The sequence below is a fragment of the Nostoc linckia z4 genome (assembly GCF_002608075.1).
In the GTDB taxonomy this organism is placed as follows: Bacteria; Cyanobacteriota; Cyanobacteriia; order Cyanobacteriales; family Nostocaceae; genus Nostoc; species Nostoc linckia.
Genome location: NZ_LAHA01000011.1, coordinates 1 through 57671, shown reverse-complemented (window position 1 = coordinate 57671; position 57671 = coordinate 1). Strand labels below are relative to the sequence as shown.

Here is a 57671-nt window from a genome sequence, read left to right as displayed (position 1 = left end):
ATTCTGGTTATCACTGGGATGGAAGTAGTCGCCGCTTTTTTGAAGGCTGGTATTACCGCGTTACTTTACCGGAAATTGGACAAACATTCGCCTTTATGTACTCCATTGAAGACCCCATAGGAAATAAACCTTACAGTGGTGGTGCAGCCCAAATCCTCGGCCCGGATGATGAGTATTTATGCCGTACTTTTCCCGACGTAAAGAAATTCTGGGGTAGTCGTGATGTTTTGGGTTTAGGACATTGGGGTAAGACTGATTTACAAATTTCTCCTCTGTATCTTCTACCAACAGAGTTTGAGTATTATGTTCGAGAAGGCTATCAAGCCACGGCAACATTAAATCAGGGAATTATTCGCGATCGCGCTACTAACAATTATTGCCGTTGGCAGTACGAAATTCAACCGATATACGGTTGGGGTAACCAAAATAACATTCAGCAGTCAACCGCAGGCTGGGTATCATTTTTGCAAATTTTTGAGCCAGGATGGCAAATTTTGATGGCTCACGGCTTAGCTAGCGGCAAAATCGACTGGAATGGCAAAATTTATGAATTCAGCAACGCCCCAGCTTACGGTGAAAAAAATTGGGGTGGTGCTTTTCCCCAAAAATGGTTTTGGCTAAACTGCAACTGCTTTGAGGACGAACCAGACTTAGCCTTAACTGCTGGCGGCGGACGGCGTGGTGTTTTGTGGTGGATGGAATCTGTAGCTATGATTGGTTTGCACTACCAAGGCAAGTTTTATGAATTTGTTCCCTGGAATTCGCAAGTTGATTGGGAAATTCAGCCTTGGGGTAGATGGCAAATGAAAGCTACTAACTGCAACTATGAAATTGAATTGACAGGAACCACAGATTTATCTGGTACACCCTTACGTGCGCCCACAGCCGGAGGTTTAAGATATTGTTGCCGAGACACAATGCAAGGAAAGCTAAATTTAGAATTACGAAAAATAAATGGCACAAAATCTCAAATCATCTTAAAAGCACAAAGTTTTCTCTGTGGTTTAGAAGTGGGGGGTCAGCCTTGGGATCAATGTTGGCAGTCTCAGTAAAAATGCTATAATCTGCAACATGGCATTTTTTTGGGGCTGTAGCTCAGTTGGATAGAGCGAGCGCCTCCTGAATAATCGGGCACCATAAGGGAAACCTTATGAGTGAATGTGGTTGAATTCGGTGAAGCCTAAAGAGTGAAAATTTCCTTCTTTCAAAATGCTTGTGCGATCGTAAAAAGTTTCATAGCTATTGATAGAAAGTAGGAGTGGTTGTGTGTTTACCACAGTGTTGACACTCCACGGGAATACCGAGCCAAGCTTGATTAAATTCAAGAAGGTGTAGAGACTAGGTAGCCACCACCTAAAGGCTAAAACCTATGGTGAAAGTATAGTCCAGAGAGTGGGGAAACTCACACAAATCTGAAGCGCTAGGTCGTGCGTTCAAGTCGCACCAGTCCCGTCTCTAATGATTCGTAATTCATAATTCCCAATGTAGTGGACTGACACAGCTAAAATAGTGCATTAGTAAACTCTTGTGGGGTGGGCATCCTGCACGCCCGGACGGCTGAGGACACCCATCCCACAATAAAATCACACAAATCTGAAGCGCTAGGTCGTGCGTTCAAGTCGCACCAGTCCCGTCTCTAATGATTCGTAATTCATAATTACTAATGTAGTGGACTGACACAGCTAAAATAGTGCATTAGTAAACTCTTGTGGGGTGGGCATCCTGCCCGCCCGGACGGGTGAGGACACCCATCCCACAATATAAAAGACGGAAAATTGGGGTAAGTAGATGGGTAAAGGTCGTAGAGATAAAGTGCTTTTAAATACAGAGCAAAGGCAAAAACTAGAACAGATAAGTCGTAACGGTTATGCCCCAGCGAAAAAAATCTTGCACGCACAAGTGCTACTGATGTGTGATGAAGGTGAGGGTGCAACGAAAAAATGGACAGATGAACAAATCAGTTCCGCTCTCAACCTGCATCGCAATACAGTAGGAAGAATTAGGAAAAGATTTTTGGAGCAAGGTGAACAACCAGCCCTAAATCGTAGTCAACGAAAAACTCCGCCAGTACCGGCAAAAATTGATGGTCATACTGAAGCTCAAATTATCGCATTGTGTTGTTCTGACCCCCCCGCAGGACGAGTGCATTGGAGTTTGAGACTATTAACTCAAGAAATTAAAAACAGAAATATCATCACAGAAATTTCTCTAGAAACAGTCAGAAGCATATTAAAAAAAACGAGCTATGTCCGTGGAAAATACAAAGGTTTTGTATCCCAGAACGAGACTTAGCACGTTTTATTTCCCAAATGGAAGTAGTCTTGGATCTTTATAGTCAACTGCATAGTGAATTGTCACCACTCATCTGTATGGATGAAGCTTCTTATCAGTTAATTGGACATGTTTTTGAGCCAATTCCTATCGAACCAAGTCATGATGCAAAGGAAGATTACCACTATTGGCGTGTCTAGACTAAAGTTGTGCATTAGCTTTATTGTTTGGGAGGTGCTAAGGCGCAACTAAAAACATTGTTTATTGCAACATTTTAGCCTTGACACGCTAGTAGGCTAACGCACCTTCAATTTTTGATGGTGTGTTGCACTGTCCGATAACGCAATCAGATAAAATTACTTGCTTTGAATCTGTAATTGTGGTGTATTTTTTGTACGCGTTCATAATTTTTCATAGACTTAAAATCTAAAGTGTAGATAAAAAGATATTCCGCTGTTCGTGTCAGTCTTAACTACAACTATTGACCGAACATGATACAGCGAATTTAAAGTTAATGAAGTACATACACTAGCTCTTGAAGCCAAGCAAGCATTAAGATTGTTTGACTTTTTTAGCTTTGAACTCTGCTGTATTATACCTCTTTCAACCGAATCTTAGTTTTTATTTGGTCAAAGATAGCACCTTCATTAAAGAATTGTTTTTGAATTTTCTCCCATCCTCCTAAATCTTCAACTTTGAAAAGAGTTTTGATTTTTGGATATTTGCTTTCTACTTCTTTGGCAATTGTGACATTAACAGGACGAAATCCTAATTTGACAAACTCTCTTTGTGCATCTGGAGTGTAAAGAAATTTTACAAATGCTTCTGCAACTAGACGAGTTCCATGTTTATCGACATTTGTATCTACAATAGCTACAGGATTGTCAATAGAAATATTGACATCAGGAACTACATAGGAAAATTTTTCACCATTTTGTGCTGATAAAATCATCTCGTTTTCATAATTGATTAAAGCATCACCCTGACCTTTTTTAAAGAACAGTTCAGTGGCATTGCGAGCAGTTTTTGGTAGCACAGGTACGTGTTGATAAACATCGGAAATAAAGTTTAATGCTTGAGCCTCGTTTTTACCAGTTTTGATGGCTGAACCCCAAAGTCCAATAAAGTTCCAGCGAGCGCCACCAGATGTTTTGGGGTTTGGTGTAATTAACTGCACCTGATTTTGTGTGAGATCTGTCCAAGTTTTGATATTTTTGGGATTATTCTCACGAGTTGCGATCGCTCCTACAGATTGAGTTACTATTGCATCATTGGGGGCTTCTTTTTCCCAACCCTGTTGAATCAAACCTGCCTCAACTAGTTTCTGGACATCAAGAGCAAGCGATAAATGCACTACATCAGCTTCTAACCCATCAATTACAGCTAATGCTTGGGAACCAGAACCTTCATAACTCTCCTCAAAAGTGACATCTTGCTGATGTTCTTTCTTCCACTGTTCTATAAATTTAGGAATAATTTGCTTATACGCTTCACTGGTAACTGAGTAAGAAACAAGCGTCAGCTTTACATTATCCTTGGCAGTAGAATTAACATTACCTGCGTTATCTGTATTTTGTGACGAGCAGGCTGTCATTGCTACGCTCAAGCTAACTCCGATTAAAAATAGACTAATCAAGCTCCAGGAATAACGCCTATGCAGACAACTTCTGATTAAACGAAGGTGCAAATTTTTGGTAGCTTGCACAGTTCTGATAGTATAAATTTGAACTAACTTGATTAAGCGTCTGACTGAATGAGAAGTTCTTAGCCACTGTTTCATCAATTTTTTTCCTTAAACTGCGATAAATTGGGCGGAATATCGTAGTTAAAGGGAATTATAGAACAGTAGTTAAGGTGACATAACCTTTTGTTAACCGAATTTTAGATTGTCAAAATTGCCCAATTTTGAGCTTTAACTTTTAGTTGCTTACCTGTGGAAAACTTGTGGAAAAACACGCTAGGTTTTCCACAAGGTAATTATACTTAATTAAGATTAATTAAAAAAAAATCAAGTTTTCCACAGATTTTTCCCCAAAAAGTAAGATTTTTTCCACAAGCTAAGTAAAATTTAATCAATTTTTATACGTTACTTAATATTTTTGACCAATTGTCTAACTTTTAAGGTTTGACAATTAAAGTGCTAGTTGTGGAAAACTTCAAAGTCAGAACTTAGGAGTCAGGATTGGTGAATTCAGTATGGTAGGGAAATCAAGGATAGTGAGGTGGTGGATTTTCTTCAAGTTATGAAGTTTGAGTTTCCAAATCTTAATAGATTCTGACTCCTGGATTCTGACTCCTGGATTCTGACTCCTGACTCCTGAATTCTGACTCCTGACTCCTGAATTCTGACTTACGATGATTTTTGAGGGCGACTAGTCATATTAATGCGATCGCTCAATTGGCGTAGGGTTTGTGCTAAAGTGCGATCGCTCTCTTGGAGTTGGGCAATTTTGTCACAACTATAGATCACCGTTGTATGGTCTTTACCGCCAAACTCCTCCCCAATTCTCGGCAAACTCAAAGACGTGTGTTGACGCATGAGATACATACCAATTTGACGCGCCCAGCTAATTTCTCGGCGTCGTGAGTTACCTTTGAGGTCATCAATGGAAAGATCAAAATTCTCAGCGACAACTTTCAAAATTGTTTCTGGGGTAGCCACCACTTTTTCATTGGGCGGCCCTAAAACTGGTGCAATATTTTCCACCGTCATCGGTAAACCCCAAATAGAAATATAAGCCAGTGCGCGAATTAAAGCTCCTTCTAATTCTCGAATATTAGAAGTATAGTTAGAAGCAATATATTCAACCACATCACGAGGCAAGCGAATATTTTCATACTCAGCTTTTTTTTGTAAAATCGCCATTCTCGTTTCTAAATCCGGCGATTGCACATCTGCGATTAACCCCATAGAAAAGCGAGAACAAAGACGTTCTTGTAAACTCGGAATTTGGTTCGGGGGACGGTCAGAAGCAATGACAACTTGTTTACCTGCTTCGTGTAAAGTATTAAAAGTATGAAAAAATTCTTCTTGGGTGTATTCCTTACCTTCTAGAAACTGAATATCATCAACTAATAAAACATCAGCGGCTCGATAATGCTCGCGAAAACTTTGCATACTATCCTTACGAATCGCTGTAATTAAATCATTAGTAAATTGTTCAGTAGAAACATAAAATATCTTACAACCGGGGGAAATTTCCCAGCGATAATGACCGATGGCTTGCATGAGATGGGTTTTACCTAAACCCACGCCGCCACATAAAAATAAAGGATTAAATTCCCTCCCAGGAGATTCTGCAACTGCTAAAGAAGCAGCATGAGCCATACGATTATTTGCACCGACTACAAAGCGTGAAAAAACATATTTAGAGTTTAATTCAGTAGTTTTTTGGATGTTATGAGAAACAGGTTCAGAAATACTGCTAGGATTTGGTGATTCCCAAGAAACCCCTCGTTCGCTAACATGAGAAACTTCATCACCTTGAGCAACGGTAATGTAAATTTCCACAGAATGACCCAAAATATCTTGTACTACATGAGCAATGGTGTTGACATAATACTTCTGTAACCAATTACGAGCAAATGGGTTAGGAGTACGTATCACCAAACAATTATTTTCTAATCGCTCCGCATTAGCAGTTTTGATCCAAGTTTCAAAGGTAGGTCGGGATAGCTCAAGCTTTAAACGCTCTAGTACCTGAGTCCACAAATTTTCTATCGAAATTTCCACGATCCACCACCTTTGCTGCTAATCGTCACAATAGAAGAGAAAGCACCAATTTAGCATCCAGGCTACCGCACTGCGGAAGTCAAAAGTAGAGACGCGATTAATCGCGTCTGTACAAAAGTCAAAAAAATTGTATTTAGGACTTCTGCGGAATATTGATGCTGTACTAGACCCAGAATAGGCTCTTAAGTTGTAACCATTTTTGGGACATACCCGGTAGGCAAGATCCTAACACCCACTGACTGACAAGGGAGAAGCAACGACAAATGAAGACAACAAACCATGACTTAACATTCAAAAATATTAATATTAGGGTTTTGCCCAACAGATTGTGGATGCTCTCAATAGTGGTGTTGCTGGGGAGCTGCTCTCTTCTAAGTGCCAAAACTTTTGAGAATCAACAAAGCACTCCTGAAACTCAAAAAACAATCGAGGCTAATCCAGTAATCGCTCCTCCACGAATTCTTGCATCGTCTGGAGACCCTAATTTTGTGGTGAAAGTCGTGCAAAGTGCGGGGTCTGCGGTGGTTAGAATTGATTCTTCTAGAACAATTACTTCTCGCCTACCAGAAGAATTTAACGACCCTTTACTTCGGCGGTTTTTTGGAGACACAATACCCCAGCAGAGACAACGAGTAGAACGGGGTAGTGGTTCTGGATTTATCATTAATTCCTCTGGTCAAATTTTGACCAATTCCCATGTAGTAGATGGTGCTGATAGGGTGACTGTTACACTTAAAGATGGTCGGACTTTTGACGGCAAAGTTTTAGGTGAAGACGCGGTAACAGATGTAGCTGTAATCAAAATTGACGCCAATAACCTACCAACCGTGCCTGTAGGCAACTCAGATATTTTACAACCAGGAGAGGCAGTAATCGCCATTGGCAACCCCTTAGGCTTGAATAATACTGTAACTTCTGGGATTATTAGTGCTACAGGTCGTTCTGGTAGCGATATCGGCGCTAGTGATAAGCGAGTTGATTACATCCAAACGGATGCTGCCATTAACCCTGGTAATTCTGGCGGCCCGCTACTCAATACCCGCGGTCAAGTAGTTGCTATGAATACAGCCATTATCCGAGGCGCTCAAGGCTTGGGATTTGCCATCCCCATGAACACCGTGCAAAGAATAGCCCAAGAACTAATCGCCAAAGGCAGAGTAGATCATCCTTATTTGGGCGTGCAAATGGTGACACTGACACCAGAAAACAAAGAAAGACTCAAAAATATTGCAGGCGATCGCTTAAATCTTACAGCCGATGAAGGCGTTTTACTCGTGGAAATTGTGCCGCGATCGCCCGCCGCCGCCGCCGGACTAAGACCAGGTGATGTAATTAAAAGCATTAGCAACCAGCCTGTGACTAAAATTGAACAAGTACAGAAGCTAGTAGAAAATAGCAAAATTGGTAGCAACCTACCAATACAAGTAGAACGCAATGGACAAATCCTCCAACTAGCAGTCCGACCTGCTCCTTTACCCGTAAGACGTGAAGGATAAATATTATTGGGCATGGGGCATAGGGGATGGGGCATGGGAAGAGGACAAGGTAGACAAGGTAGACAAGGTAGACAAGGTAGACCAGGTAGACCAGGTAGACAAGGTAGACAAGGTAGACAAGGTAGACAAGGTAGACAAAGTAAACAACGTAGCAATCTTTCTTTCTTGTCTCCCCCCTCTCCCATCTCTCCATGCCCAATGCCCAATGCCCAATGCCCAATGCCCCATTCCCCATGCCCCATTTACCAAAGGAGTTTTTCATGTCTCAATCAATCATTCAATTAGGCAATCCCACACTCCGCCAAAAGGCCGCTTGGGTTGATAATATTCAAGATCCAAGTATCCAAAAATTAATTGATGACTTAATGTCCACAGTTGCCACGGCCAACGGTGTGGGAATTGCTGCACCCCAAGTTGCACAATCCTATCGTTTATTTATTGTGGCTTCCCGCCCTAATGCTAGGTATCCTAATGCCCCAGAAATGGAACCTACTGCTATGATTAATCCTAGAATTATTGGTCACTCAAAGGAAGTTGTCAAAGATTGGGAAGGCTGTTTAAGTGTTCCTGGCATTAGGGGGTTGGTTCCTCGGTATAAAAATATCGAAGTGGAATATAGCGATCGCCAAGGCAATGTCCAAAAGCAAGAATTAAGGGATTTCGTCGCTCGTATATTTCAACACGAATATGACCACCTCGATGGCATCGTATTTGTAGACCGCCTAGAAAACACTCTCGATATGATTACTGAGCAAGAATACCAACAACGAGTAGTTAATAAGACTTAATCTGAAATAATTCTTTAGAATGTATAGTTCACAGAAAGTTTAAGGTATACTTAACCTAACGTTAACCTTTGGTTGGGTGTAGTTATCGGGTAAATGACCAATATTATTAGTAGTCAGGAGGGGTTAAGTCCGCAGAATAGTATGTCTCCTGACTTAATTCCTCACCAGCATCAAAGTGATGAAGTAAAACTAAATATTAGTATTACAGATACAGCTGCACAGTCAAAAGTGCAACTGCCTTTAGAGAAATTGGAAATTGTTCATACGATTGCTGGGCGGGTAAGAATCCGCGCTAGTGAGGGTGTTTCCAAATCAACAATCAGAAATATATCCCAAGGCTTACGGCAGCAGTATGGGGTGAAGGAAGTTGCTACCAATGAGCAAACAAATAGTATAGTTGTCAGTTTTGATGAAAAAAAACTGTCACTACCAGAAGTTTTGGGACTATTGCAACAATTTAATATTCACCAAGCTCAAGTTTTGCCAAACTCAAATAACCAGACAGATCCTTTTGCAGCATGGAAATCTGTTGATTTTTGGAAGGAACAAACTATTTCGTTGATTCCTTTAATGACGGGGTTAGCAGTGACGGGTGGACTGGGGATCAGCGGCTTGGTATCGATTCCAGTTTATATGATTACCGCAGAAGCAACTCGTAAGGTCATAGATTCTTTGGAAGTAGAAACTTCGGGATCGCAAAAGTTACAACAATCAAAGGGCAAGAAAGACGCAGACTCCAAAAATAAGGCAAATGCTTTTGGTCAGAACCAACAGGTGCGAGATTTGAAAGGTAAAAATTCAATAACACAGCCAGCCAAAATAGCTTACAGTGTAGTCCATGCAATTCCAGGACGCATCAGATTTCATCTCCCCCGACTAGCGGAAGATCGTGCCTATGGACGGCGGCTAGAAAAATTGCTTAATAACGATCCCCAAACGATGAGCGTGCGTGTGAATATTGATGCAGCATCCATCGCCATCGCTTACAAGCCGAGTCAGATTAGCGTCAGCCATTGGGTAAATCTCATGGAGTTGGCTTTGCAAACTAATCCGCCCAGCGATACCATCAAAGTTGCACAGCCACAAACATCTCAAGAACAAGCTAGTCAGACAACACAAATAGATACTACAACTGTGTGGGAGAACACAACCTCAAATGTGGCTCATACGGCACAATCAGACAACATCAACGTGTTAGAAGACACAACCCAAAAAGAGAGTCGGACGACAGAAGTAGAGAATACAACTCTGAACTTATCAAATTTATGGGCTGATTTGAAGCCTGCAACTTTGTCTTATTCCTTAGCCATGATGGCGAACTTTCCGTTATAGACGGTTCCATACCTTAGGAACACAGGAGGATAACAATGGAGGGTTCTAGCTCACAACTAGATTCAAATAATCGCACTTACAGACAATCTGTAGGCATAGCTCATAGGATTACCCATACACATAACAGACGAGTCACATTATGTGTGCCTGGGAACGCTGAAAATTTAGACTATCAGCAACATCTCATCGAGTTGCTACAAATAAAGCGGCTTTGAAGCGGCAATATCGCATAGCCGATGCGTTCGACCTGCCAAAATAACGTAGGTATGGCAAATGCGATGGTCTTTAACAGAATTTCAGACATTAAAATCTAGTACTCAGTTAAAGGTGGGAGTGGGAAAGAGTTTTTACTCTCCTTGAATTTTCTCCTGTTTCATTAACTTGAGAGGCTACTGGTTCATTGCATTAGCGACGGGGCTGATAGATCCCCGACTTTTTAAACAAGTCGGGGATCTGAAACCCACAAACAAGCAAAATTAATGCTACAGACCACTACTGGTGTGTCCCATTAATTTTGTAGGGAAAAAATGTTCGTAGTCAGGACTTTAGTCCTTTGATTTTTAAGCACTAAAGTGCTTACTACTAACCTCTCAAAAGTTTTGGGACATACCACTACTTGTTCATCGCATTAGTTATGAGGGTTTAAAGAAACGTAGACGCGTAGCGGCTTGCCGCAGGCTACCGCAAAGAACGCAAAGTACGCAAAGAAAAAGGAAGAACATCTTCTTCCCCACTTTCCTCAAAAAACAAGTTTGTAAACCTTATATGAGACATAACGAATGGCACAAGTCACAGTCCAACCACCATCCCTACGAGTTCAAAAATCTCACCAGATTGTAGAGAAGCAGACTCAGATCATTCCTTTAGTACAAAAGAATGGCAAAATTTCTCTGGGTCAGAAAAATGGACATTCCCGCATACATACTGCTCAAGTTTCCTACAGTGTTGTCCATCAAATTCAGGGAAGGATCAGGTTGCGCGTGCCTCGATTGCGTTATGATGCCGACTATGCTCAACGTCTTTTAGCTTTAGTGGAAGGCGATCCCCTCTTTAGTAATGTCCGAATCAAACCGGCGGCGGCGGCGTTAGTTGTGAATTATCCAGTCAGTTCAGTTGCAGATGCGGAGGTGCGATCGCGTTTGAGTTATTTGATTGGGGCCGCCACTGAAGTCGCAATAGTTGTACCAAAAGCTAACAATTCATTAGCTACTCAACCAACAGAGGATGCAGAGAATTCCTGGCCTGGGATGCAACTTTCAGCTATGGCCACCGGTTTAGCCGTACTCGGAGGGCCGTTAGGACTACCAATTCCCCCTTTAATAGTGGCGGGAACCATTGCCCTTGCAACCTTACCAGTGTTCCAAAGGGCAGTGGAAGGCATCGTCAAGGAACGCAAACTCAACATTGACTTTTTAGATTTTCTGGCCATCGCCATTACCACTGTCCAAGGTCAATTTCTCACACCCTCGTTGATGTTGAGCTTAATTGAAATTGGTGAAAACATCCGCGATCGCACCGCCCGTTCTTCTAAATTGCAAACCCTAGATTTACTCAGTTCTTTAGGGCAATTCGCCTGGGTGGAACGCAACGGCGTCAAGGAACAAATCCCAATTCAGGATGTACAACGTGGCGATACAGTCATTGTCTATCCTGGGGAACAGGTTCCAGTTGATGGTACTATTCTCCGGGGTAAAGCCTTGTTAGACGAGCAAAAACTCACCGGCGAATCCATGCCTGTGTTAAAGAAAAAAGGACAGCCAGTTTTTGCCTCTACCTTGATGCGTGAGGGACGAATTTATATCTTGGCGGAATGGGTAGGTAATGACACCCGTGCCGGACAAAGCATTAAGTTGATGCAAGAAGCACCAGTCCATGACACCCGCATGGAAAACTATGCCATCAAAATTGCCGAAAAAGCTGTTGTGCCAACTTTATTACTTGGTGCGGGAGTATTTGCCGCAACGCGCAACCCAGCACGGGTAGCTAGCGTCCTAACTTTAGATTTATGCACTGGAATTAGGGTATCAATTCCGACAACAGTTCTGGCAGCACTGACTTATGCAGCCAAGCACGGCATCTTGATTCGTAGCGGTCGGGCATTAGAACAACTAGCAGCAGTTGATACAGTTGTGTTTGATAAGACGGGGACTCTCACAAAAGGTGAAGTATCAGTTGTCAAAGTTGAGAGTCTCAATGCTGCAACATCAGACTTGCGAGTGTTGGAACTAGCTGCTGCGGCGGAACAACGACTGACACATCCCGTAGCGGAAGCAGTGATTCGCTATGCCGAAGCCCAGCAAATAGCGATCCCCAGCCGGAGTAAATGGGATTACCAATTGGGTTTAGGGGTACAAGCCGAGATAGACGGTGAGACTGTTTACGTCGGTAGCGAGCGCTTTTTGCGTCAGCAAGGCATAGACATGGAACCTCTCAATGGGCATAAGCCAGGAGACTCAGTGATTTACGTCGCGAGTAACAATCAACTTCAGGGTAGAATAGTCTATAGTGATATTCTGCGTCCTGAAAGTCAGGAAGTAATTACCCAGTTATTGACAGTTGATGGCGTAGAAGTTCACATGCTCACCGGAGATAACAAGCGAACAGCTAATGCGGTGGCTGCTCAACTGGGGATCGCACCAAAGCATACCCATGCCGAAGCTTTTCCGGAACAAAAAGCGACAGTTGTCCGCCAACTACACGAACAAGGCAAAACAGTTGCATTTGTAGGCGATGGCATCAACGATTCGCCAGCTTTAGCCTATGCTGATGTTTCAGTATCCTTCGCTAACGGTTCGGAAATTGCGCGGGAAACAGCAGACGTGGTGTTAATGCAAAATGATCTGCATGGTTTATTAGAAGCGATCGCGATCGCTCGTAAAGCCAAGCAAATAATTCATCAAAACACCAGTATTGTTGCCCTTCCTAATATCGCAGCGATGATTGTTGCCGTCTTCTTTGGTCTTAACCCCTTAGCGGCGACAGTAGTCAACAACGGCTCAACAGTAGTTGCAGGCGTCAATGGTTTGCGTCCGATCCTCAAACCTTCACCAAAAAAAGCTCTACCATCAGCAAGATGAGATAACTCTTTTAAGTAGAGTATGCTAGAAAGCTTTACGACAATTTTTCAACTTAACAGGAGGAATTTTAATTATGGCACCAAAAATTACCGATTTCATTGAAGATGCTGGCCCTGTAGGAATTGTAGCTGGAATTGGCGCAGTTATCCTAGCCCCCGTCCTAATTCCCATCGTTGCAGGAATTGGTAAACCCATAGCCAAGTCCGTAATCAAAGGCGGACTTCTAGCCTATGAAAAAAGCAGAGGAGCCTTTGCAGAACTTGGTGAAAGCTGGGAAGATATTGTAGCTGAAGCCAGAGCAGAACTAGCTGAAGACAAGCAAACTCCAGTATTTGAAGCCGCAAATAGCTCCGTTGACAACACCTCAGATAATGGTGTGTAAAATTTTCAAAAAGGGGAATAGGGCATAGGGCATGGGGCATGGGGCATTGGTCATTATCTGTGTCTGGTGTCCCCCCATCTCTTCATCTCCCCATCTCCCCACCTCCCCACCTCCCCATCTCCCCACTCCCTTCTTTAAAATCCAATTCAAAATCAGGACGGCAGTTGTGTGTTGACAAATAGTCATGGTAGTCTGACCGAAATACCTAAAATTATTCAGCAAGCGGCTTTAAGCAATTCATCCAAACGAATATCCACAAAAATTGTCAGCAACACCCCAGGACGGCTACGCTTGAGAGTTGCTCCACCGCATCGTGAAAATGGGGAAATTCAACGCATTGCTAATGCACTAGCGGCGCAACCTTATATTAACCAGGTGCAGACTAATATTCATCACGGTAGTATTGCCATCAAGCACGATGCTAAAGATGACACTTTGAAAAATATAGTTGCCACACTCACAGATTTAGGAGTTATTTTCGCTGATATTACTGAGGGTAACTCTGAAGCTGCGGTGGGCATTACAAATGCAATTGTTAACTTAAATAAAAAAGTCGAACTTGCAACCAAAGGAGAAATTGACTTGCGGGTGATTTTTCCCTTAGGATTGAGTATCCTTGCTGTTAGACAGTTACTAGCTAAGGGTTTGCAATTTGAAATTATTCCCTGGTATGTATTGGCATGGTACGCTTTTGATAGTTTTATTAAATTGCATGGCGTCAGCAAACCACAATCAACAAATAATGGCTGAACATGCTTGACACTCCCCGCCCTAAATGTATGGGGATTCTTGATTCAACGATGTTTTTATAAATTTACGAGAAGTTGAAGCAAAGGCTTATAGCAGTAAACAAGCAATAAGCAAAAGGCTTTAACTTCTTTTGATGTCTGGCTATCAAGTCCAGCTTATGTCTTATATCAAGTTCGGATAACACTTGTAATTCAAAATTCTCCCTTGTCTTTGCCTCAGTCTTAATTATAACTATTCAATCGAATCTGATAATAAATAAAGAGTTTTTAAAGATTGAAAATTTTACAATTCATTGTTACTGTAAGCATGTTATAGCTATTGTAATCGTAAATACTCTTAACAAGAGATGCCAAGATTGAAATATGAGCTATTAAGTTAGTGGCATGGTAACGTGTAATATAACAAGTTACAACACTGTTAATTGCTCTCAGCTTTGAAGTAATTGCGTTTATATCGTTTCATTGCAATTTGTGAGTTTTGGTTGATGAAAAGCATTAGGCTCGATTTACAAAAAACTATGTCTAAATCTCCACAACACAATTCCAAATTTCTATTAAATTGGCCTTTTTATATAGGAATTTTAATTTTATTAGTTATTTTTTATATTTATAGCTATTCAATATTCTCAGATAAATTATTTTTAGGAGAAGGTGATAAAGGAGGTCGTTTTTCCATAGCGATGCAGTTTGCTCATGAACCAAGCAAAGCTTTAGATCTAAAATATTGGGTATCAGCATGGCCGCCAGTTCCCTTTATCATTCAGTCTTTAATTCTACGCTTGGTTCTTTCTCCAATGGCGTCGGATATTAATGTAGGTATCAAAGCTGTTGAATTAACTAGCGTTACTTTTGTGTTGCTAGGTTTCTTTTTTATTGGTCGTTCTGTGGCTGTGCAAACTAATGAATTCACAGGGCTTTTAGCTTTGTTGTTGTGTTTTTGCACGCCTTTAATGATGAACTTAGCCCATACTCCAATGGCTGAAGCATACGCTTTTTTCTTTATTGCATTTGGTATTTATAATGTATTTAGTTATGTAAAAAATCAAAAACACTTTGTTTATATTATAATTTCCACTTTATCGTTTATTTTAGCATATTTTTGTCGTTCGGAGAGTCTATTTTTTTCCTTGGTTGCTGGAGTCTTGCTGATAGGACATAAAAAATGGAAATCAGCAATATTGCTTGTATGTATGACAATATTAGTAGCAGTTGCTCAAATATTAGGAACTCCTTTTTTAATAGAAGGAACTCATCTTTATGACAGAGAGTTATGGGGAGGAAAAGGATTAGACAGACTAAAATATGCTAAAACTCTACTGTTTTATTTTTTCAATGCTAGCAAAAAAGTTATTGTCTTTTCTTTAATTTGGATTATTCCTTTAGCTTATTTAAAGTTAAAAGAGCATGGACATGTAAAGTCTAATAAGGTTGCAAAAACGCAAGAAAATTTCAAAGCTCTGATTATTAAATTTTACAATAATTTTAATTTATGGATAGTGAATTATCCCATTACTATTTGGGCGATTTTCTTTTTGGTTGCATTAACACTGCCAATTCTTTTAGCTTTAAAAGGTGCGATCGATCCATTATCACGATATTTGTACTTAGCTAATATTTTTATAACCACTGCGATCGCTATCATCATTGCTCAAACTGTCGATGCTTTCTCTGTAATTAATAAAAGATTAGGAAAGCAGTTAGTTATTGCAAGCCTTACACTAGTCATATTATTTTCTAGTACGTTTAGTTTTCCTTATGCAAGTGGTAGTGTCAGCGCTCAAAAGATACCACCATCAATCAAGGAAGTTATTAATTTTATTTCTCTCAATAAACCCCCAAAGACTCGAATAGCATTTGATTTTTTAGAGTGGCAAGAATATGGAATGGCGGCGTACTTGTCAGATCCGCAATTAACCACAACTGCTACACAGTTTTCCCTTGTATGGACTGCTTTTCCACGAGAAATTGATTCAGAGATTACATCTTTATTACCCAAAGAATTCCAGGTTCCTGCACCTCAATCAACAGTGGAGGGAAGAACCGCTATTTTCCATGCATATATTTATGCTAAAAATCCTCAGTATTTTGTAATCGCTAGTGATTCTTTGTATACAAAAGTAGAAAATTATCCCAGAATTAAGGATGCAGTAGGATTTGGCAGAAACTATATCCGAAAATATTTAACTCCCAAAGACCAAACAAAATCAATATTTGAGTTTCAGTCACCGTATATTTTCCCAGAAAAGAAAATCACCTTGAATAAAGTCTATGAAAATGATTCGTATATTATTCTAAAATCTTAGTCTGCTATAGAGGTTTGCCATACATAAAGTTTAAATGGTCTGCAATCGTGTATCTTTATTATCAGTTATCAGTTTCGTCCGTTGGGTAAGGCTTCCTGCATTTGTTGGTCTTTATGCTTTTTTGAGCATTACGATGGCAGCATCAGCTCTGAGGAATGTTAACTGTTGACTGATTCTAAATACTGTTTGTCAGAAGTGACCAAACCATGAAAAAGCTGATCAACAAGCCAGAAGACTTTGTACGCGAAAGTCTAGAGGGTATGGCAGTTGCTCATTCTGATTTAATAAAAGTCAACTATGACCCCACTTTTGTCTATCGAGTTGATGCACCGATTCGAGGAAAAGTAGCAATTATTTCTGGTGGAGGTAGCGGTCACGAACCGATGCACGCTGGCTTTGTGGGCAGAGGAATGCTGGATGCAGCTTGTCCTGGTGAAGTTTTCACTTCCCCTACTCCTGACCAAATGCTAGAAGCTGCCAAGCAAGTAGATGGAGGGGCTGGTATTCTTTATATCGTCAAAAATTACAGTGGCGATGTGATGAACTTTGAAATGGCAACGGAATTAGTGCGTTCTGAGGGCATCCCATCGCTAAATATTTTGATTGATGACGATGTGGCAGTCAAGGACAGTTTGTATACCCAAGGACGACGGGGTGTAGGAACAACAGTACTGGCGGAAAAAATTTGCGGTGCAGCAGCCGAACAAGGGTATGATTTATCACAAATAGCAAATTTGTGTCGGCGAGTAAATTTGCATGGACGAAGTATGGGAATTGCTCTAACATCTTGTACAACACCGGCCAAAGGAACGCCGACATTTGAATTGGGCGATGGCGAAATTGAATTAGGCATCGGTATTCACGGTGAGCCAGGAATAGAACGTACAAATATAAAATCAGTAGATGAGATTACCGAAATTTTGACGCGATCGCTCATTGAAGATACAGCATACACTCGTACAGTGCGCGAGTGGCATGAAGACAAAGGAGAATGGACAGATGTGGAACTCATCGACCCACCACTGGTAAAAGGCGATCGCTTATTAGCTTTTGTCAATGGTATGGGTGGCACTCCAGTTTCGGAATTGTATCTTGTTTACCGCAAACTTGCCGAAATCTGCCAGCAACAAGGATTGCAAATTGTCCGCAACTTAATCGGGTCTTATATTACATCTTTGGAAATGCAAGGTTGTTCCATTACCTTATTGAAGTTAGATGATGAAATCATCAGGTTATGGGATGCACCAGTAAAAACACCGAGTTGGCGGTGGGGAGTTTGATATGGTGACTCAGGCGCAGATATTACAATGGTTGCAGGCATTTGCATTGGAAATAGAGCAGAATAAAACATATTTAACAGAATTAGATGCAGCAATTGGAGATGCTGACCACGGGATAAATATGGATCGTGGATTTAAAAAAGCGATCGCTCAGTTACCCAATGTTGCAGACAAGGACATTGGCAGCATTCTCAAAACCGTCAGTATGACCTTGATTTCCTCCATTGGTGGTGCTAGCGGCCCTCTTTACGGCACTTGGTTTTTGCGAGCTAGTGCTGTGGTAGTTCTTAAACAGCAATTAACAAAACAAGAGTTGTTACAACTACTGCAAGCAGGTTTAGACGGCGTGCTGCAACGTGGCAAAGCTCAACTAGGAGACAAGACAATGATAGATGTGTTGTCTCCAGCTGTGGCGGCTTTTAGGCAAGCTGTAGAAGAAAACCAAAGTACTGTGGAAGCTATGCAACAAGCTGTAGTGGCTGCCCAAAAAGGGTTGGAGGAAACTATACCAATGCAGGCGAAAAAAGGAAGGGCTAGTTATTTAGGAGAAAGAAGTGTTGGACACCAAGATCCGGGAGGGACTTCTGCTTATTTGATGTTGAAGAGTTTGTTAGAGGTGTTAGAAAGTTCTGGGGAATAACCATCTAATTGCCATGACATCTTTTGGATCTAGTGATAATAATACCGTTCAAGTGAATAATATTCATTTTGAAACAGTTGTACCTCAGCAGAGATTAATTATTCCTCAAAAAAAAGAAAACATCACAACTTTTGTAAGATTTGGTTTGCGTATCACTAACTTTTCATCTAATCCATATAATTTCAAGTTGTTTGGATTGAAGCCGGAAGTTAGAAACAGTCAAGGAATATTGTTAAAGCGAATTTATCACACAAACAGAACTGTTGGACTTGATGAATCACATTTTTTTATAATTATACCTGGAGAAAGCTTGACTAGTTTTATAGATGGTGAACTACGTTGGTACTTACATAATAATGAACTTGTAATGCAAGGACAGGATAATATAGGCGGCTATTGGTATTTCCGCAATCTTAGTTTAGGAAACTATAGAATTAGTTTTAATTATAGAAACTCAACTCAATCTGATTTGAATAGCTTGTTTTGTCCTATAGTTATAGAAAAACTTTGGCCTGGTAAAGTTACTACACCATCGGTAGAATTTTGGTTGGTTAATTAAAACAAGACTTGATGATTTTTGAATTCTAGTCTTGCCATAGTTATGTGGGTTTAAAGTCAATATGGCATTGAGTGGAACGAATGGTATAAATACTTCTAAAACACATGGCATACATATAGAGATTATTAATCCTAATACAATACTCTTTCCCACAGTAGGATATCCCATTCCCAACAAAAAAATTGGAATTAATGCTCCAATTAAATTCGGCATCAGTATCAATAACTATACTTCAAATTATTTTTATCTTAACCATTTACAAGCTTTGATTCCAGAGCTTTTAACATCAAATGGACAAATAATACAGGGACATTTATTTACACAATATCCCGTTACTAATCAACAAAATAAACAGCCAGGTAGTAGTCAAAGTAGACAATCAGATTGGTGGAGAATTAGACCAAAATGCCGTACAACTTTTTTTGTAACTGCAAAGCTTTTTTGGCAAGATAATTCTTTACAACTAAAAATTCCTACTATTCCCGACTATGTTATTGATAATTTTAGGTCTAATTACTTTTGGTACTTCGATGCACTTGACACGAAAACTTATCAGCTTCGATTTATTTTAAATACTGATGTGAGAGATAGAGATGTTTCAAGTTCTAACATTAACCAAGAAGCAATTGAACGAGAAACTAGTTCAGACACATTGGCAACCCCGTGGGTAAATCTTCGTCTTGTTGAACTCTTATCAACTGATAGTAATGCAATAGAAGTAGATGGAGTCTTATTTAAAATAGATATGCCATCGGTACTGACCATACCTTTTAAATTATTTAAAGCCAAAACTGATGTCAAACTAGGTATTTATATTACAAATAATACATTAAGCGCTATTTGCTTTTACCAATTAAGCTCTATTGAGGTAGTTTTAATAAGCGATGATGGTAAACCAATAAATTATTCTGGCGACCCAACTAAACTTGCTTGGAAAAACAACGAACAAAATTATTACTTGCTTCAACCAGGAGAAAAAATGTTTTTGGATTTATGTGGAAAACTTTTTTGGAATTCTTGTCAACTTGAATTTGCAATTTCTAGTAAAACTCATAGCTTGAATGGAGAAATTGGCTTTTATTATTTTTCTAACCTGAAAGCTGGTACATCATATCATATCCAAGTCATATATCAAGTTTCTGAATTGAGAGCAAGGCGTTTAGAAGAACAAGTATTACAAAAATTTTGGAGTGGGAGAATAGCTATGCCTCTTGTAGAATTTCGTCTTATCAAGGCATGAATACAAATTTGAACTAAATTATCATCTTTATAAGAGATATCCTAGAATTATAACTAAAGTATTAAAGTGAGCCATATTATTTCATAAGCATTGGAGAATCGATATCTAAAAGCCAATTTTCATCAACAAACTCCAAATTTTCATTGTAAACAAGAACTAACTCACCAACCTTTTGAGTGTGATTATTCGGTGCTTGTGTGGTATCAGCACTATAAGCTATAAGGAAAAACTTTAACTGTAAAAAGCGTTCTTAAGGATTCTTAGAATTTATGATATCTTTAACCTCAAATGCTTAGAGGACAAGAAAATCGTAGATATTATCTAAAAATTCCAACTTATTTGAACCACAACCGATATACTCTGAATACGCCATTTGCCTCCGGATCGAATCAAATCGTACCGGACTCGCAACTTTTCATTAGAAGAACCTTGAAATTGACCATTTTCATATAACTGTGTAGCTTCTTTAACTGTAGCTTCCACAGCGGCGCGATCGCTAAATAATTCACCATTTTCTACAGATTCAATCTTCAGGCTATGATCGTACTTACGATAGCGGTTATCTGAGCGATCTTGTTGAGCAATCAGCCGCCATTGAGACAAAGCTGAACCAGTTAAAATGTTGTCTAAATTATTAATTTGATGATTAGGCCCTAAAGCTGCGGCTTTTGTAGATAGCCAAGTTTGAATTACTTCTTCAGCGGTTGCATTTGTTAAAGTTCCTTGTGATAATTCTGGTTTACTAGGTTCAGGAATAAATACTGGTGGTTGATTTATTTGTACGAATAACTGTAAATCATGCTTGGGTGGTGTGGGGAAAAATAGATTTTTTATCCATCCAAAAGCTGTTGTAGCTAACACCCAGAAAACTAATAGAGTCACAAGGGAAATAAACACTCTCCACACCAGCCGTGTTTTACCTTCTATTGTGTTAGCAAAAGTTCGCCGCCGCCGCCGTGGACGAGGACGAGGACGATTATCAGGTATACGTTCTCGGCTAACAGGTTGAGTAGGTTTTCTTCGCCTACGCTTTTGGTTTTGATTCGGTGCTGTAGTCCTCGCCGAACCATTCCAATACTGATTAGTACCTGTGGTCATACGTTCAGCAGTAGGAAGTGGTGCAGCAGTTACTTCTGGTTTGACACTTTCAGATGAATTCCATTTTGGTGGCGAGAAGTTGGAATATTCTGGTGTTTCTTGTGTTGGTGTTTCTGGTAAATCTAGGTTGGCTGTAGAATGGCGATCGAATTGTCGAAAAGTCCCAGTGGAATTTTGAGAAAAACGCGGATTATTTGTTTGTGGCTGTTGAAATAGCTGGGGATTAATTACACCAGATTCATTAGTTGTTTGGGCATCGTTTGGCAATGCTTCTAAATAAGCTTGCACCTGGGGGTTAGCAAAGTACTCTTTGAGAGAAGCTTGCTGGTTTGCCAAATCTCGAAAATGGGGAAATACTTCGTGTTGTAACCATTGTTCTGTATATAAACATAACCCTGGTAATAAATCTGGAGAATCTTGAGATTTTTCCCGAATAAAAACTAAAGCTTCGTATTCTTGACTCAGTTCTAAAACACGAGTTGCTTCTTCGGTTTGTCCCAAAAGTAATGCACATAATGACTGTTCTAAATGTACATCTTGGCGATTGCCCAGACGCGCTAGCATCTGTTTTGCTTGACGAATTAAAGCTGGTTGTCGTTGAGTAAATCCTCTGGCTATTAAAGCATAAACAGCCAAATAAATGGCAACAGCAGAGGGTCGTTTGCTTTCGGCTTCAAATAACTTGTGTTGTTCTGCGGCTGTTAAGTAATTGCGTAATTGCTGGATAAAACGTAGAAAATCATCTATGTTTAAACCAGAGCGATCGCTATTGGTACCATCAATGCCACCACGATCTTCTAAAAGATTTTGCAATAATTCCAAGCCTTGGCGTCGTTCGGCAGTCTGTTCTAGAGGTAGTGCCACTAACTCTAAAATTCGATAAGGCCGCAATTTATAAAGATCTGCTTGAATTTCTGCCTGTACGCTGGCAAATAAACCTTCCCGAACTAGCAATTCCTCACCAGTTTCTAAAGATACAGCAGCATTTTCGTAGTGACCTTGTTGCCACTGTTCGCGTCCTAGTTCTAAACAAGCAAGGGCAACGGTGAGAACGACATCGGGACGTTCTGGACTTTCGGGAATTTCTGCCTCTGCTAGATTATTGCCTTTATTGTTACCGGAAACACCGTTTTTATTCACTAGGTAAGGACGACCTAGTTTGAGTACGAGTTCGTATTCCCCTAATTCTTGCAAAATCAACAAAGCGCCAACTAATTGGTCTTGGGAAACATCAATGCCCAAATTGTGAACATCAACGATTCTTTTTTGGCTTTCTTTGGGATTTTCTCCTGCTACTGTGCCAGCAGCAACGTTATCGGGGTCATAGGCGTGGGCGAGATAAAGGTGATCGTAAGTACTGCGTTGTTTTGGATCTGATAAAACCACGTAAGCTTCTTCTATAAGTTGTTTACGAGAAGAAATTGCTGCGATTGAATACTCACGTCTTGGCAATTGTACAATGCGATCGCTGTATGCCTGCCGCAATTGTTCGTCACTTGCCGCTAACGGTAGTCCTAAAATTCGGTAGTAATCTAGCGGAATTCGCACAGTCCACTTCCCCTGCACCGCGATCGACATAATTCACCTAGAGCGTTCCAGGCCAGTAAAACCGTGCCATAATAATGCCGTGTAGAATCTACTCTACAAGTGTATATTGCAACTACTTGTTTTGTACGTTCCCGAAATTTTGAGTCACATTCTAGTACTAATTTTTTGCCTTCGCCTAGAAAGCTTAAGCTTTTTGTCTTAATTCTTAGTATTTTTTGATTAATACAATCTTCGATACCATAAACCACAACTACCGCTGTTGTCAGGGCATAAATGTTGTGGTTACAGAAATCTATAGATTTTTTTTTGGGACTTTCCCTAGTATGCAGTCAGTAAACTACTACTTTTGGTGGTTGACCCTGATAACAGGAGACAAAAATCATATCATATTTAACCTTTAATTACAATTACCTATTTAGGTATAGAAACTTTTGCCTCATTTTTTTTAAATTGTTAATGGGTATGCAGAAACCAGTCTATCTTGATTGGTACTGTATTAAGGGGAATGGTGAGACAAAAAAACCCCAAATAGCAGATGTCCCATTTTGAGTCACATCCTACAGGGTTATGGGGGCAAAAGTTAAAATTTCCTTTGAAAAATTCAATTGTATCTAAAATGACACCACCTACTTTCCCAAAAAGTAAAAATCCACCTATTCCCCAAAGTCCTTTTTTGGTGCATAAATAAAGCTTGATTGTTGACTCTTGCAAACGCTAACCTGTTAAAGGCTTAGACGTTATCAGATCGACTTATTTAAGACCGTAACTTTAAGTTGTACAACAGGGATACTGGAAAATAATGGTTCAAGAGCGTACTTTACCCGCATTTGATGTTGCCACTAGCCGCATCACTAAAGAAGAAGGGTTAAGGTTATATGAAGACATGGTACTAGGGCGCTTATTTGAAGACAAATGCGCTGAGATGTATTATCGGGGCAAAATGTTTGGTTTTGTCCATTTGTACAACGGTCAAGAAGCTGTTTCCAGCGGCATTATCCAGGCAATGCGCCCTGGTGAAGATTACGTTTGCAGTACCTACCGCGACCACGTCCACGCTTTGAGTGCGGGAGTACCAGCAAAAGAAGTCATGGCAGAATTATTTGGCAAAGCCACGGGTTGCAGCAAAGGGCGCGGTGGTTCCATGCACATGTTTTCCGCCGAACATCGCTTACTGGGGGGCTATGCATTTGTCGCAGAAGGAATTCCTGTAGCCGCCGGAGCCGCTTTTCAAACCAAATACCGCCGCGAAGTTCTAAAAGACAAAACCGCCGACCAAGTGACAGCTTGCTTTTTTGGCGACGGTGCAGCCAACAACGGTCAGTTTTTTGAGACCTTAAACATGGCAGCTCTTTGGAAATTGCCAATTCTTTTTGTGGTAGAAAATAATAAGTGGGCAATTGGTATGGCCCACGATCGCGCAACTTCCCAACCAGAGATTTACAAAAAAGCCAGCGTATTTAACATGGTGGGCGTGGAAGTAGACGGTATGGACGTGTTGGCGGTGCATACTGTTGCCCAAGAAGCCGTAGCCCGCGCCCGTGCTGGAGAAGGCCCGACATTAATTGAGGCATTGACCTACCGTTTCCGCGGTCACTCCTTAGCAGACCCCGACGAACTACGTAGCAAAGCCGAGAAAGAATTTTGGTTTGCCCGCGACCCAATTAAAAAGTTGGCAGCTTATTTAGTGGGGCACAACCTAGCCACCGAAGAAGAACTCAAAGGCATCGACCGTAAAATTCAAGAATTAATCGACGAAGCAGTGAAATTCGCTGAAACTAGCCCCGAACCAGACCCAAGCGAATTGTATCGTTTCGTTTTTGCAGAAGACGAGTAAGTTTTAGGGCATGGGGCATGGTGTATGGGGAGATGGGGAGATGGGGAGATGAGGGGATAGGGAAGTGTGGGGAGTGTGGGGAGTGTGGGGGGAAAGATTTCTTCCTCATCCTCCCACACCTCCCACACCTCCCACACTTCCTGCTTGCCCAATGCCCAATGCCCAATGCCCAATGCCCAATGCCCAATGCCCAATGCCCAGTCCCCAATACCCATTAGGACTAAAACCTGTGTTTACCATTGCAGTTCAACAGCAACAGTACAAAACTTATATCCTTTCAGATGAAGCTGCTGCTTCTCAATTGGAAGTTGTCCCAGAACGCGGTGGTATTATTACCCGTTGGCGGATACAGGGGCAAGAAATTTTTTATTTGGATACTGAACGCTTTGCTAACCCTGATTTGAGTGTCAGAGGCGGAAATCCGATTTTGTTTCCTATCTGTGGCAATTTACCAGATAACGTTTACACTCACGACGGGAAACAATATACTCTCAAACAACATGGCTTTGCCCGTGATTTACCTTGGCAAGTCACCGACCAAGTAACTCAAGATAAACTTAGCCTCACCCTTGTCCTTTGCAGCAACGAGCAAACACGGGCTGTTTATCCTTTTGAGTTTCAGGTAATTTTCACCTACCAACTCCAAGGTAATACCTTAGAAATTCACCAGCAGTATCAAAATCTTTCAAGCGCACCATTGCCCTTTTCTTCGGGATTTCACCCCTATTTTCTGACCTTTGATAAAAATGGGCTAGAATTTGAAATTCCCTCTCAGGAGTATCAAGACCAAATAACCAAAGAAATTCACCCTTTTAAGGGCAATTTCGACTTCAACCAAGATGAAATTGATGTTGCCTTTAAGCAGCTAACTAGTAAATCAGCAAGTGTGACTGACAATAACCGCAAGCTGAAGCTGACTTTAGATTATGGCGATGAATATCCCATTTTGGTATTTTGGACGCTTAAGGGCAAAGACTTCTACTGTCTCGAACCCTGGAGCGCTCCTCGCAACTCTCTGAACACTGGCGAAAATCTAACTATATTAGATCCAGGGGGCAGCTACACGGCATCTGTAAGGTTGACAGCAAATTTTTTCTAAGCCCCTTTACAAATCCATGTATGTCTATGCTATGATGGCAAAGTTGCGAAATGAAAGAAAGGGTCGCTAACTCAACGGTAGAGTACTCGGCTTTTAACCGATTAGTTCCGGGTTCGAATCCCGGGCGACCCATAAAAGAGAACTCAGAATTCAGGAGTCAGAATTCAGAATTAGGTTAGTCTATTGACCTAGCGAGTAAGGTTAGGTAGTGTACTTCATTAAGTTGAAATTTGATGTATATTTTGGGTTGGAGGTTGCTAAGAGATATACCGTTCAATCCAATTTTGGTTGAATATCAATTGATAAATACGGTTTTGGACTTTCAGAGAACCTTGGTGTTTAATAATTAGTCCTGATAAGAGCAATTCTTTTTCTTCTGGACTATCAACAGAAGGTATTTCCCCTTGCTGTAAAATTTGTTGATAAAGCTTTAGGAGTTTGTTAACTTGTAAATCGCTATTGAAAATGCGATCGCGAATTGTTCTTAAATGCTCAGGCTCATCCTGGGATTCCCAATTATCTATCACATTTGTCACGACCAAATTTTCTATCCATTCGGCTTCAGTATTTGCCAAAATCATAGATGAAGAATTACGAATCAGCTTACAGAGTTTTTGAGTCAGAAAAGGCTGTCCGTTTGTCCAGTGTAATACTTCTCTGATTATTTTACGAATGGCGATCGCGTCGTTCACTTTCTCTTTTAAACCTTCACCTAAAGGATAAACTTCATCTTCTTTAAAACCCTGTAGTTGAATTGATTGACCAATATTAAATGGCGTTCGCTTATGGTCTGAGATTAAATCTGAGGGTGTTGCTACGCCAAAGAAAGCAAAAGTTAAACGTCTATATTCTACATTTAGACTACGCTGGTTGTAACAGAAGCGCACCAAAGCAAAAAAATCATTTACAGAAAAGTTTAAACCTAAAACGCTATCAATTTCATCAATAAATATATAAATTTTTTCACTCTGAACTTGTTTCAGTAAAATATTTTCAATAAATTGACTCAATTTTTGGGTGGGCGATAAATCTTTGTATTCATTCCACCAAATTGGAAGATTTACCTTATCTAACAAATCAAAATTCTGCCATAACTCCACTGCTAACCCCAGATACCATTGAGCCGTGGTAATATCATCACTACCAATGCGGGTTAAATCAATTGCCGTACAACTAAATCCTTCTTGCTGAAGATGATGCATCATCCGTACCATCAAGCTTGATTTACCCATCTGTCTGGCATTTAAGATGTAACAGAATTCATTATGCCTCAGTGCTTGATAAAAGTCGCGGTCAGCAGAACGCACAACATAGGTGGGAGCATCCATTGGCAAACTACCGCCAATTTGATAATCATAGTTTGAGAGTTTTTCTGAACTTTTAAGTAAATCGTTTTCAAATTTCAGTTTTTCTTGAGTAACTTTTAGTTCTTCTAATGTTTTTAACAGTTCTCGATTTCGTTCTTCAACTTTTTCTTCTAAATTCCGATTATAATTTTCTAGTTGTTTGTATAAACGTGAATTTTCAATAGAAATAGCTGCTTGAGCAGAAAGAATTTTTAAGATTTCAATGCGTTCTGGAGTAAATGCGTGTGTAATTAAATTATTTTCTAAATATAGAATGCCGATTAATTTACCTTGATTAAGTAAAGGAATGCAAAGAATCGATTTAGGTTGCACAACAGTAACGTAAGGATCGGTAATAAATTGCCCTTCATGTTGTGCATCATCTAAAACCACATTTTCCTGGCTATGGAGGACATAGTTAACAACTGTAGTGGGAAGAAGAGGTAAATTGCTAACAGTATCAATAAAATCGAGAGTGATAGATTGTAAAACCGTAACATTATCATCATCCATTCCTCCTTCAGCTTCAATGACCCAATGTTTGTCTTTTTCAAGAATTAAAAAGCATCTTTGAGCGCCTGCATTTTCAATACAGATTTTCATCAGTTTTTTTAACAATTTATCAAGGGTGATTTCACCAGCTATGGTTTGTGAGGCTTTAACAACAGTTATCAAATCAAGTTTTTTACTATCATTATTACTTTTAGAGATAGTGCTACTGATATCCTGATTATCTGTTTTATTTTTGACATTTACCAACAATTGTGGGTATTCGACTTCCAGATTTTTTACTTTGGCTATCGCCCCCCATTGAAGATAACAATAATGAGCATTTTTTAAATAAAAATAACCAATTTTATCTCTACCGATTTCAAGATAAAATTCACCTGCACGCTCATATGCTATGGCTTCTTCATGAATAAACTGATATTGTTTAGCACCTTGAATAGCTTGTTCGTAAAATTTTTCAGCTTGCCAATTTTGTTTTGAAATTCGCGCTTTTTCAGCCTCTATTAAAGCGTATTTATGCTGAAAATTATCTGGGCAATGCTTAGCCCACTTTTTCATATCGTTTTGATTAATTTTAATTTGTCTAATTACTAATGTTTGCTCTTTTTTAGAATAATTTTTATAATTAGCAAGCAAAGCAAGGGAAGAATAAAAAATATAATGTGGTAAAGTTATGTACGAACTAATATTTTCAACGTATTCTCCGGCTTGAATTCCGTTTTGGGAAGCTTGCTTAAAGTCTTTAAAAATATAAAAATTCATTAATTTTGTAAAATAATTAATGAATAATAACCAAGTATTAAAATTTATCGAATCATTATCATCTTTAAATCTACGATCTAGCTTTAAAGAATTATCCATTAAATTAATTATCATCTGTCGGCATTTTTTGGCATAAAAGGCAGAATACTCTTGCATTACCTTTTCCATTAATTGAATAAAATTAGTAAAATTATTTTCAATTTCTTCGAGAGGATATCCACCAAAAAATCTGATTAAACAATAACTGAGAGAAGCAAAAAAAGCATATTCATAATCGCCAACATCAATTCCTGTTTGGAAAGCATCTAGTAAATTTTCTTGTGCAGTCGTATCGCGAATCCAATAATTCCAATGCCAGATAAAGCCATAATAATCATGTATCACTAACGCTTTTAATTTAACAAGATTATATTTTTCTACTAAATTAATAGAGAGTAGACCAAATTCATATCCTAATTGAATATTTCTATCTATATTAAGTCCTTTCATTCCCTTACATATAAATGTTCCGTAAAGAGAATAAGGGCAAGGTGCATGAGGAGAATTTCCATATTGAATGCAAAGATTAACTTGTATTAATACAGCCTCAAGATATAATAGAAAATTTGTCACTATTGTAGAAGTCATAATTTGCTGCAATATTGACATAGCTGCAAGCTTATACGGATCGGTCATTTGGGGAAGATACAAAAGAGCCTGAACCGAAGTTTCTTTTAAATAAGACTGTAAAAATTCCTGTTCTTGGATAATTTTATTAACTATTTCATAGGGATGTTGAGCAATATTTATTCCTAGTTCTGCTAAAGCTTTAACTGCAATATTTATGGCAATTTGTTCCTGAAGTTTAGCATTATGCAAAAGAATTTTGGTTTGATATACTTTGACTTTATCAAGAATAGTTTTAGCTTGCTGGAGAACAATAACAGACAACTCTTCCGCTTCTTCGTATTTGACGTTTAAGTAAAGAGCTTCTATAGTTTCTGTATAGATTTCTAAACTTAATATATAATGAGACTTCCAGGTATTTTTATCCAATAATTTTAGACCGATTTCTAAATACCTGAGAGATGCTTCATAGGCTGTTGATGCTTTTGCTCTTTTTCCGGCTTCAAGATTGAATTTAGCAATTTTATTTCTTTGTAACTGTTTAGTAATTAATTCAATTCCTTCATTGAGTTGATTAACAATTTTAAAAATATTTTCATTTATTTGATGTTCTGTAAAATTTTTTAACAACAAGTAGCCTATTCGTAAATGTAGCTTTTTTTTCTCTACTTCTGGAATTAGAGAATAGGCAGCTTGTTGAACGCGATCGTGTAAAAATTTATATGGGATTAATTCTGGATATTTGGGAATAAAAGCATCAGCTATTTCGGAAGAATCACTCGGTATTTCATCTGGACTCCAAAGTAGAGGCATCTTGTAACTATTATTTAGTGGTACGATTAAACCTTCCTGTACTGCTGGCTGAAGTTCTTGAGATGTCAATGCTTGAGATTTTTTATTGACAATTGATAAAAAATCTAAATTAAATTGGTTTCCAATACAAGCAGCTAATCTGATAACTTTCTGTGTTTGACTATCTAGCTTAGTAATTTTATTAATCATTAAATCAATTATGTTGTCAGTTATTTGAATTTTTTGAATTTGTTCTAAATCCCACTGCCAACAACCTAAACTTTTATCAAATATCAATAACTTTTCTTGATAAAGTGAATGCAATAATTGAGTTAAGAAAAAAGGATTACCTTGAGTTTTAGCAGTTAGTAACTTTGCTAGGGGCTTTGACTTTGATTCTGAACATTTTATGGTATTAGCAATGAGTTGGTTAATGTCTTTAATTTCTAAAGGTTTAAGCTCTATCTCATCTACTAGCGTACCAGCCTTTTTTATTTGCTCTATAGTTTGGATTAATGGATGAGTAACACTAACTTCATTGTTTCGGTAAGCTCCTATAATTAATAAAGTTAAGTTTTCAGGAGCAGACATCAATACTTCAAGCAACTTCAAAGATGATAAATCTGCCCACTGTAAATCATCTAAAAATATAACTAATGGATGTTCTTTTTTGCTAAATACGCTAATAAATTTTTGAAATAATAAGTTAAACCGATTTTGAGCTTTAGTAGCTTCTAAATGCTCAATCGATGGCTGTTTACCAATTATTTGTTCTACTTCTGGAATGATATCAATTATTACCTGACCATTAGTTCCCAAAGCTGTTAAAATTTGTTGTTTCCATGTTTGTAGTGCAGATTCAGGTTCAGTTAAAATCTGTCGTATTAAGCTTTGAAAAGCTTGACTAATTGCTGCATAAGGAATATTCCGCTTTAGTTGATCGAATTTGCCATTGATAAAGTTACCATGTTGGCGCAATATAGGTTTTTGAATTTCATTAACTAAGGCAGATTTGCCAATACCTGAGTAACCAGAAACTAGCATCATCTCAGTTGTGCCTTTGCTAACTCGATCAAAAGTATTTAATAGTTGAGTTACTTCCTGATTTCGTCCATAAAGTTTTTCGGGAATCTGGAACTTATCAGAAATGTCTTGGCGCGCTAAAGAAAATTGTTTAATTTGTCCTGAATTTTGTAACTGATAAAGACAATTTTGTAAATCAAATTTTAACCCTCTAGTACTTTGATATCGTTCCTCTTGAGTTTTGGCTAATAATTTCATCACAATCTTAGAAACTATCAAAGGAATTGAGGGTATTAGTTGGTGAGGTGCATCAGGTTGTTGTGCAATGTGGTAATGGACTAATTCCATTGCATCAGTTGTTTCAAACGGTAACTGATTGGTTAACAATTGATAGAATGTGATGCCTAAAGAATAAAAATCACTACGATAATCTATTCCCCGGTTCATTCGACCAGTTTGTTCTGGAGCAATATAAGCTAAAGTTCCTTCTAGTTGATTTGGATTGTGAATCGTCTGATTTTCTCGCGGTAAACGAGTAGAAATGCCAAAATCAATAATCTTCACCTGACCAGTTTCTGGGTTGTAGACAATATTTGAAGGATTAATATCTTTGTGAATAATATTGGCGTTGTGAATAACAGCTAAACTATCAGTTATTTTTAAAGCAATAGTTAAAAATTCTTCTAAAAAAAACTGCCGTTCTGATATTAAAATTTTTAAGGAGCTACCACCAAAGTCCTCTAAAAACATCACTAAACTATTCTGATATCGCTCTAATCCATAGGCTTTAATAATTCCATCAGCATTGATTGAGCGCGTAATTTCATATTCCTGTTTATAACGATGAAGTTCTGAAGGATTAGGATAGTTTTCTTTGAGAATCTTCAAAATAATAGGTTGATTATCAGCCTTAAGAATAGCTCGATAGACTAAAGAATTATCACTTTCATAAATTTGTTGAATAATCTGATAATTTTTTATAGTGTTCATGATTTTTCAACCTGAATTCTAAATGTTATTAGAATCAATTTTTTGATAAATTTCGGTTACTGTTGTTGTTATAATTTGGAGTTTATTAGTAGAAGACCTGAAATAAAACTGTGATTTCCACATATCACAATTTTGACAAACTGAACGATTAGATAACTGGTTAAGGATTAAATCACTTCTAAGCTTTTGAAATAGATTTCCAGACCAAATTTCTTGCAGATTCTGTTGATTATAATTTCCCAGGCTTTCGATACTACCATCAAAACCAAGCCTAAATAAAGTTTCAATGCAGTAATAGATTCTACCATCTGGTAAAACTGCCATTTCTGTAAACGGAAATAAACAAGGCCAACGTCCTTGAGCTTTATTAATATAATACTGGAGTGAATTGTCGATTGTATTATTAGTGGTTTTTAAACGCATATTTGTCTCTTGATATTGAGCTAAATTGAGGATTAATACACCATCAGTTTTAGCTAACCAACGTTCTTGAAATTTTTGTTCTTCTTCTGGTGTAACATTTAAATTGCGAACAAAAGATGTCCTAACTTCACAAGAAATATCCAAGCGATCGCGCACTTTTATAAAGTTTAAAATATTTGACTCAACTGTGTTGAGATTACCTCCTCTAATTTTCAAGTATGTCTCTGGTTCAGCAGCATCAATGCTAACATCAAGGCTAGTTAATCCTGCTTCTAATAAAGCTTGAGCTTTATTTTCATTTAGTAATTGACCATTAGTAGTTAGATGAAATTTGGGAACTCCAGATTCCTTAGAAAGTTGAATAAAATCAACAATATTGGGATGAAGTATTGGTTCTTCAACACTACCAACACTAATTGCAACTCCGGCTTTTCCACATTCTTTTGCTAACTTTTCCATCATCTTCCAAGACATCATTTTTTTGTCTTTGAAGAAGTTTGTTGTATGTGTTGGCTTGAGCAAAGGACTGTGATAGGGACACATTACACATTTGAGATTACAGCTATTTCCAATAATTGCTCTGATATATAATGGTTTGATAGCTATTGCGTAATAATCGGCAAAATAATGTATTTGCTCATCAATATCAATTTGGGAAATATAGGTAAATGGTATTAGTCCTGAAAAATTAGCTTGAGTTTGAGTTTCTAATCCCCATAATGGTTGCTGCAAGCTGTTGCTTAACTCATGGCGATATAAATAAGCAAGAGTGGGATATGGAGGTAAACCTAATTCTGCTAAAATTGATAAGGTAGGTCTAAAGGCAACTGGTCTTTTTGTAGATTTAGCTGTTGCTAGAAGTTTTTCTATACTTTTTGGATGTAACGAAATACCATGAGGTGGTATCTCAAGTACCATATCTGGCATTTCATAATCAATTTGTATTTGTTTTGGTAAAAGTTTTTGAGTATCTTTGATAATCATTATTAGACCTGTTTGGAAAATAATGTTAGCTAGTTAACTGAGTAACTGGGAAAGAAATATTTTATGCTTGCTGTAAACTATAATAAAAACCCAGCCATTGTTATGAGCATGGGTTAAGTATTTAATCAGTCACAGTGACAGAAAATTAATTGCCAATTTTTGCAAATCAAATATGCGTTATCTATAACCTTTGTAGAGACGTAGCAGTGCTACGTCTCTACTAGATGTCTATTAAGTTGTAGTTACTGGAATAAATGGTACGGAAGGGTAAGGATGTTCATTCTTATCATCTTGTATCCAATCTTCCAACTCCTCTTTAGTAACCGTTGCTTCTCCCAATTGTGGGCGAGGAGGAAAAGAAACGTAATACCTAAAAGCAAAAGGGGTTTCTAGATCTGGATCGCAAAGCTTACCAATGAAGGAACTTGGATCGATATGAAATTCATAATAAGGACTGATTATAGTTTCATCATCTCCAAGTTCAACAATATCAAACATAGGAGAAAGATATTTGTTTGTATTGTTAATCCTCTCTTCACCAAAGACTGCCACCAGTAATTCTGCTGTTTCATCAAAGGGTGGTTTACCTTGACTAAGCCATTCTCTGGGATTAGCCCTGAACAATTTCTTTAAATTTGCGTCACATTTGTTATCATATCTATTTCCAATCCTTTTTAAAACTTTTTCGACTCCCAGTTCAGAGTCATCTCTCATAAAATACGTCTTTAATTTTTGTGCAATTTTCTTTTTATCTGGTTCTAATTCATCATCTGCCCATCGCCATATATAGGCAATAATTTGAGAAAGTTGTTTACCTTGTTGCCAGATACGTAATGGTCTTGTTTGTTGTGTCATTGGTATTGCTTCATTGATAATTCAAAGGACTATTGTTAGTGTTGTGAATTTGGTTACTTTTTACTCAAGTGCAACTTAGCGGTATGTAAGGATAGGGAGGTGAAAAATATTCCACACCTATTAAATAACTTTGATCGTCCTCGTTTTTTTGATAAAAGGGAAAGTCTCCATCTTCATCTTTAGCCTGAGACCATTTTGTAATATTTTCAAGAGATAGATTAATCTCAGAAGGTATGGGAGGATAAGGAATAGTAGCTTGATAAGCAATAGAAGAGTTTCCTGGGTCTACTTTTAGCTCTTTTATATCACCTTCAAATTTATTAAAAGTTACCTCAATACCATACTTGTGAACTATTTCACCCGTACTCAAAATAGGTTGACAAATTTGATGATAGTATGTTTCTCCATCTTGTTCTATTTCATAATATGCTTGACCTGCCATCAACAGACTCAAGGTAATTCCTTGCCATGCTTTACTACTGGGTAAAATCAAAAATCTTGTTTTTTGATTAGATTTATTATTTAATGGATAGTAGGTATCAAGGTTATTTGGTACAAAATTATCAGGAGAAGATTTTTGAGCAAAAAAGAAAATTTCTCTGGCTATTAAACCATCTAAAATATCAGAATCAATGTCATTCCATTTTCCATGAACAAATTCATACCACAGGTCACTTGTTTTCGCTTTTATGTAACAATGCCATGTCTTAGCAATTAGTTGGGATATTTTGCGGGTATGCAATAGAGTTCGGATTGGTTCGTAAAAATTATTGATTTCAATTGAGTGATTTTGTGAAGACTTCTCTATAAATAAAGCATCTATAAATACTTTCGGAAAAACTACTCCAAGAGAAGGTAGATAGCAAGCTATACTTTGATGATTAATATCGTCATCAATTGGGCTATAATCTCTTAAATTTTGTTGCGTTTTTTTGTCAAGTAAATGTTTTTTAAATTCTCCTCTTTTTTTAGTTACTATTGTTGCTTCTATGTATTTACCTTCAGTTATTTTTTGACGAGGAGCAACCAAGAGAATCTGGTAATATGTTTCATCATCATACCACTGTCCTGGTTTGAGTAGATCTGTAGATGTCAAGCTTGTTTCCATAATGATAATATGTCCTCGGATTTAGTATTAACAAAGTTGGTAAATTTTCAAGCCAAACTTTAAAAAGTCTGAGGTTTATTCCAAACAATTTTTTGCACTATTTTTTGAAATAATTGTGCTTTCAGATCTAGAACTTTTTTTACAATATAATAGTCCGATTTGATTAATGGACTGAACTGTATAGGCAGGCAAGAGGCAATAGGCAATAGGTAACACGGCATCAATAATTTGATATCCATTAAGGATAGAAAAACTGATGAATTTTAAATTTCAGACTTTGCATTAAACAATTCTGAATTATAAGCTTAACATTGTATAAAAAGCATCGCCTTTAATATAAATTTTTGTGTTGATGCAATATAAAATTTTTTATTTAGAGAAAAATATGACATCAATAAATCTTTTTTTATCTCACTCACTAAGCAAAAAAGGCATAAAAAAGAGAACGCCAAAAATGACTTTTCTAATAGTGGAAAAGAGGGTGAATGTACTAATAGGCATTGGTTCATGCTTAGTTGCAATCAAAGATACTAATACAAAATTGCTATAGGAAGTATTGTTTGAAATTTTGAGAACAGCTTTCTAGCAAAGGCTTTTAATCCAAAATCTCAAACTTGTACTGAGCCTGTCGAAGTATCTAAAATCCAAAATTGGTATAAATTGGCCTGGGAGTGGGGGATAAAAATATTCTGTTTGAGAGCAACTCATTAATCCAAAATCTATCTTGGAAAATTAGAACGCCCCTAGTCGGCGCTCTAACTTTTTTGGATTTTTATTATGAATAAATAAAATTAATTATTATTTGTTTCAAAAATTAAATTAAAATTAGTTTAATTACTGATTAATAAATACTACCTGTCTTTTGTCATCAACAGAAAGAGATTGAAAGTATTGTCGATATAATTGAGAACTAGGTATTGCTTTATTGTTATCTAATTTAATCAATCCCATACTGTTTAACTTGTAAGCAATAATTGGCTCTAAGGGTACAGGTTCGCTAGAATTAATCGTATGATAAAGAGCGATCGCTAATTCCGGTTGTTCTTGCAAAACTGTTAAATGGCGCTGCAAATGGTGAGCATAAATTCCACTGGATGTAGGAGCAGTTTCTAGTAGTTGTACTAAAGTTATTTTCTGACAACTGAGGTAATAAAGTGCAATGTGTATTAATGCTGGATGTCCCCCAACTATTGCCATTAATTGCTTTGCTTCTTCGTCAGACCACTTCAAACTATAACGTTGAGCTAATTCCCGCACCTGGTCTAAATCAAATTCTGGTAACTGAATTGGTAATCCAATATTGAAAGGAGACTGCTGGAGTTGCAAAGGAACATAAATTTCTGTTGAATGCACCACAATTAAGCGTAGTTTCTGCCAAATTTTACATCTTTTAGCTTCTTCAAACCACGAACGCAACAGGGGAAAAAAATCTTTTGCTACTTCGGGATGCTCAAAAATATAGTTGACTTCATCTAATGCTAAAACTAAGGAAGTGTTAATTTGATTTAGTACATAATTTCGCAAATAAAAAGTAGAACTCAATTTACTACCAAAATCTTTATTCCAATATTCATCTAATTTTTGTTCCATTTGAAGCTGTTGAGTAATATTAGCACATAGCCACCGCAAAAATAGATTAGCATCACTGAGAATTGTCCGATCTACTTGCTCAAGGCTCAAGCTAACCGTGCGATATCCTATACGTTCTACATAATCTAAAATTCTCAGTGTCAATGAAGTTTTACCCATTTCTCTTGGAGCTTTAATGCGTATTAATGCTCCTCGTTTGGTAATCTCTGCATAAACCGATTTCTGAATATTAGGATGTTCAATATAAAAGAAAGATTTCAGAGGAATTGAACCACTGGGATAACAAGGTAGTCCATCTTCCTGTATACTCAAATCTAATTCTGGAGAATATAGTTTAATTGATTTTTTTGTGGCTGTAGTTTGTTCTGTTATGTAAGATTCCAGCAGGATTCGACAATTTTTTTTATTAACCCGTCTGTCAAAAATCAAAGAAAGTTTGCGGTACAAGCGTGGAGCAACAACATTGGTAATATAGCCACAGCTATATCTTTCCTCTTGAGCTATTTGTTCATAGGTTTTGTTGTCATACACACCCTGTAAAACTATAATTTCTGTAGAATGGAGAGGGTCTTCTTGGATTTCCACTAGCTTACGGTTAACAATATCAACGAGCGAATTTATTGCCATAAAGTTTCAAACATCATTGTACTTTCTCTAAAATCAAACCTGGGAAATTTTAAACTCTGAAATTAGACCCGCACCAGAGGAATTTCTAAACTTATTTTTGTAGTAATTTTTAGTTTTGTATACTCAAAATTTTCTTTTAAAATTAGAGATAAAAATGATTAAAAAAATCAATTTTACTCTTTTTTTGTATGGATGAATTAAGAAATTAGAGTTGTTATCTTTTAGATTTTTCGCAGATATTTTTACTAATCTGAAAATCGCCCTAATTTTCTGAGTATTACTTAGTTTATAAATCATACCCTTTTTTATTAGTTATTATATTAAATATATTTAAATTAATATATATTAATTTAAATATAAAATTACTTTATAAACTAAAAAAATCTCTAATCTCTAGCAAACAAAACTAGGAATTATTATCGAAGAATCAAATTGGTTTGTAACAAAATTATAAACTGCAAGAGATACAAACTTTCAATATTACTAGACGTGTTTATTTTTTTAGAAAATAAAATTTACTGCTAATATATGCTGAATATCGTGTTCAATTCTGTATTGATAATTATGACTAATATCCAGACAATTTGGTATCAAAATTTTTAGATTCTTGTAAATCTCCCTTTACCTTTTTATATCAAGTACTTAATTTTTTTTATAAATAGGATTGCTATATATTTCTCAAATAATAATAGGACTTACGCAACGCTGATATTGTCATTGCGACGGAAACAGAGTGTAGGGAAGCAATCCCAGCGTCAGGAGAATTACTTTTCTAGGAGATGCTTGTCTGCGACACGCTGCGCGAACGCGTAGCTTACTTCTGTGTAGGAGTACGCGATCGCTCCTAATGACAAAATTACCTTATTTTTGCGTAAGTCCTGAATAAATCAGAGTATGCGATTTAGATTGTTGACAACTATGCCTTTCTCAAACTTGGCTAAAAGTGTTTCTTGACAGCGGATATACTGATACCCACCATTTGGTAGCCATTAGACCTTCTTTACTTACACCTCATTGCCAACAGGAAGGGTTTCTTCAAAAGTTAAGTACAAGTATATGAAATCTGTATGAGATTTATTAGTTTCATTTTTGAACACAAAGGACTACATTGAAATATAGTTAACCCCAGTTGGGAGAGTAACTTTTACTATACTCAACACTTCTTTCCAGACACTCATCACAGTTTCAGTGAGTATGCTCAATATTGAAGAGAATTTTCCTTGAGATTACACAATATATTCCAATATTAGGTTAATTTAACCTATGAAAAATACTTCTAAAAGCTTCCAAGAGTTAAATGAGGACGGCTTTGATATGCCCAATGGGTTGATGAGCTGTAACTTCAATGCCGAAAGTGTTAGGCAAGCGCCCCAATGTGATATCTACGATGGGCTATGCCTAGGTACATACAGAAATTTGGCACTTGTGGCAACAATATCAAGATTATCAATCGCTGTCTTCAGTGGATGGGAGGCAATGTTAATGATGCCATCGAACAGTGACATCTGAATGGGAAGTAGCGATCGCAACCCCAAATATTGTTGATGAAATTAATTATAAAGTAACCGCTATATGTCTAAAAACCTTGCCACACTCTTGGCACAGTTCTCCCAATCCTCTGTGGTGGAGATGAATGCTTGCTTACTCTTAGATGAAAAACCAATTAAACAAGCTCAGAAACTCAAAACATTAAGTAAGTACATGCAGCAGTATCCCCAAGGATGGAAAAAACGCCTCGAATTAGCTAAGTTGTTTTATGCAATGGGCCGATGGGAGCAAGCTATTGAGGAATATCAGCAAGTGATTGAACGGCAACCCCAATTGCTTGACGCGCGGCTACAACTAGCAAAAATCTTGCATCTCATAGGACGACAGACAGAGGCTATAGAAGTTTATGAAAACATGTTGCCCTTGTCGCATCATGAAGCAAATCGGCAGCACATAAGTGGATTGATTGAAGCTTGCAAAGGTAACAACCAAAAGGCAATTAAAGCTCTTGAATCTGCTGCTTTCTTGGAGCCTGACAAAGTAGTTCACTGGCTTGCTTTAGGACAGGTACATATGGCAATGGAAAATACTGTTGCAGCTTTGCAAGCCTTTGATGCAGTGTTGTCCATCGATCCAGATGATATCATTGCTTTGATTCTCAGCTATGACGCCTTAATAGCATTGGGGAACGTTCAAGCAGCTGGGCAAAAATTGAGCAAAGTTATAGAGTTAGCTCCTGATGATTTCCAAGTACTTCAACGACAGTTGGAGGAGCGTTGTCGCATGAGATTGGTATTAGGCGAACAAGGCAAACAGACAAAAAATATGATCGGTTCTGCTTTGCAACAAGCGCCAAATGCACCCGAATTCCACAAACTTTTAGCGTATTATCACATATTTCGAGGAGATTGGGTACAAGGGGTAGCAGTATTAGCACAATTTACTGAGAAGCACCCCAATAATCCTACTGGTTGGTATTATTATGGGCGGTGTTTGGCCGACACAGGCGAAAACAAACCAGCTGCCGAGGCGATTTTGAAGGCTTATCATTTGTATCCCAATGATTGTGAAATCTATCGAGGGTTGTGCGATATTTTGCCTGCTGCGGGGAAATTAAATGAACTGTATCCCTTAGCAGAAGAGATGCTGCGGCGTTTTCCCGAACGCTGGAGTGCTTGGGCTACAGCAGGGCGAGTGCTGGTGGAAAGCTTCAAAGAAATTGAGTGGGGGTGTAGTGTCTGTGCTAGAGCAACGCAACTTCAACCCCAATTACCTGATGCTTGGTTTTGTTATGGACGAGTTTTGGCGTTGGCTGGAAAACACCAAGAAGCGGTAGAGGCGTTAGTACAAGGATGGCAGTTTTTACCAGAAAAAGGAGCTTATCTACAATCTCTACCTGGACTAGTTTGGCTTGGGGAGAGTTATCGAGTGTTAGGAAATAATGCCGTCAGTCGGCGGTATTGGCAAGAAACTTGCCTGCAAGCCCAAAAAATAATGGAATTCGATCCAGCTACGGCTTTTTATTGGCAAGCAAGAGCCTTAGAGCAATTGAAAGACGAATTAGGCGCTATCGAAGCTTATCGAAACGCCCTGAGTCAGCAGTTGCTTTACCCTGCCCACGGAGAAGTTAAAAACGCTCTAAAATGGTTACAAAGTATGTTAAGAAACGGTTCTCGTGCTTAAAGTTTGTTTGATAGCTTGATTCAAATTCAGCAAAACAAGCTTTGAACTCGAAAAATTCCAAAATTGACCTTGGCGATCGCTTTAGTTACTACAAAACACTTACCATCAATTTCCCTAGTTCGGTAAGATGGGCATAGGCTCAACCAAAATACCATCGTTATGGTAAAAACACCTCCACAGCATTGGACAATTCCCTTGTTGGAAAATGGCGACAAACTCACACGTTATGAATTCGAGCGGCGCTACAACGCCACGCCTAACTTGAAAAAAGCGGAATTGATAGAGGGAATTGTCTATATTATGCCTGCTGCTTTGCGTTTTAGAAGTCACGGTCAACCACATGGTTGGATTATTGGTTGGTTATTTACTTACGAAGCAGCTACACCTGGTGTAGCTTTGGGAGTTGAACCCACAGTGCGCCTAGACTTAGATAACGAACCTCAACCAGACGCAGTTCTCCTGATCGACCCAAAAGCAGGTGGTCAAGCAAAGCTGAGTGAAGATGATTATATTGAAGGCGCACCAGAGCTAATTGTCGAAATTGCTGCCAGTAGCGTTGCCATCGACCTCCATGCCAAAAAACAAGCCTATCGCCGCAATGGAGTCAAAGAATACATCGTTTGGCAAGTACTCGATGAAAAATTGAGTTGGTTTTATTTGGAACAGGGTGAGTATCTAGAGTTAGCCACTGATAGCAGTGGAATTTTGCGAAGTCGGGTTTTTCCAGGGTTGTGGTTAGCGGTTGCAGAGTTGTTAGCAGGGAATATGCAGTCTGTGTTAACTATTTTACAAACAGGCTTGCAATCTCCCGAACACGCAGAATTTGTACAGCAATTAGTAGATTTAGACTGAAGCGATCGCCTTTACTCGATGATTTAGCATACACGGCTACAAAAGCCTTGACTTTGGGAGTAGCTGACTCTACAGCACCATAGACCATATTGACAGTAACTTTAACTTAAACTTTTTCAACATAAGCACACAACACTAGTTATAATTTCCTATAAGTTGAAAAAACTCTTAAGATTTAGCGTGATTATTACGCTTCTCTCACACCGACTAGCTGACAACCACATTAGGAGGACTATCTATGGCGCTTGTACCATTGCGGCTGCTGTTGGATCACGCGGCTGAGAACGGTTACGGCATCCCAGCTTTCAACGTTAACAATTTGGAACAGATTCAAGCGATCCTGAAGGCTGCTGTAGATACAGATAGCCCCGTGATTTTGCAAGCTTCTCGTGGCGCTCGTGCTTATGCTGGAGAAAACTTCCTGCGTCACCTGATTTTGGCAGCGGTAGAAACCTATCCCCAAATTCCCATCGTCATGCACCAAGATCATGGGAATGCTCCTTCTACCTGCTACTCAGCAATTAAGAACAACTTCACCAGCGTGATGATGGATGGTTCTTTGGAAGCTGATGCCAAGACCCCTGCTAGCTATGAATACAACGTCAATGTGACTCGCGAAGTTGTAAATGTAGCGCATTCTTTGGGCGTCAGCGTCGAAGGCGAACTCGGTTGCTTGGGTTCTCTAGAAACTGGTGCTGGTGAAGCTGAAGATGGTCATGGTTTTGAGGGTACACTCGACCACTCCCAACTGCTAACCGACCCCGACCAAGCTGTTGACTTCGTAGAGCAAACCCAAGTAGATGCTTTGGCAGTTGCCATCGGCACTAGCCACGGTGCTTACAAGTTTACCCGCAAGCCGACTGGAGAAATCTTAGCAATCAGCCGCATTGAAGAAATTCACCGTCGTCTGCCTAACACTCACCTAGTAATGCACGGTTCTTCTTCCGTACCCGAAGATTTAATCGCTTTGATTAATGAGTACGGTGGTGCTATTCCTGAAACCTACGGTGTACCTGTAGAAGAAATCCAAAAAGGTATCAAGAGCGGCGTTCGTAAAGTGAACATCGACACCGACAACCGTTTGGCAATTACCGCCGCTGTGCGCGAAGCTTTGGCTAAAGCTCCTAAGGAATTTGACCCCCGTCACTTCCTCAAGCCTTCTATCAAATACATGCAAAAAGTTTGTGCCGAACGCTATGAGCAATTTGGCACAGCTGGTAATGCTAGCAAGATTAAGCAGATTTCTCTGGATGATTTTGCAACTAAGTATGCCAAGGGTGAACTTAAAGCGATCGCCAAAGCAGCTGCCAAAGTTTAATAATTAAAGAAACTGGGGATTGGGGACTAGGGACTGGGTTAAGATAGCCATTTACTAGAATCTTCCTAATTCTCAATTTCTTTCATTCATAAATAGGGGCAAAAGTATTTCTATGCTCCTAAAAAAATGAGAATTTTAATATTGAAATAAATAAACTGGGTGCATTAAGCTCACCCAGTTTTTTTGTTTGATTCATGAAAATTGGGCATTGGGCATTGGGAAAGGGGTAAGGGGGAAAGGTTAAATTTATCCCTTTACCCTTTACCCTTTAACCTTTTCCCCTGCCCCTCTGCCCCTGCCTCCCCTGCCCCTAAAACACCCGATGCTGCAAAGAGGGCATTTGACGACGGACTTGTTCAAGTCTGGTGGGTTTGATTTCAGCGATCGCAATTCCCGGTTTTTCGCCAGCATCCGCTAAAATTACTCCCCAAGGGTCGATAATCACGGCGTGTCCGTGGGTTTGGCGGCGGCTGTAATTGTTGCCTGTTTGAGCCGGAGCAATGACGTAAGCAGTATTTTCGATGGCTCTTGCTTGTAATAATACTTGCCAATGGTCTTTTCCAGTGAAGGCGGTGAAGGCAGCGGGAACAAATAACACATCGGCTCCCTTATCTGCTAAATGACGATACAGTTCTGGAAAGCGCACATCATAACAAATAGAAAGTCCTAAATTACCAAGTTTTTCTGAAAAATAAACTGGGGGTAGTTGCCTACCAGCCAAAACAGTATTGGATTCGCGATAGGTGTTACCGTCGGGGACATCCACATCAAATAAGTGTACTTTGTAGTAGCGGGCAAGTTCTTGGCCGCTTGGGTCAATGAGTAGAGTAGTATTGTGGACTTTGCCTGTATTATCTACCGGAAGTGGAAAGCTGCCGCCCAAGATGGTAATTTGAAAACGCTGAGCCATTTTTTTCAAGAATTTTTCACTTTCAATAGCAATGGCATCTCCTTGGGCAAGTCTGTCTTTTTCTTCTCCCATAAAAGAAAAGTTTTCTGGTAAACCTACCAATTCAGCACCTTGACGCACGGCAAGATCTATTAATTCTTCTGCCTGTGCCAAATTTTTTTGCAGATCCGGCACACTGGTTAATTGAATAGCGGCGGCTAAATAAGACTTCATAGATTCAACAACGAATAGTTGATTTATGGAAAATAGATTATCAAAATATATCGCTACTTCAGCATCTGTGAAACTTAATTAAAAATCGATGACTTGTTGCTTTTCTTGAACAAACTTATTATTCCCATCGCTTATTTTAATCCTCCTCTGGCTTCTGGCAAACTCACCAGGATTGCGATTAATTTGTGAGCAAACCTTAATAATAGCTAGCTGTTGTGGATATTTCGATTCTGGTTTAGACATTTATTGCTGTGTCTGTCTTGGCAGATGCTCTGGGCAATATACCGATTGTTTTAGTTTTAACCAAGGGCATGATGCCAGAAGAAAGAAATAAGGTGATAGATAAAGCAATTATCGTTGCGATCGCAGTTCTTTTGTTGTTTGCTTTTGCTGGACAAATAATTTTGAATTATCTAGAAATCAGTATCGGCTCTTTACCAGTAACAGGAGGACTATTGTTACTGTTAATTGCTTTACAAATGCTGCAAGGAGAATTAAGTAGACCGATTATTGAAGAAGGACGGGATATCGCAATTACTCCACTAGCAGTTCGCTTTCGTGACTTGGCTCTTTAAAGGGTAAAGGGTAAAGGAGAAAGGGGAAAGGTTTTAAATCCCTTACCCTTTACCCCTTCCCTTTCCCCAGACCTTACCCAGCATTTTTGGGTGTTGTTTTTCAACTAGCAAACTCCTGAAAATATTAAAACATGCTTAAATTACCTAAAAATATAAACAAGTTTGAAAGACTAGGAATTTTAGTCTTTCAAACTTGTTTGCAAAAATTAACTTAAAGTTACAACAACATATATAACTCAGGAGGATTTTTTTGCCAATTGAGTTTCAAAGATACTTTTCAAGAGTGGTAGCTAATGTAGTTTTAGGCACAGCGCCAACCACCATATCCACTTTTTGTCCACCCTTAAAAATCATTAATGTTGGAATACTGCGGATGCCGTACTGACTAGCAACATTAGGATTTTCATCCGTGTTGACTTTGACAACTTTGATTTGACCTTTGTACTGTTCAGAGATTTCATCGACAACAGGAGCTACCATACGGCATGGTCCGCACCAGGGTGCCCAAAAGTCAACTAAAACGGGTACATCGCTGTCGAGAACTTCTTGCTTAAAAGTAGAATCTGTAACTTGTGCGGCTGCTGACATGCCTAAAACCTTCGCCAAATATATCTGAGCTTCGTGAAAATTCTACCATAGCAAAAACATTGCTTCGGAGTAGAGGATGTACATTTGCAAAGAAGCTTTAGAATTTATTCATAAACATAAGGAACCGCCCGAACAGTAGTCCGGGCGGAGTGTGGTGTGAGGAGTGAACGGAAACATGCGTCTCCGCTATTTCTATTGTAGGCGACAGATAGGATTTTTCCAGGAATTGTTTAGGGGCCTGGAAAAATTTCTTTAATAATTTGTTGGGGATTAGGAGTTAGGGGTTAGGGGTTAGGAGTTAGGAGTTAGGAGTTAGGGGTTAGGAGTTAGGAGTTAGGAGTTAGGAGTTATTCTCCCCCTGTTCACACTCCCTTATCTCCCCATCTCCCCATCTCCCCATCTCCCCATCTCCCCATCTCCCCATGCCCCACGCCCCATGCCCCACGCCCCAATCCTATTTCCCCATTCCTAATTGCTGAGCTTTTTGGTAAACTTTGCCTTCGGTTAATAGGGAGGGAGCAATCACAACTTCTACTTGCTGCATTTCTTTGATATTTTTCGCTCCTAAGGTGCCCATGCTTGTCTTTAAGGCTCCTAAAAGGTTGTGAGTGCCATCATCTAGTACTGCTGGGCCAATGAGTATTTGCTCTAGGCTGCCAGTGGTGGCAACGCGAATGCGAGTGCCACGCGGTAAAACTGGGCTGGGAGTTGCCATGCCCCAATGATAACCTCGTCCTGGGGCTTCGGCGGCTCTGGCAAAGGGTGAGCCAATCATCACACCATCAGCACCACAGGCGATACATTTGCAAATGTCGCCACCGGTGATTAAACCACCATCAGCAATGACGGGGATATAGTTACCAGTTTCCTTGTAATAATCATCTCGTGCCGCAGCACAATCAGCGATCGCAGTGGCTTGTGGCACACCCACACCCAACACTCCACGAGATGTACAAGCCGCACCAGGGCCAATTCCCACTAGTACCCCAGCGGCTCCAGCTTTTAACAAATTTAAAGTTACTTCGTAAGTTACACAATTCCCTAACACCACGGGAATAGGCATTGAACGACAAAATTCTGCTAAATCAAGTGGTATTAACGACTCTGGTGACAAATGCGCTGTAGAAACCACTGTAGCCTGGACAAAAAATAAATCTGCCCCAGCTTTTGCCACTGCCTCTCCATATTTGCTGGCTCCGGCTGGAGTTGCACTCACAGCAGCAATGCCACCTTGTTGTTTAATTTCCTGAATACGTTTTTCTATTAATTCCGGTTTTATTGGTTCGGCATAGAGTTCTTGCATCAGGGTAACGAATTCATCTTTCCCCACGGAGGCAATACGATCTAATATTGGGTTTGGGTCAGGATAGCGAGTTTGAATGCCTTCTAAGTTGAGGACACCTAATGCTCCTAACTGCGACAAACGCACAGCCATACCAACATCTACTACGCCATCCATTGCACTAGCAATTATTGGGATTTCTCGCTCAATATTGCCAATACGCCATTTAGTATCTGCCAAACTGGGGTCTAGTGTTCTGTTACCGGGGACTAGAGCAATTTCATCTATTCCGTAAGCTCTGCGAGCTGTTTTTCCCCGCCCAAGTTGAATTTCCACGCTTTAACTTTTCTCAAATCTGTTTAAGCTAGGGTATCAAATTGTGGGGAAAGTTGGGGCGTTTTTTTCCCGAATTATATTCACTGTTTCCTTTTAGCTGCATCGACACCAGTGTAACCAGTTGCTAACCAAAGTATGGCTCTTGCACCATCTCGAATGGATTTTTCAATAGATTCAGGAGGACTTTCTGAGGGAACTGGCACTGGTTTTAAATAAATACCACGGCTACCTAAAATAATTTCGCCGATGACGCAAGCCCTACGCATATGAAAGTCAGAAGTAATCAAATAAACACTCTTGATACCACGAGCTTGCAAATCATCTACCAAAGTTGTAAAATTGGTAACTGTATCCACTGCTTCATAGTCCAAGTGTAAGCGTTTAGGATCGACACCAGCTTTGCTAAATACCCGTTGTGTATACTTTGCTGGGCTACCTCCTGTAATCCAGATTGGGATGTCTGGGTGCTTACGGACAAATTCTGCGGTAAACTTTTCTCGCTCTAAACGTCTCGTTGAACCACCCAAAACTATAACGGCTTGCGGCTGTACAAATAGGTTTTGTACTTCTTTGTATCCCCACCACATCACTAGCGGCAGGACAAAAGCCATAAATTTCAAAGATTTACCTGTAAAGAGTAGCTTATTCAAGGCTCGATAACTTAATTTAGTGAGTCGAAAATTTTCTCTAACTAAAAAACAAAAATAGTAGAGTGGCAACCTCCCCAAATAACCCGCCCAAACTAGAATTTAGGCTATTTTTTGTGTTGCGATGCGCTTAATCGCGCTTTGCTTCGAGATATTCCTCTAATTGATGGATTATCCTAACCTGTATCTGCCGATCCATCAAAGGGTTGCAACCACTTTATATATCAATAAAGAAAATTAGACATCTCCAATATTAATTCTGCATTGCCCGAAATCATTCGTAGGGGCGTAGGCTTTACCTCCCCGTAGGGTACGGCCGTTCGCCTAACATCATTTCTGGAGATGTTTATTGTAAGTAGAGTTAAGGCAACAGACGCGATAAATCGGCGTTTCTACAATAATCATTTTTTCGTAGAGACGCCGATTTATCGCTTTGGAATTTAGAATTTTAATCAAAAAACCTGAACCGAACCGTATTGGTTATACATTTACTGGCTGTTTGTTAGCTTCTGATGCGTCGTAAGTGTGGCGATCGCCAATTCCTAAATGTATGGCTGATTCTTGGCCTGTAATTAATCTAGCTCCACGATTACGGGTGAAATAGTTCCACGCCCACTGAATCATCACTACTAATTTGTTGTCAAATTCAATTAAGAAATAAATGTGAATTAATAGCCAAAATACCCAAGCAAAGAATCCTTTGAGCTTGAAGAAACCCAAATCCACCACAGCTGAATTTTGCCCAATCATTGCTAAACTACCGCGATCTACATAAGCAAAGGCTGGCAAGGTTTTACCTGCTAGACGCTGTTGAATTAGTTGGGCAACATATTCTCCTTGTTGCGTTGCTACAGGAGCAACACCGGGTAGTGGCTTGCCATTTTGATGAGAAAAATTCGCCAAGTCCCCAATAACAAAAATATTCGGATATCCTTTAATACTCAAGTCTGGTTCGACGATAACGCGTCCAGCGCGATCGCATTCAACAGCTGTGCGTTCTGTTAGCACTTTTCCCATTGCCGAAGCTTTCACACCTGCTGCCCATAATACCGTTTTTGAGGCAATTTCTTTAACTTCATCCCCTTGTTTGAGGGTAACAATATCATTTTCAATATTGGTTACTAATGTTTTTGTTTGCACAACCACTCCCAAGTTTCTCAGAGATGCTTCGGCTTCTTGTGACAACTCTGGTGCAAATGGTGGCAGAATTCGATCCAGTCCTTCTAAGAGCAAAATTTGGGCTTCTGAGGTGTCGATGTTGCGGAAATCTTCTTTGAGGGTTTGGTTTGCCAATTCGGCGATCGCTCCCGCCAACTCTACACCAGTAGGGCCGCCCCCAACAATCACAAAAGTTAACCAAGCACGGCGTTTTTCTGGGTCGGTTTCTTTTTCCGCTGCTTCAAATGCCATAAAAATCCGGCGACGCATTTCTATAGCATCTTCTACAGTTTTCAAGCCGGGAGCGAATTCTTCCCAGTTGTCTTTACCAAAATAGGAATGCTTCGCACCCGTAGCCACAATCAATGTGTCGTAAGGTATTGCTTCATCCCCCACAATTACTTTTTGTGCTTCTGGATCGATATTATTCACTTCTCCCAACAGCACTTTTGTATTCTTGCTTTTACTCAGTACAGAACGCAACGGCGATGAAATATCAGCCGGAGACAAAGCACCTGTAGCTACTTGGTAAAGCAGGGGTTGAAATAAATGAAAGTTACGTTTATCAATTAAAGTAACGTTTACTGCTGCCTTAGCAAGTGTTTTTGCTGCATAAAGTCCTCCAAAACCACCACCAACAATGACAACTTGATGGGTTGGTTTATTGTCAAGTGAGTTTACCATAAAAAATATTTCTCTGTTTGACCAGTGCTGTAACTATTCTTAACAAATTTGTATCAAAACTGTCATCAGAAATTTTGTGTTGTTTTTTACATTTACTCAATAAGTTAGTTAATTAAAACTCCAGATGTATGTGTGGACACTGGAAAAGAAACTTTTTGTTAACAAAGTAACTTTTATTTCATAAAAATACAGAAAAATATTGATTATGTAGATTTACTGACAATTCATCACGTATTGATGTAAGTTGAAAAACAAAGGGACTCGCGACTAGAGAACTCCAAAAAATAAATTATTCCGGTTAAAGTGTTGACCGTTGATTGTTAACTGTTAACTGTTAACCGTCAACAGTCAATAATCTTCTATGGAATATTTTTTACTTGGAAGTCTCCTAGAGAAAACTTTCTCAACTCCCAATCACCAATCCCGAATCGCTAGTTTTTAGCTACTCAATTTAAGGTACAATCATAAACCTGCCAATTAATGATGCTTGCTGACAGGAGATGCTTCTATGGCCCGGATGTATTACGACGAAGATGCCAATTTAGACCTTTTGGCTGGAAAAACTATTGCTATCATTGGCTATGGTTCCCAAGGTCATGCCCACGCTCTCAATTTAAAAGATAGTGGTTTGAATGTGATTGTGGGACTATATCCGGGCAGTAAGTCAGTGGCCAAAGCCGAAGCAGCCGGGTTAACTGTGAAAAATGTTGCTGATGCGGCTAATGCTGCTGACTTCATTATGATTTTGTTACCTGATGAAGTCCAAAAAACGATTTACAAAAACGAGATTGAACCGAATTTAGAAGAAGGTAATGTGTTAGCCTTTGCCCACGGTTTCAATATTCATTTTGGGCAAGTTGTACCACCAGCAAATGTAGATGTGGTGATGGTAGCACCCAAAGGGCCTGGGCATTTGGTACGCCGGACTTATGAAAATGGGGAAGGCGTACCAGCGCTGTTTGCAGTGTATCAAGATGCCACTGGTCAGGCACGCGATCGCGCAATGGCATACGCTAAAGGTATCGGCGGGACTCGCGCTGGGGTTCTGGAAACTACTTTCCGCGAAGAAACTGAAACCGATTTATTTGGCGAACAAGCAGTATTGTGCGGTGGTTTGAGTGCTTTAATTAAAGCCGGATTTGAAACTTTGGTAGAAGCTGGTTATCAACCAGAATTGGCTTATTTTGAATGTCTGCATGAAGTCAAATTAATTGTTGACTTGGTTGTAGAAGGTGGTTTAGCCAAAATGCGCGACAGCATTTCTAATACCGCTGAATACGGCGATTATACCCGCGGGCCGCGGGTTGTCACCGAACAAACCAAAGCCGAAATGCAGAAAATTCTCAGCGAAATTCAATCTGGACAATTTGCACGGGAATTTGTTCTAGAAAACCAATCTGGTAAACCAGGGTTTACCGCCTTGCGTCGCAAAGAAGCCGAACACAAAATTGAGGAAGTTGGCAAAGATTTACGCGCTATGTTTAGCTGGTTGAAAAAAGCCTAACCAGAATGTAGAGACGTTGCATTGCAACGTCTCTCTCTACAATGATTTTGAAATTACCTACAGATGTGATTTAATGCATAGCACAGATGCATTACCAAACATTATTTTCTTTTGGTTTTGAGATAATCTGCAATGTATTCTCCATAGCGATCGCGCAACATTTGTTCTCGGAATTTGAATCCTAATGTTTTCCCTCTACAGTATGGAGATTTGCACAAGCACTCCAAGACAGCAATTGATTCATATTCAGTGGTTTCGTAGTCCCAGGTAATTTCTTCACCTGCTTCGATATCGCACAAAGCAACGAAGTCATATCCTCCAAACTGATTGTTCTTGACACCAGTATTTCCATAGCAAGAATGGTTAATGACTACAGCAGGCTCATCTAAGTTGACATGCAAATTAAAATCCATCTGAAATGAATAAATTGTTCGTTGGGAAACTTCTTCAATTGGAATACCCACCACGACGGTTTCCCCTTTGACAAATTTCTTTCTAGCAAATACTCCTCGTCCTTTTGCTGTTTCCTGAATAGTCACATGAGAATTGAGCTTTGCAGCTAAAATCGACTCTATTGTACTCATAGATAAAAAATCACTGGATTTAAATTTTTTTTGGCTTCTAAGTTTCAAACAGCGTCTTATATGATGTCCGCCAAATCATCGACAATAAAAAGTTTGTAGTGAGGACTTCAGTCCTCAAAGCTAGGACTAAAGTCCTCTCTGCAAGACGCTACGCGTAGCTTGCTTCCCCGTAGGGGTACACTACGAGCAAACATTTTTTTATTGAATTGAATTAACCGGACATGATATTAGTTAAATTTCACTTTCGAGGTACAACTTTGTTAACTGCTCTGTACCTCGACTTTTGCTTCCGGCTCAATCTTTTCAGGACTTTGACTGAGAACCAGAGCAACTAAGACAAGAATCGCGCCAATTAAACCGCGTATTCCCAAATGCTCTCCAAGTAGCCAAAACGAGAAAATTGTAGCGAACAATGGCTCAAGTGTATAAAGTAAAGCCGTTTCTTCCGCTGAAACCCATTGTTGTGCTAATGTTTGAAGCCAGATGACAGCAGCCGTCGCCAACAGCCCTAAGTACAGAATCACTCCCCAGTGCTGCTGAATGACCTCAAATTGGTGAAGAATTTGCGTGTTATTCCAAAGTAACCCTAGCGCCGCAATGAACAAAAGTTGAACACTGGTGAGTGTCAAGGTAGAGTGACGGGGCGCAACTCGGTCTAGAAAAATGATGTAACCTGCATAGATAAAAGCATCAACGAACATTAACACATCGCCAATTCCTAGTTCTCCTCCTTCCCAAAACATCACACCAATACCAATTACAGCTACTCCAGCAGCTAGAAAAGCTTTCAACGGTACGCGCTGACCACTCAGCCATGCGAGCAACGGGACTATGAGTGCGTTCAAACTGCCGATGAATGCAGCCCGGTTTGCTGGTATAGTCTTTAGTGCAATTGTTTCTATAGCTAAAAACAAGAACAGGAAAAGCCCCAGTACTGTACCATCACGAAATAAAACTGCGTTAAAATTACGTAAATTTACTGCTAAAACCGCAGCTGCTATGACAAAACGTGTAGCAATTAATGTACTTGGTGAAAGGCTGCTAACGATGTCTTTAATCAATGGAAAAGTTGTAGCACTAATTACATTAACAAGGATAAGCAGCATTAATCCTTTGAAACGCAACGTATTTTCAATTTGCATCAAACCATTTGATTCAATAATATTTCTATAAATCCATTTTTAGTTGGGGAAGTTGTAGTCATGTGACTTTCGCAATTTCATGTTTTTTCGATGTTGCAACTAAAAATTAATTCCAACCAAATTGTATCATTTGTTATGCAACATTTAAGATTTGTAACTAAAAAAATTCTATAGTCACAAAAATTCTGTCAGCGAGAAAGTAAGTCAGCATAATAAAACAAAACTATGTAAAGAATAATAATAAAGCTAAAACCCTTGCCTATTGCTAACTTGCTGATTGTCTATTAATTTATTTCAACTACAAATTTTGATGCCGACTTAACTGAGGTAACAGTAAAATAATTCTAAATACAAGTAAACCGTAGACCGAAAAGTTTTGCGTTAACATACTCCTAACATTAAAAAATCAAGCATAAACACAGTTAATAAATATAATTAACTTAAATAACTAAATTTTACTGGGAGATAACTTTGTTTTCTAACCGATATGTGCTAGAAATTATCCTCCGCACCGGAGAACATTTAATATTAGTTGTAATTGCAATGGTGGTGGCGGTATCCATTGGAATACCTTTAGGTATTTTCATTACTCGCCAACCGAAACTCGCTCAACCTATTATCGGTGTAAGTAATGCCATTCAAACTATTCCCAGTTTAGCTATTTTTGGCTTTTTGATTTGGGTACCATTTCTGGGAGGAATCGGCAAAATTCCTGCTATTGTTGCCTTAATTCTTTATGCTTTGCTCCCGGTAATTCGCAACACTTATATCGGTATTAATGGTGTTGAGCCGGCAATTAGAGAAGCAGGACGAGGCATGGGAATGACAGACCGCCAATTACTATTTCAAGTAGAAATTCCCTTAGCTTTAGGCGTGATTTTGGCAGGAGTTAGGGTTGCAACAGTTATTTCTGTGGGAATTGCTACCATTGCGTCAGCAATTGGCGGTGGCGGTTTAGGGGTGTTTATTTTTCGAGGGATTGCTACCCTGAATAATCAGTTAATTTTAGCTGGAGCGATACCCGCCACTTTGATTGCGTTAAGTGCAGATTTGAGTTTGGGATGGTTAGAAAAAAAACTGACGCAGCAAAGAGAAAAAAGTTTTAGTTTTAATCGCAAAAATGCCATTTATTTAGCTATAGTAACGTTACTGATTGGAGGATTAATTGGCTTTACTTATTGGCTGACACCACCAACAATTATTATTGGTTCCAAAAATTTCACTGAGCAAGTTATTTTAGGAGAATTACTGGCTCAACAAATTGAATTTCATACTAAATTAAGGGTTGATAGACGCTTAAATTTAGGCGGAACTTTTATCTGTCATGAAGCCGTAAAAGCAGGTCAAATTGCTGGATATGTAGAATACACCGGAACGAGTTTTACATCTATTTTAAAACAAAAACCTATTAATAATCCGCAAATAGTCTATCAAAAAGTTAAACAAGACTACCAGCAAAAATTCCAATTAGAAGTCATGCAACCGTTGGGAGTAAACAGTACCTACGCCATGATTATTCGAGGTGAAGATGCTAAACGTTTGCAAATCAAAACTCTTTCTGAAGCAGCTAAATATACTCCACAATGGCGAGCAGGATTTGGGTATGAATTTATCGCACGAGAAGATGGCTACCCAGGTTTAGCTAAGACTTATGGTTTCAAGTTTAGTAATCCTCCTCAACAAATGGAGTTAGGATTAATGTATAAATCCTTAGCAGAAAAAAAAGTAGATATAATCGCAGCCAATTCTACTGATGCCTTGATTCCTGTTCTTAAGTTAGTCATTTTGGAAGATGACAAGCGATATTTTCCTCCCTATGAAGCTATCCCTGTGTTCAATCAAGCAACACTGAAAAAATATCCAGAACTAAGAGCAGCTGTTAGTCAACTAGCTGGTTTAATTTCAACTGAAGAAATTCAAAAGATGAATTATCAAGTGGATAATCAATCTGTTCCTGTTGAACAAGTTGTTAGCGATTGGCTGAAGTCTAAAAAACTGATAAATGAAATGGGAACGTAAGACTTATATTTTATTTTTTAGACTAAAATGGAAATGACAGTTACAATTTAAGATTAATAGTCAAAACAAGTTGAATGGCTAGGGATCGCTTTCACAATGCAGTTAGAAATGCTCTAGAAAAAGAAGGGTGGACAATTACAGCTGACCCTTATCAAGTGAGCGTTGGGGATGTAGATTTTGAAATCGACCTAGCAGCAGAAATGTTAGCTGCTGAACGAGCAGGTGAAAAAATTGCTGTAGAAATCAAAAGCTTTCTTGGAGGGTCAAATGTTTCAGAATTTCATACAGCTCTAGGACAGTTTCTTAACTATAAATTTGCTCTTGAAGAATTTGATCCCCAAAGAAAACTTTATTTGTCTGTTCCGGACTCAATTTATCAATCGTTTTTTCAACGTCGTTTTACACAATCAGTAATCAAGAGAATTAAAATTAATCTACTTGTTTATGATGAAAAAGAGGAGAAAATTGTTCAATGGCAGTAGAACAATATCGTCAAATCATCCAAAATTTAATTTTAGAGCGATCGCAGAGCCAATTTTACCCAGAGGAAATTGAGACTCAAGCCATTTTGGATACTGAGCGCGACCACTACCTTCTATTACATACTGGTTGGCGCAATAATCATCGGACACATGGATGTAGTATCCACCTTGATATCAAAGACGGGAAAATCTGGATACAGCATGATGGTACTGAAATCGGCATTGCTACACTACTGTTGGAACGAGGTATACCCAAAGAAGATATAGTATTAGCATTTCACTCCCCTTATATGCGCCAATTTACTGAATTTGCTACCCATTAATGTTATTAATCGCTCATAGTTTTTCCTGAATCTGCTCAAATACCCAATTGGGAATGGCATGTTCTTTGTCGTAAACATAGTTATATTTTTGCTCTATTTTTTGCCAATCAATTGTAGTGTCTGACAAAATTTCTTGAGCAAATATATCCAAGGCTTTACCTGATAAGTTTTTCTCAAAACATTTTTTCATCATCAAACGACTTTCATCAATTTCGCCAATACATTCAAAAGGTGTATGCTGGGACAAGCCAAGCATTTCCCGAAAAATAGGTAGTAAATCTGCATCATCAAATAGATTTGCTTGAAAAACTGCATCGACAATATCCTGTTTGAAAAAAGCCATTAAGCCTAACCAAACATAGGCGCATTTCGGGCATTTTTTACACCAAGGCTTTTGAATATTACAGGAATGGATTTTTGGTAGAACTTCGGGATATTTACTAAAGTTTTTAAATATCCGATAGTCGTAGATGGGTTGTAAGAGACTGAAATATTTAAAGTTAGATAAGAGATTTTCTCGAATAAATGCGTCTAAAATTTGTTCAGCTTCAAAACCTTTACCCCATTGATGGTTAACTTCTCTACCTAAATCTTCCCAAAACAAATTTCCAGTATTGGCACTTTTTTCATGAGCTAAAGATAAGTAATTGTATCCACCATCCAGCATGATAAATAAGGATTCAAAGATAGAAACTGGAGTTTCGGGTGCAGTTATTCCTGAATTTTCGGGAAAATATAATTGAAAAAAGGAGTAGTCAATAAAGTCATCGTAAATGGAAATTTTATAATTTTTAACTGGATGAACGTGTTGTAAGACTTTACTAATTAAATTATGCTGAATATCAGCTTTACCATAAACGCTATGAGAATATTGCATTGAGGCAAAAGCAATACCTGATTCTTCTAAGATTTTCATGGCGAGAATACTATCTTTGCCTCCGCCACAACCAGCGAGGATGGTAGAGTTATCTCCTAAAATGGGAACAGGATTACTTGTTGCTAAACTCAGCTGTGAATAGATAATTTCTGGTTGCTGATAATCGGTAATTTTATTTTCATACCAATGTTGAGCAAATACGCCTTGGTATATTTTGATAAATAAATCTAAAACAGGCTTTGCTAAATGTTCAGCAATTCTAGAAATATCATAGTATTTAGGGAATAACGAACATAATTTCATGCCTTCAAATAAGGCAATATGAGCAGCAATGCGTTCTATTAATTGTTGAGAATATTTTTCCTGAAGTACAGAAAAAGATATATCGTGATAAAAAACTTTGGTGGAAAATTTAAATTTATCTGCACTGTATATTATGTCTAAATGATGTTCATGAATTAGTAATTCATCTATTTTAATAACTTCTATTTTCATTAGTTTTTTAAACCCCTGTAAATAACTAGCGATCGCTCCTACTAAAATTAAATCAGTAAAGGCGATCGCTGCTCAAATTTTTCTGAATAAGCATAAAATTAATCAAAGTAAGTAAGCAAGTTTTCTCATTACTTTTAAGATTAGTTAATATTCGAGCTTAGGTACATGCATGGTTTTATTTAAAGATTTTTCTATTTCTGCGGTAATAGCAGGGTTCATCACTGTACTGGTGAGCTTTACTAGTTCTGCTGTTATTGTTTTCCAAGCAGCTGAAACTCTTCATGCCTCACCTAATCAAATTAGCTCATGGATGTGTGTACTCGGATTAGGTATGGGTATTACTTGCATTGTATTATCCCTGCGTTACCGCGTTCCGATAGTGACAGCATGGTCTACACCAGGTGCAGCTATGTTAATTACTACTGCATCTGGGGTACCAATGGCGGAGGCCATCGGAGCCTTTCTGATTTCAGGGGGGTTAATCACACTTTGTGGCTTTAGTGCCTGGTTCGAGCGCATAATTGACCGAATTCCAATGTCCATCGCTTCGGCGATGCTGGCTGGTGTATTACTGCGTTTCGGACTCAATACTTTTATTGCGATGAAGACGCAATTCGTGATGACATTCGCGATGTTATGTATATACTTAATTACACGGCGTATACGGCCGCGCTATGCTGTTATTTTTGCCTTAATCATAGGTATATTTATTGCAGAAGTACAAGGATTGCTACATTTAGACTTAGTCAGCTTACAAATAGCAAAGCCTGTTTTTACAGTACCGCAGTTTTCAATTCCTACACTTATTGGGGTGGCATTGCCTTTATTTGTAGTTACCATGGCCTCACAAAACGTGCCTGGAGTAGCAGTAATCCGTGCATCAGGTTACTCAGTACCAATATCCCCATTAATTGGTTGGACAGGAGCTACAACCTTCGTTTTGGCACCTTTCGGTGCATTTGCTTTGAATTTGGCAGCCATCACGGCTGCTATTTGTATGGGGCGAGAAGCACATGAAGATCCGACAAAGCGCTATGTAGCATCTATCGCTGCGGGTATCTTTTATATCATCATTGGATTGTTTGGTGCTACCGTAAGTGAACTCTTAGCAGCCTTCCCTGAAGAACTTGTCCATGCGATCGCTGGACTGGCTCTTTTAAGTACTATCGGAAATAGTCTTGCAACCGCGGTAAGTCATGAGGGGGAACGCGAGTCTGCCCTCATTACATTTCTTGTAACAGCATCTGGTGTTACATTATTCGGCATCGGGTCAGCTTTTTGGGGTTTAGTTGTCGGTGCATTGTCATTAGCAGCTTACTATTGGTCTGCTAAAACTTGAGAATATATTTCACTATAAACCCGGTTTTGACTCTATGTGGGTTGGAAGTCCCTAGCGTCTCAATACGGTTCGGATAAGCAGTATGAACTTCCCTTGTAGTCTGGGTGAACTTCCCTTGTAGTCTGGG

41 protein-coding genes, 1 tRNA gene and 2 pseudogenes (1 of these 44 running past the window's edge) are annotated in these 57671 nt (G+C 38.9%); 26 read left to right on the top strand and 18 right to left on the bottom strand.

Features of this window, described 5'->3' with window-relative positions:
- Both VF06_RS11310 and VF06_RS11305 read left to right on the top strand, forming a co-directional pair.
- Positions 1–1052 carry the 3' portion of a tocopherol cyclase family protein gene (locus VF06_RS11310; RefSeq protein ID WP_099069432.1) on the top strand. The gene continues 46 nt to the left of window position 1, outside the view, so 1052 of the gene's 1098 nt are visible here — the last part of the coding sequence; the start codon falls outside the window, past its left edge; the stop codon is at positions 1050–1052.
- Between the two features lie 736 nt (positions 1053–1788).
- Positions 1789–2465 (top strand): annotated as a pseudogene (locus VF06_RS11305) (helix-turn-helix domain-containing protein); the annotation flags it as partial.
- A gap of 398 nt (positions 2466–2863) precedes the next feature.
- On the opposite strand, the gene VF06_RS11300 reads toward VF06_RS11305, so the two are convergent.
- On the bottom strand, positions 2864–4051 hold the full coding sequence (locus VF06_RS11300; RefSeq protein ID WP_099069430.1) for a sulfate ABC transporter substrate-binding protein: 1188 nt from the start codon (positions 4049–4051) through the stop codon (positions 2864–2866).
- 570 nt (positions 4052–4621) lie between these two features.
- Positions 4622–6004, bottom strand: coding sequence for a chromosomal replication initiator protein DnaA (gene dnaA, locus VF06_RS11295; RefSeq protein ID WP_099069429.1), 1383 nt, complete (start codon positions 6002–6004; stop codon positions 4622–4624).
- 263 nt (positions 6005–6267) lie between these two features.
- Here dnaA and VF06_RS11290 point away from each other — a divergent pair, with 263 nt between their 5' ends.
- The 6 genes from VF06_RS11290 to VF06_RS11265 all read left to right on the top strand — a co-directional run bounded on the left by VF06_RS11290 (position 6268) and on the right by VF06_RS11265 (position 13079).
- Positions 6268–7500 (top strand): HhoA/HhoB/HtrA family serine endopeptidase, encoded by a 1233-nt coding sequence (locus VF06_RS11290; RefSeq protein ID WP_099069428.1) that lies wholly within the window; start codon positions 6268–6270, stop codon positions 7498–7500.
- Between the two features lie 12 nt (positions 7501–7512).
- Positions 7513–7785 carry a hypothetical protein gene (locus VF06_RS42005; RefSeq protein WP_180267409.1) on the top strand — a complete coding sequence of 91 codons (273 nt, stop codon included), beginning with the start codon at positions 7513–7515 and terminating at the stop codon, positions 7783–7785.
- Positions 7761–8288, top strand: a complete 528-nt coding sequence (gene def / locus VF06_RS11280) for a peptide deformylase (RefSeq protein ID WP_099069426.1) — start codon at positions 7761–7763, stop codon at positions 8286–8288. The genes VF06_RS42005 and def overlap by 25 nt, the downstream gene beginning before the upstream one ends.
- Positions 8289–8429: 141 nt before the next feature.
- On the top strand, positions 8430–9620 hold the full coding sequence (locus VF06_RS11275) for a hypothetical protein (RefSeq protein ID WP_244917960.1): 1191 nt from the start codon (positions 8430–8432) through the stop codon (positions 9618–9620).
- Positions 9621–10399: 779 nt separating this feature from the next.
- Positions 10400–12697: a heavy metal translocating P-type ATPase gene (locus tag VF06_RS11270; protein ID WP_099069424.1), complete on the top strand. Its 2298-nt coding sequence runs from the start codon at positions 10400–10402 to the stop codon at positions 12695–12697.
- 73 nt (positions 12698–12770) lie between these two features.
- A complete protein-coding gene (locus tag VF06_RS11265) occupies positions 12771–13079 on the top strand; it encodes a DUF5132 domain-containing protein (protein WP_099069423.1) in 309 nt (102 codons plus the stop codon).
- On the opposite strand, the gene VF06_RS42000 is transcribed toward VF06_RS11265, so the two are convergent.
- Positions 13062–13205 carry a hypothetical protein gene (locus VF06_RS42000; protein WP_180267410.1) on the bottom strand — a complete coding sequence of 48 codons (144 nt, stop codon included), beginning with the start codon at positions 13203–13205 and terminating at the stop codon, positions 13062–13064. The two genes, VF06_RS11265 and VF06_RS42000, sit on opposite strands and share 18 nt — an antisense overlap.
- 42 nt (positions 13206–13247) lie before the next feature.
- Here VF06_RS42000 and VF06_RS11255 point away from each other — a divergent pair, with 42 nt between their 5' ends.
- The 6 genes from VF06_RS11255 to VF06_RS11230 all read left to right on the top strand — a co-directional run bounded on the left by VF06_RS11255 (position 13248) and on the right by VF06_RS11230 (position 19850).
- Complete coding sequence (locus tag VF06_RS11255; RefSeq protein ID WP_099069421.1) at positions 13248–13829, top strand: HMA2 domain-containing protein; 582 nt, start codon at positions 13248–13250, stop codon at positions 13827–13829.
- Positions 13830–14346: 517 nt separating this feature from the next.
- The gene (locus VF06_RS11250; protein ID WP_143861717.1) at positions 14347–16131 is read left to right on the top strand and encodes a hypothetical protein; all 1785 of its coding nucleotides are present in this window, start codon (positions 14347–14349) and stop codon (positions 16129–16131) included.
- 206 nt (positions 16132–16337) lie between these two features.
- Positions 16338–17411 (top strand): dihydroxyacetone kinase subunit DhaK, encoded by a 1074-nt coding sequence (dhaK, locus tag VF06_RS11245; RefSeq protein WP_099069419.1) that lies wholly within the window; start codon positions 16338–16340, stop codon positions 17409–17411.
- A gap of 1 nt (position 17412) precedes the next feature.
- Positions 17413–18051, top strand: coding sequence for a dihydroxyacetone kinase subunit DhaL (gene dhaL / locus VF06_RS11240; RefSeq protein ID WP_099069418.1), 639 nt, complete (start codon positions 17413–17415; stop codon positions 18049–18051).
- Between the two features lie 13 nt (positions 18052–18064).
- On the top strand, positions 18065–18610 hold the full coding sequence (locus tag VF06_RS11235) for a hypothetical protein (RefSeq protein WP_099069417.1): 546 nt from the start codon (positions 18065–18067) through the stop codon (positions 18608–18610).
- A 61-nt stretch (positions 18611–18671) separates the two neighbouring features.
- Entirely contained in the window at positions 18672–19850 is a 1179-nt protein-coding gene (locus VF06_RS11230; RefSeq protein WP_099069416.1) for a hypothetical protein, read from the top strand.
- Between the two features lie 321 nt (positions 19851–20171).
- Here VF06_RS11230 and VF06_RS11225 read toward each other — a convergent pair whose 3' ends face one another.
- Positions 20172–22496, bottom strand: coding sequence for an IMS domain-containing protein (locus VF06_RS11225; protein WP_099069478.1), 2325 nt, complete (start codon positions 22494–22496; stop codon positions 20172–20174).
- A gap of 799 nt (positions 22497–23295) precedes the next feature.
- Here VF06_RS11225 and pdhA point away from each other — a divergent pair.
- The 3 genes from pdhA (at position 23296) to VF06_RS11210 (ending at position 25561) form a co-directional block, all read left to right on the top strand.
- Positions 23296–24330, top strand: coding sequence for a pyruvate dehydrogenase (acetyl-transferring) E1 component subunit alpha (gene pdhA, locus VF06_RS11220; protein WP_099069415.1), 1035 nt, complete (start codon positions 23296–23298; stop codon positions 24328–24330).
- A 229-nt stretch (positions 24331–24559) separates the two neighbouring features.
- Positions 24560–25429 carry an aldose epimerase family protein gene (locus VF06_RS11215; RefSeq protein ID WP_099069414.1) on the top strand — a complete coding sequence of 290 codons (870 nt, stop codon included), beginning with the start codon at positions 24560–24562 and terminating at the stop codon, positions 25427–25429.
- Between the two features lie 60 nt (positions 25430–25489).
- Positions 25490–25561, top strand: a tRNA-Lys gene (locus VF06_RS11210).
- A gap of 125 nt (positions 25562–25686) precedes the next feature.
- Here the strand turns inward: VF06_RS11210 and VF06_RS11205 are convergent.
- The 5 genes from VF06_RS11205 to VF06_RS11180 all read right to left on the bottom strand — a co-directional run bounded on the left by VF06_RS11205 (position 25687) and on the right by VF06_RS11180 (position 37045).
- Positions 25687–31458, bottom strand: coding sequence for an AAA family ATPase (locus VF06_RS11205; protein WP_099069413.1), 5772 nt, complete (start codon positions 31456–31458; stop codon positions 25687–25689).
- 18 nt (positions 31459–31476) lie between these two features.
- Positions 31477–32865, bottom strand: a complete 1389-nt coding sequence (locus tag VF06_RS11200) for a radical SAM/SPASM domain-containing protein (RefSeq protein ID WP_099069412.1) — start codon at positions 32863–32865, stop codon at positions 31477–31479.
- A 231-nt stretch (positions 32866–33096) separates the two neighbouring features.
- On the bottom strand, positions 33097–33720 hold the full coding sequence (locus VF06_RS11195) for a hypothetical protein (RefSeq protein ID WP_099069411.1): 624 nt from the start codon (positions 33718–33720) through the stop codon (positions 33097–33099).
- A 64-nt stretch (positions 33721–33784) separates the two neighbouring features.
- A complete protein-coding gene (locus tag VF06_RS11190; protein WP_099069410.1) occupies positions 33785–34828 on the bottom strand; it encodes a hypothetical protein in 1044 nt (347 codons plus the stop codon).
- 834 nt (positions 34829–35662) lie between these two features.
- Positions 35663–37045 (bottom strand): AAA-like domain-containing protein, encoded by a 1383-nt coding sequence (locus VF06_RS11180; RefSeq protein WP_099069408.1) that lies wholly within the window; start codon positions 37043–37045, stop codon positions 35663–35665.
- A 1572-nt stretch (positions 37046–38617) separates the two neighbouring features.
- Here VF06_RS11180 and VF06_RS11170 point away from each other — a divergent pair.
- The 3 genes from VF06_RS11170 (at position 38618) to fba (ending at position 42386) form a co-directional block, all read left to right on the top strand.
- Entirely contained in the window at positions 38618–40216 is a 1599-nt protein-coding gene (locus VF06_RS11170; RefSeq protein WP_244917961.1) for a tetratricopeptide repeat protein, read from the top strand.
- Between the two features lie 159 nt (positions 40217–40375).
- A complete protein-coding gene (locus VF06_RS11165; protein WP_099072820.1) occupies positions 40376–41068 on the top strand; it encodes a Uma2 family endonuclease in 693 nt (230 codons plus the stop codon).
- A 238-nt stretch (positions 41069–41306) separates the two neighbouring features.
- Positions 41307–42386, top strand: coding sequence for a class II fructose-bisphosphate aldolase (gene fba / locus VF06_RS11160; protein ID WP_099072819.1), 1080 nt, complete (start codon positions 41307–41309; stop codon positions 42384–42386).
- A gap of 310 nt (positions 42387–42696) precedes the next feature.
- Here the strand turns inward: fba and VF06_RS11155 are convergent, their stop codons facing one another.
- Positions 42697–43509, bottom strand: a complete 813-nt coding sequence (locus VF06_RS11155) for a carbon-nitrogen hydrolase family protein (RefSeq protein ID WP_099072818.1) — start codon at positions 43507–43509, stop codon at positions 42697–42699.
- Between the two features lie 78 nt (positions 43510–43587).
- Entirely contained in the window at positions 43588–43752 is a 165-nt protein-coding gene (locus VF06_RS40600; protein ID WP_180267405.1) for a hypothetical protein, read from the bottom strand.
- Between the two features lie 2 nt (positions 43753–43754).
- Between VF06_RS40600 and VF06_RS11150 the strand changes: the two are divergent.
- Positions 43755–44060 (top strand): annotated as a pseudogene (locus VF06_RS11150) (MarC family protein); the annotation flags it as partial.
- A 288-nt stretch (positions 44061–44348) separates the two neighbouring features.
- On the opposite strand, the gene trxA reads toward VF06_RS11150, so the two are convergent.
- From trxA to VF06_RS11130, 4 genes are all read right to left on the bottom strand, one after another.
- On the bottom strand, positions 44349–44672 hold the full coding sequence (gene trxA, locus VF06_RS11145) for a thioredoxin (RefSeq protein ID WP_099072817.1): 324 nt from the start codon (positions 44670–44672) through the stop codon (positions 44349–44351).
- Between the two features lie 454 nt (positions 44673–45126).
- On the bottom strand, positions 45127–46290 hold the full coding sequence (locus tag VF06_RS11140; RefSeq protein ID WP_099073212.1) for a GuaB3 family IMP dehydrogenase-related protein: 1164 nt from the start codon (positions 46288–46290) through the stop codon (positions 45127–45129).
- 80 nt (positions 46291–46370) lie between these two features.
- On the bottom strand, positions 46371–46901 hold the full coding sequence (locus tag VF06_RS11135) for a YdcF family protein (RefSeq protein ID WP_099072958.1): 531 nt from the start codon (positions 46899–46901) through the stop codon (positions 46371–46373).
- A 516-nt stretch (positions 46902–47417) separates the two neighbouring features.
- The gene (locus tag VF06_RS11130; RefSeq protein ID WP_099073213.1) at positions 47418–48779 is read right to left on the bottom strand and encodes an NAD(P)/FAD-dependent oxidoreductase; all 1362 of its coding nucleotides are present in this window, start codon (positions 48777–48779) and stop codon (positions 47418–47420) included.
- Positions 48780–49287: 508 nt separating this feature from the next.
- Between VF06_RS11130 and ilvC the strand changes: the two genes are divergently transcribed.
- Positions 49288–50283: a ketol-acid reductoisomerase gene (gene ilvC / locus VF06_RS11125; RefSeq protein ID WP_099072660.1), complete on the top strand. Its 996-nt coding sequence runs from the start codon at positions 49288–49290 to the stop codon at positions 50281–50283.
- A gap of 101 nt (positions 50284–50384) precedes the next feature.
- Here ilvC and VF06_RS11120 read toward each other — a convergent pair whose 3' ends face one another.
- Together VF06_RS11120 and VF06_RS11115 are read right to left on the bottom strand one after the other, a co-directional pair.
- Entirely contained in the window at positions 50385–50867 is a 483-nt protein-coding gene (locus VF06_RS11120; RefSeq protein ID WP_099072661.1) for an SET domain-containing protein, read from the bottom strand.
- A gap of 260 nt (positions 50868–51127) precedes the next feature.
- The gene (locus tag VF06_RS11115; RefSeq protein WP_099072662.1) at positions 51128–52009 is read right to left on the bottom strand and encodes a DMT family transporter; all 882 of its coding nucleotides are present in this window, start codon (positions 52007–52009) and stop codon (positions 51128–51130) included.
- Positions 52010–52480: 471 nt separating this feature from the next.
- Between VF06_RS11115 and VF06_RS11110 the strand changes: the two genes are divergently transcribed.
- The 3 genes from VF06_RS11110 to VF06_RS11100 all read left to right on the top strand — a co-directional run bounded on the left by VF06_RS11110 (position 52481) and on the right by VF06_RS11100 (position 54833).
- Positions 52481–54028 carry a glycine betaine ABC transporter substrate-binding protein gene (locus VF06_RS11110; RefSeq protein ID WP_099072663.1) on the top strand — a complete coding sequence of 516 codons (1548 nt, stop codon included), beginning with the start codon at positions 52481–52483 and terminating at the stop codon, positions 54026–54028.
- A gap of 74 nt (positions 54029–54102) precedes the next feature.
- On the top strand, positions 54103–54510 hold the full coding sequence (locus tag VF06_RS11105; protein WP_099072664.1) for a XisH family protein: 408 nt from the start codon (positions 54103–54105) through the stop codon (positions 54508–54510).
- On the top strand, positions 54501–54833 hold the full coding sequence (locus VF06_RS11100) for a XisI protein (RefSeq protein ID WP_099072665.1): 333 nt from the start codon (positions 54501–54503) through the stop codon (positions 54831–54833). The genes VF06_RS11105 and VF06_RS11100 overlap by 10 nt, the downstream gene beginning before the upstream one ends.
- Before the next feature lie 13 nt (positions 54834–54846).
- On the opposite strand, the gene VF06_RS11095 is transcribed toward VF06_RS11100, so the two are convergent.
- Complete coding sequence (locus VF06_RS11095; protein ID WP_099072666.1) at positions 54847–56205, bottom strand: MurL C-terminal domain-containing protein; 1359 nt, start codon at positions 56203–56205, stop codon at positions 54847–54849.
- Positions 56206–56374: 169 nt separating this feature from the next.
- Here VF06_RS11095 and VF06_RS11090 point away from each other — a divergent pair, with 169 nt between their 5' ends.
- Positions 56375–57544 carry a benzoate/H(+) symporter BenE family transporter gene (locus VF06_RS11090; RefSeq protein ID WP_099072667.1) on the top strand — a complete coding sequence of 390 codons (1170 nt, stop codon included), beginning with the start codon at positions 56375–56377 and terminating at the stop codon, positions 57542–57544.
- Positions 57545–57671: the final 127 nt, after the last annotated feature.

Coding starts and splice junctions, on each gene's coding strand:
- VF06_RS11300 (WP_099069430.1), bottom strand. CDS start 4,051: ATGAAACAGTGGCTAAGAACTTCTCATTCAGTCAGACGCTTAATCAAG.
- VF06_RS11290 (WP_099069428.1), top strand. CDS start 6,268: ATGAAGACAACAAACCATGACTTAACATTCAAAAATATTAATATTAGG.
- VF06_RS42005 (WP_180267409.1), top strand. CDS start 7,513: ATGGGGCATAGGGGATGGGGCATGGGAAGAGGACAAGGTAGACAAGGT.
- def (WP_099069426.1), top strand. CDS start 7,761: ATGTCTCAATCAATCATTCAATTAGGCAATCCCACACTCCGCCAAAAG.
- VF06_RS11275 (WP_244917960.1), top strand. CDS start 8,430: ATGTCTCCTGACTTAATTCCTCACCAGCATCAAAGTGATGAAGTAAAA.
- VF06_RS11270 (WP_099069424.1), top strand. CDS start 10,400: ATGGCACAAGTCACAGTCCAACCACCATCCCTACGAGTTCAAAAATCT.
- VF06_RS11265 (WP_099069423.1), top strand. CDS start 12,771: ATGGCACCAAAAATTACCGATTTCATTGAAGATGCTGGCCCTGTAGGA.
- VF06_RS11250 (WP_143861717.1), top strand. CDS start 14,347: ATGTCTAAATCTCCACAACACAATTCCAAATTTCTATTAAATTGGCCT.
- dhaK (WP_099069419.1), top strand. CDS start 16,338: ATGAAAAAGCTGATCAACAAGCCAGAAGACTTTGTACGCGAAAGTCTA.
- dhaL (WP_099069418.1), top strand. CDS start 17,413: ATGGTGACTCAGGCGCAGATATTACAATGGTTGCAGGCATTTGCATTG.
- VF06_RS11235 (WP_099069417.1), top strand. CDS start 18,065: ATGACATCTTTTGGATCTAGTGATAATAATACCGTTCAAGTGAATAAT.
- VF06_RS11230 (WP_099069416.1), top strand. CDS start 18,672: ATGGCATTGAGTGGAACGAATGGTATAAATACTTCTAAAACACATGGC.
- pdhA (WP_099069415.1), top strand. CDS start 23,296: ATGGTTCAAGAGCGTACTTTACCCGCATTTGATGTTGCCACTAGCCGC.
- VF06_RS11205 (WP_099069413.1), bottom strand. CDS start 31,458: ATGAACACTATAAAAAATTATCAGATTATTCAACAAATTTATGAAAGT.
- VF06_RS11200 (WP_099069412.1), bottom strand. CDS start 32,865: ATGATTATCAAAGATACTCAAAAACTTTTACCAAAACAAATACAAATT.
- VF06_RS11195 (WP_099069411.1), bottom strand. CDS start 33,720: ATGACACAACAAACAAGACCATTACGTATCTGGCAACAAGGTAAACAA.
- VF06_RS11190 (WP_099069410.1), bottom strand. CDS start 34,828: ATGGAAACAAGCTTGACATCTACAGATCTACTCAAACCAGGACAGTGG.
- VF06_RS11180 (WP_099069408.1), bottom strand. CDS start 37,045: ATGGCAATAAATTCGCTCGTTGATATTGTTAACCGTAAGCTAGTGGAA.
- VF06_RS11170 (WP_244917961.1), top strand. CDS start 38,618: ATGTCTAAAAACCTTGCCACACTCTTGGCACAGTTCTCCCAATCCTCT.
- VF06_RS11165 (WP_099072820.1), top strand. CDS start 40,376: ATGGTAAAAACACCTCCACAGCATTGGACAATTCCCTTGTTGGAAAAT.
- fba (WP_099072819.1), top strand. CDS start 41,307: ATGGCGCTTGTACCATTGCGGCTGCTGTTGGATCACGCGGCTGAGAAC.
- VF06_RS11155 (WP_099072818.1), bottom strand. CDS start 43,509: ATGAAGTCTTATTTAGCCGCCGCTATTCAATTAACCAGTGTGCCGGAT.
- VF06_RS40600 (WP_180267405.1), bottom strand. CDS start 43,752: ATGTCTAAACCAGAATCGAAATATCCACAACAGCTAGCTATTATTAAG.
- trxA (WP_099072817.1), bottom strand. CDS start 44,672: ATGTCAGCAGCCGCACAAGTTACAGATTCTACTTTTAAGCAAGAAGTT.
- VF06_RS11135 (WP_099072958.1), bottom strand. CDS start 46,901: ATGGCTTTTGTCCTGCCGCTAGTGATGTGGTGGGGATACAAAGAAGTA.
- VF06_RS11130 (WP_099073213.1), bottom strand. CDS start 48,779: ATGGTAAACTCACTTGACAATAAACCAACCCATCAAGTTGTCATTGTT.
- ilvC (WP_099072660.1), top strand. CDS start 49,288: ATGGCCCGGATGTATTACGACGAAGATGCCAATTTAGACCTTTTGGCT.
- VF06_RS11120 (WP_099072661.1), bottom strand. CDS start 50,867: ATGAGTACAATAGAGTCGATTTTAGCTGCAAAGCTCAATTCTCATGTG.
- VF06_RS11115 (WP_099072662.1), bottom strand. CDS start 52,009: ATGCAAATTGAAAATACGTTGCGTTTCAAAGGATTAATGCTGCTTATC.
- VF06_RS11105 (WP_099072664.1), top strand. CDS start 54,103: ATGGCTAGGGATCGCTTTCACAATGCAGTTAGAAATGCTCTAGAAAAA.
- VF06_RS11100 (WP_099072665.1), top strand. CDS start 54,501: ATGGCAGTAGAACAATATCGTCAAATCATCCAAAATTTAATTTTAGAG.
- VF06_RS11095 (WP_099072666.1), bottom strand. CDS start 56,205: ATGAAAATAGAAGTTATTAAAATAGATGAATTACTAATTCATGAACAT.
- VF06_RS11090 (WP_099072667.1), top strand. CDS start 56,375: ATGGTTTTATTTAAAGATTTTTCTATTTCTGCGGTAATAGCAGGGTTC.